The 45,824-nt window shown below is 72.8% G+C and carries 39 protein-coding genes and 1 pseudogene; 19 read left to right on the plus strand and 21 right to left on the minus strand.

What is annotated here, in order from left to right:
* Positions 1–32: 32 nt before the first annotated feature.
* A complete protein-coding gene (locus M4J07_RS18280; RefSeq protein WP_255973190.1) occupies positions 33–638 on the plus strand; it encodes a TetR/AcrR family transcriptional regulator in 606 nt (201 codons plus the stop codon).
* On the opposite strand, the gene M4J07_RS18285 is transcribed toward M4J07_RS18280, so the two are convergent.
* Positions 622–1,602 (minus strand): NADP-dependent oxidoreductase, encoded by a 981-nt coding sequence (locus M4J07_RS18285; RefSeq protein WP_255973192.1) that lies wholly within the window; start codon positions 1,600–1,602, stop codon positions 622–624. The two genes, M4J07_RS18280 and M4J07_RS18285, sit on opposite strands and share 17 nt — an antisense overlap.
* A 69-nt stretch (positions 1,603–1,671) precedes the next feature.
* Between M4J07_RS18285 and M4J07_RS18290 the strand changes: the two genes are divergently transcribed.
* Positions 1,672–2,628 (plus strand): GlxA family transcriptional regulator, encoded by a 957-nt coding sequence (locus M4J07_RS18290; protein WP_255973194.1) that lies wholly within the window; start codon positions 1,672–1,674, stop codon positions 2,626–2,628.
* Positions 2,629–2,632: 4 nt separating this feature from the next.
* Here the strand turns inward: M4J07_RS18290 and M4J07_RS18295 are convergent, their stop codons facing one another.
* Positions 2,633–4,690, minus strand: coding sequence for an NAD(+) synthase (locus M4J07_RS18295; RefSeq protein ID WP_255973195.1), 2,058 nt, complete (start codon positions 4,688–4,690; stop codon positions 2,633–2,635).
* A gap of 226 nt (positions 4,691–4,916) precedes the next feature.
* Between M4J07_RS18295 and M4J07_RS18300 the strand changes: the two genes are divergently transcribed.
* The 3 genes from M4J07_RS18300 to M4J07_RS18310 are packed head-to-tail and all read left to right on the plus strand — an operon-like array spanning position 4,917 to position 7,433.
* Positions 4,917–5,882 carry an AraC-like ligand-binding domain-containing protein gene (locus M4J07_RS18300; RefSeq protein WP_255973197.1) on the plus strand — a complete coding sequence of 322 codons (966 nt, stop codon included), beginning with the start codon at positions 4,917–4,919 and terminating at the stop codon, positions 5,880–5,882.
* A gap of 40 nt (positions 5,883–5,922) precedes the next feature.
* The gene (locus tag M4J07_RS18305; protein ID WP_255973198.1) at positions 5,923–7,020 is read left to right on the plus strand and encodes a DUF4037 domain-containing protein; all 1,098 of its coding nucleotides are present in this window, start codon (positions 5,923–5,925) and stop codon (positions 7,018–7,020) included.
* A 5-nt stretch (positions 7,021–7,025) separates the two neighbouring features.
* Entirely contained in the window at positions 7,026–7,433 is a 408-nt protein-coding gene (locus M4J07_RS18310; RefSeq protein WP_255973200.1) for an SgcJ/EcaC family oxidoreductase, read from the plus strand.
* Here M4J07_RS18310 and sigJ read toward each other — a convergent pair.
* On the minus strand, positions 7,430–8,335 hold the full coding sequence (sigJ, locus tag M4J07_RS18315; RefSeq protein ID WP_255973201.1) for an RNA polymerase sigma factor SigJ: 906 nt from the start codon (positions 8,333–8,335) through the stop codon (positions 7,430–7,432). The genes M4J07_RS18310 and sigJ overlap by 4 nt on opposite strands.
* 100 nt (positions 8,336–8,435) lie before the next feature.
* On the opposite strand from sigJ, the gene M4J07_RS18320 reads away from it, so the two are divergent.
* Entirely contained in the window at positions 8,436–8,807 is a 372-nt protein-coding gene (locus M4J07_RS18320) for a hypothetical protein (RefSeq protein ID WP_255973203.1), read from the plus strand.
* 9 nt (positions 8,808–8,816) lie between these two features.
* Here M4J07_RS18320 and M4J07_RS18325 read toward each other — a convergent pair whose 3' ends face one another.
* Genes M4J07_RS18325 through M4J07_RS18335 form a run of 3 tightly spaced genes read right to left on the minus strand, consistent with a single transcriptional unit; the run spans position 8,817 to position 10,872 of the window.
* Positions 8,817–9,797, minus strand: a complete 981-nt coding sequence (locus M4J07_RS18325; protein ID WP_255973205.1) for a phosphotransferase — start codon at positions 9,795–9,797, stop codon at positions 8,817–8,819.
* Positions 9,794–10,039, minus strand: a complete 246-nt coding sequence (locus M4J07_RS18330; protein WP_255973206.1) for a DUF397 domain-containing protein — start codon at positions 10,037–10,039, stop codon at positions 9,794–9,796. Before M4J07_RS18330 ends, M4J07_RS18325 begins: the two co-directional genes overlap by 4 nt.
* Complete coding sequence (locus tag M4J07_RS18335) at positions 10,036–10,872, minus strand: helix-turn-helix domain-containing protein (protein WP_255973208.1); 837 nt, start codon at positions 10,870–10,872, stop codon at positions 10,036–10,038. Before M4J07_RS18335 ends, M4J07_RS18330 begins: the two co-directional genes overlap by 4 nt.
* 153 nt (positions 10,873–11,025) lie before the next feature.
* Between M4J07_RS18335 and M4J07_RS18340 the strand changes: the two genes are divergently transcribed.
* Both M4J07_RS18340 and M4J07_RS18345 read left to right on the plus strand, forming a co-directional pair.
* Complete coding sequence (locus M4J07_RS18340; RefSeq protein ID WP_255973210.1) at positions 11,026–11,478, plus strand: ATP-binding protein; 453 nt, start codon at positions 11,026–11,028, stop codon at positions 11,476–11,478.
* A 19-nt stretch (positions 11,479–11,497) separates the two neighbouring features.
* Positions 11,498–11,788, plus strand: a complete 291-nt coding sequence (locus M4J07_RS18345; protein WP_255973212.1) for a hypothetical protein — start codon at positions 11,498–11,500, stop codon at positions 11,786–11,788.
* 35 nt (positions 11,789–11,823) lie between these two features.
* On the opposite strand, the gene M4J07_RS18350 is transcribed toward M4J07_RS18345, so the two are convergent.
* From M4J07_RS18350 to M4J07_RS18380, 7 genes are all read right to left on the minus strand, one after another.
* Positions 11,824–14,652, minus strand: a complete 2,829-nt coding sequence (locus tag M4J07_RS18350; RefSeq protein WP_255973214.1) for a glycoside hydrolase family 2 TIM barrel-domain containing protein — start codon at positions 14,650–14,652, stop codon at positions 11,824–11,826.
* 47 nt (positions 14,653–14,699) lie between these two features.
* Positions 14,700–15,893 carry an ROK family transcriptional regulator gene (locus tag M4J07_RS18355; protein ID WP_255973215.1) on the minus strand — a complete coding sequence of 398 codons (1,194 nt, stop codon included), beginning with the start codon at positions 15,891–15,893 and terminating at the stop codon, positions 14,700–14,702.
* A 146-nt stretch (positions 15,894–16,039) separates the two neighbouring features.
* Positions 16,040–17,299 carry an FAD-binding protein gene (locus M4J07_RS18360; RefSeq protein WP_255973217.1) on the minus strand — a complete coding sequence of 420 codons (1,260 nt, stop codon included), beginning with the start codon at positions 17,297–17,299 and terminating at the stop codon, positions 16,040–16,042.
* Positions 17,300–17,428: 129 nt separating this feature from the next.
* Positions 17,429–18,472, minus strand: a complete 1,044-nt coding sequence (locus tag M4J07_RS18365) for a LacI family DNA-binding transcriptional regulator (protein ID WP_255973219.1) — start codon at positions 18,470–18,472, stop codon at positions 17,429–17,431.
* Positions 18,469–19,377 (minus strand): carbohydrate ABC transporter permease, encoded by a 909-nt coding sequence (locus M4J07_RS18370; RefSeq protein WP_255973221.1) that lies wholly within the window; start codon positions 19,375–19,377, stop codon positions 18,469–18,471. Before M4J07_RS18370 ends, M4J07_RS18365 begins: the two co-directional genes overlap by 4 nt.
* Positions 19,374–20,300, minus strand: a complete 927-nt coding sequence (locus M4J07_RS18375; RefSeq protein ID WP_255973223.1) for a carbohydrate ABC transporter permease — start codon at positions 20,298–20,300, stop codon at positions 19,374–19,376. Before M4J07_RS18375 ends, M4J07_RS18370 begins: the two co-directional genes overlap by 4 nt.
* Positions 20,297–21,622 (minus strand): ABC transporter substrate-binding protein, encoded by a 1,326-nt coding sequence (locus M4J07_RS18380; RefSeq protein ID WP_255973225.1) that lies wholly within the window; start codon positions 21,620–21,622, stop codon positions 20,297–20,299. Before M4J07_RS18380 ends, M4J07_RS18375 begins: the two co-directional genes overlap by 4 nt.
* A 199-nt stretch (positions 21,623–21,821) precedes the next feature.
* Between M4J07_RS18380 and M4J07_RS18385 the strand changes: the two genes are divergently transcribed.
* The 5 genes from M4J07_RS18385 to M4J07_RS18405 all read left to right on the plus strand — a co-directional run bounded on the left by M4J07_RS18385 (position 21,822) and on the right by M4J07_RS18405 (position 29,046).
* Positions 21,822–23,819: a beta-galactosidase gene (locus M4J07_RS18385; RefSeq protein WP_255973255.1), complete on the plus strand. Its 1,998-nt coding sequence runs from the start codon at positions 21,822–21,824 to the stop codon at positions 23,817–23,819.
* A gap of 219 nt (positions 23,820–24,038) precedes the next feature.
* Positions 24,039–25,595, plus strand: coding sequence for a glycosyl hydrolase 53 family protein (locus M4J07_RS18390; RefSeq protein WP_255973227.1), 1,557 nt, complete (start codon positions 24,039–24,041; stop codon positions 25,593–25,595).
* 36 nt (positions 25,596–25,631) lie between these two features.
* Positions 25,632–26,321, plus strand: coding sequence for a pyridoxamine 5'-phosphate oxidase family protein (locus tag M4J07_RS18395; RefSeq protein WP_255973229.1), 690 nt, complete (start codon positions 25,632–25,634; stop codon positions 26,319–26,321).
* Positions 26,322–26,385: 64 nt separating this feature from the next.
* On the plus strand, positions 26,386–27,717 hold the full coding sequence (locus M4J07_RS18400; RefSeq protein WP_255973231.1) for a radical SAM protein: 1,332 nt from the start codon (positions 26,386–26,388) through the stop codon (positions 27,715–27,717).
* 45 nt (positions 27,718–27,762) lie between these two features.
* Positions 27,763–29,046, plus strand: a complete 1,284-nt coding sequence (locus M4J07_RS18405) for a hypothetical protein (RefSeq protein ID WP_255973232.1) — start codon at positions 27,763–27,765, stop codon at positions 29,044–29,046.
* A 30-nt stretch (positions 29,047–29,076) separates the two neighbouring features.
* On the opposite strand, the gene M4J07_RS18410 is transcribed toward M4J07_RS18405, so the two are convergent.
* Entirely contained in the window at positions 29,077–30,117 is a 1,041-nt protein-coding gene (locus M4J07_RS18410) for an asparaginase (RefSeq protein WP_255973234.1), read from the minus strand.
* A 119-nt stretch (positions 30,118–30,236) separates the two neighbouring features.
* Between M4J07_RS18410 and M4J07_RS18415 the strand changes: the two genes are divergently transcribed.
* The 4 genes from M4J07_RS18415 (at position 30,237) to M4J07_RS18430 (ending at position 34,154) form a co-directional block, all read left to right on the plus strand.
* Positions 30,237–30,686 carry an Lrp/AsnC family transcriptional regulator gene (locus M4J07_RS18415; protein WP_255973236.1) on the plus strand — a complete coding sequence of 150 codons (450 nt, stop codon included), beginning with the start codon at positions 30,237–30,239 and terminating at the stop codon, positions 30,684–30,686.
* A gap of 277 nt (positions 30,687–30,963) precedes the next feature.
* Entirely contained in the window at positions 30,964–32,076 is a 1,113-nt protein-coding gene (rsgA, locus tag M4J07_RS18420) for a ribosome small subunit-dependent GTPase A (protein ID WP_255973238.1), read from the plus strand.
* A gap of 192 nt (positions 32,077–32,268) precedes the next feature.
* Positions 32,269–33,660, plus strand: a complete 1,392-nt coding sequence (locus tag M4J07_RS18425; RefSeq protein WP_255973257.1) for a bifunctional transcriptional activator/DNA repair enzyme AdaA — start codon at positions 32,269–32,271, stop codon at positions 33,658–33,660.
* Entirely contained in the window at positions 33,657–34,154 is a 498-nt protein-coding gene (locus M4J07_RS18430; RefSeq protein ID WP_255973239.1) for a methylated-DNA--[protein]-cysteine S-methyltransferase, read from the plus strand. The genes M4J07_RS18425 and M4J07_RS18430 overlap by 4 nt, the downstream gene beginning before the upstream one ends.
* Here the strand turns inward: M4J07_RS18430 and M4J07_RS18435 are convergent.
* From M4J07_RS18435 to M4J07_RS18465, 7 genes are all read right to left on the minus strand, one after another.
* Complete coding sequence (locus M4J07_RS18435) at positions 34,126–34,821, minus strand: 4'-phosphopantetheinyl transferase family protein (protein ID WP_255973241.1); 696 nt, start codon at positions 34,819–34,821, stop codon at positions 34,126–34,128. The two genes, M4J07_RS18430 and M4J07_RS18435, sit on opposite strands and share 29 nt — an antisense overlap.
* Positions 34,822–34,824: 3 nt before the next feature.
* Positions 34,825–35,469: a response regulator transcription factor gene (locus M4J07_RS18440; RefSeq protein ID WP_255973243.1), complete on the minus strand. Its 645-nt coding sequence runs from the start codon at positions 35,467–35,469 to the stop codon at positions 34,825–34,827.
* Positions 35,460–36,584: a sensor histidine kinase gene (locus M4J07_RS18445; protein WP_255973244.1), complete on the minus strand. Its 1,125-nt coding sequence runs from the start codon at positions 36,582–36,584 to the stop codon at positions 35,460–35,462. The genes M4J07_RS18440 and M4J07_RS18445 overlap by 10 nt, the downstream gene beginning before the upstream one ends.
* A gap of 38 nt (positions 36,585–36,622) precedes the next feature.
* Entirely contained in the window at positions 36,623–37,300 is a 678-nt protein-coding gene (locus M4J07_RS18450; protein WP_255973246.1) for a DedA family protein, read from the minus strand.
* A gap of 171 nt (positions 37,301–37,471) precedes the next feature.
* Entirely contained in the window at positions 37,472–39,817 is a 2,346-nt protein-coding gene (locus tag M4J07_RS18455) for a glycosyl hydrolase family 95 catalytic domain-containing protein (protein WP_255973248.1), read from the minus strand.
* A 242-nt stretch (positions 39,818–40,059) separates the two neighbouring features.
* Complete coding sequence (locus tag M4J07_RS18460) at positions 40,060–40,542, minus strand: DUF456 domain-containing protein (protein ID WP_255973249.1); 483 nt, start codon at positions 40,540–40,542, stop codon at positions 40,060–40,062.
* A gap of 58 nt (positions 40,543–40,600) precedes the next feature.
* The gene (locus tag M4J07_RS18465; RefSeq protein ID WP_255973251.1) at positions 40,601–41,581 is read right to left on the minus strand and encodes a helix-turn-helix transcriptional regulator; all 981 of its coding nucleotides are present in this window, start codon (positions 41,579–41,581) and stop codon (positions 40,601–40,603) included.
* 193 nt (positions 41,582–41,774) lie between these two features.
* On the opposite strand from M4J07_RS18465, the gene M4J07_RS18470 reads away from it, so the two are divergent.
* Entirely contained in the window at positions 41,775–45,536 is a 3,762-nt protein-coding gene (locus M4J07_RS18470; RefSeq protein WP_255973253.1) for a S8 family peptidase, read from the plus strand.
* Between the two features lie 133 nt (positions 45,537–45,669).
* A pseudogene (locus M4J07_RS48680) lies at positions 45,670–45,824 on the plus strand (protein phosphatase 2C domain-containing protein); the annotation flags it as partial.

Consider the following 45,824-nt stretch of genomic DNA (forward strand, 5'->3'; position numbering starts at 1 on the left):
TACCAGTGCTCCAAAACTCTTAGGGTGACGGCATGGCGAGGCCACGGCAGTTCGACGAGGAGCGGGTCATCGGCGCGGCGATGGACACGTTCTGGCGCCACGGGTACGAGGGGACCTCCACCCGTGACCTGTGCGACAGCACCGGGCTCGGCCCCTCCAGCCTCTACAACACCTTCGGCGGCAAGCGGCAGCTGTACCTGCGCGCCCTGGAGCGCTACCACGACACCGCCACCGCCGGGCAGCTGGAGATCCTCGCCGGCCCCGGCACCGCCCGGCAGCGGCTGCGCGCCCTGATGGTGCACGCCGTCGACACCGACCTCGCGGCCGGCGGGACGGACCCGCACGGCTGCTTCGCGATCAACGCCGCGATCGAGGCGGCGGCCCTCGACCCCGACGTCAAGAAGGTGGTGCGCCGCACCTTCGACCGGGTCGAGGACGCGATCCGCACGGTCGTGGCGCAGGGCCAGGACGCGGGCGAGTTCCGCGCCGACACCGACGCCAGGACCCTGGCCCGGCAGGTGCAGAGCGCCTACTACGGGCTGCGGGTGCTGGGCCGGGTCCAGGACCGCCGGGCGCTGCTGTCGACGGTGCGGGCGACCCTGGACGCGCTGGCCCGCCCCGCTACGGCCGCACCGTGAGGACCAGCTTGCCGGTCACCCGCCCGGTCTCGCCCTCCGCGTGCGCCTTGGCGGCCTCGGCCAGCGGATACGTGCCCGAGACGTGCACCCGCAGCTTCCCGGCCTCGACGAGCTCCGCCACCGCCGCCATCCCCGCCTGATCGTGCTCCACGAGCATGTCCGTGGCCCGCACCCCCAACTCGGCCGCCCGCTCGGTCACTTCACCGAAGTTGCCCGGCAGGATCGACACCAGGATGCCGCCCGGCCGCAGCACCTCCAGGGAGCGCAGCCGCTCCTCGCCGCCCAGCGGGTCGAGGACCACGTCGACGTCCCCGACCTCCTGGGTGACGTCCGCCGTGCGGTAGTCGACGACCTCGTCCGCGCCGAGACCGCGCACGAAGTCGTGCTTGGCGGCGGACGCCGTCCCGATGACGTACGCGCCGCGCGCCTTGGCGATCTGTACCGCGACGTGGCCCACGCCGCCGGCCGCCGCCTGCACCAGCACCCGCTGTCCCGGCTCCACCCGGGCGACGTCGACGAGCGCCTGCCACGCGGTCAGCGCCACCAGCGGCAGCGCCCCCGCCTCGACGTGGCTCAGCCCGGCCGGCTTCGGCACGAAGGCACGGGCGGGCCCGGCCACGTACTCGGCGTGCGAACCGGCGCCGTACGGGTACGGCAGCATGCCGAAGACCTCGTCGCCCGGCGCGAACAGCGCGACGCCGAAGCCGACCGCCTCCACGACGCCGGAGACGTCCCAGCCCAGCGTGTACGGCGGCTCGCCCAGGAAGATTCCGAGGCCGCGGTGCTTCCAGTCGGTCGGGTTCACGCCCGCCGCGTGCACCGCGACGAGGATCTGGCCGACGCCCGGCACCGGCCGCTCGACCTCCGTCTCGTACAGCACCTCGGGCGCGCCGAGCGTGTCCTGGCGGACGGTCTTCATCGTGTGCTGCGTGGTCGGGGAGTTCTGTGCGCTCTTCGTGGTCATGGCACCAGCTTGCGGTGCGCCTCTGACCTGGGCAATGGCAAGATGGTCAGTAAGCGATAGGATCGTGCCATGAGTGCTCACGTGGTCGCCGTCCTCGCCCTCGACGGGGTGTACCCGTTCGAGCTGGGCATCCCGAACCGGGTCTTCCCGCTGGTGCCCGGCGCGTACGAGGTGGTGACCTGCGCGGCGACGGACGAGCGCACCGTCGCCACCGACGCCGACTTCACCATTACCGTCGAGCACGGGCCCGAGGCGCTGGAGCGGGCCGACACGGTCGTCGTGCCGCCGTACAGCCTGCGGCACCTCGCGGAGGAGCTGCCGGAGCCGGTGCGCGCGGCGCTGGCCAGGATCCGGCCCGGCACCCGCATCGTGTCGATCTGCACCGGCGCGTTCGCCCTGGCCGCGGTGGGCCTGCTCGACGGACGCCCCGCCACCACCCACTGGGCGCTCGCCGACTTCTTCCGCCGGATGTACCCGCGGGTCGACCTGGACCCGGAGGTGCTGTTCATCGACGACGGCGACCTGCTGACGTCGGCGGGCGCCGCCTCGGGCGTCGACGTCTGTCTGCACATCGTCCGCTCCGACCACGGCAGCGCCGTCGCCAACAGCGTCGCCCGGCACTGCGTCGTCCCGCCCTGGCGCGACGGCGGCCAGGCCCAGTACATCGAGCAGCCGGTGCCGGAGGCGGGCGCCAGCGGCACCGCCGGCACCCGTGCCTGGGCGCTGGAGCGGCTCGAACGGCCGTTGAGCCTGCGGGAGTTGGCCGAGCACGCCCGGATGAGCCCGCGCACCTTCGCCCGCCGCTTCCAGGAGGAGACGGGCACCAGCCCCGGCCGCTGGCTGATCCAGCAGCGGGTGCACCGGGCCCGGCACCTCCTGGAGTCCAGCGACCTGCCGGTGGACCGGATCGCCGCCGAGGTCGGCTTCGCCACGGGCGCGTCGCTGCGCCAGCACCTGCACGCCGCGATCGGGGTGTCCCCGCAGGCCTACCGCAGGACGTTCCGCCGGGCCCCCGCCGAGGTGTGAGCCGCTAGGGCCTGCCGTTGTCCACGTCGGCCGGATCCCAGCGCTCCAGGTCCCGCAGCCACGCCTTCGCCGAGCTGTCGGACGGCATCCGCCAGTCACCGCGCGGCGACAGCGAACCGCCGGCGGACACCTTCGGCCCGTTCGGCATCGCGGACCGCTTGAACTGGGCGAACTGGAAGAACCGACGGCAGAAGTACTCCAGCCACTGCCGGATCTCCGCCAGGTCGTACTCCTTGCGGTCCTCCTCCGGGAAGCCGGGCGGCCACGCGCCCGCCGCGACGTCCCGCCAGGCGTGCCACGCCAGGAACGCGATCTTCGTCGGCCGGAACCCGTACCGCAGCACGTGGAAGAGGGTGAAGTCGTGCAGCGCGTACGGGCCGATCTTCGACTCGGTCGACTGGAGCTCCTCGCCCGGCACCAGCTCGGGGCTGATCTCCGTGTCGAGGATCGCGGTGAGCGTCCGGCCGGTCTCGTCGTCGAACTGGCCGCTGCTGACGACCCAGCGGATCAGGTGCTGGATCAGCGTCTTCGGGACGCCGCCGTTGACGTTGTAGTGGCTCATCTGGTCGCCGACGCCGTACGTGCACCAGCCGAGCGCCAGCTCGGACAGGTCGCCGGTGCCGAGGACGATGCCGCCGCGCTGGTTGGCCAGCCGGAACAGGTAGTCGGTGCGCAGGCCCGCCTGCACGTTCTCGAAGGTGACGTCGTAGACCGGCTCGCCCGCGCCGAACGGGTGGCCCATCTCCTTCAGCATCAGCCGCGCGGTGTCCGTGATGTCCAGCTCGGCGGCGGTGACGCCGAGCGACTTCATCAGGGCGTGCGCATTGTTCTTGGTGTGGTCGCCGGTGGCGAAGCCGGGCATCGTGAAGGCGAGGATGTCGCTGCGCGGCCGGCCCGCCCGGTCCATCGCGCGGGCCGCGACGATCAGCGCGTGCGTCGAGTCGAGACCGCCGGAGACACCGATGACGACCTTCGGTCCGCCGATCGCGCCGAGCCGCTGCTGCAACCCGGCGACCTGGATGTTGTACGCCTCGTAGCAGTCCTGGGCGAGCCGCTCGGCGTCGGCGGGCACGAACGGGAACCGTTCGAGACGGCGGCGCAGCCCCAGGTCACGGTCGGTGGGCGGGGCGAGCGTGAAGGTGATCTGCCGGAAGTCGCGGGTGCGGTCCGCGTGGGTGCGCCGGTTGTCGTCGAAGGTGCCCATCCGCATCCGCTCCTGCCGCAGCAGGTCCAGATCGACGTCGGCGACCGCGAACCGGTCGTCCAGCGGGAACCGCTCGGTCTCGGCGAGCAGCACCCCGTTCTCGTAGATCATGGTCTGTCCGTCCCAGGACAGATCGGTCGTGGACTCGCCGAGCCCGGCCGCCGCGTAGACGTAGGCGGACAGGTAGCGCGCGGACGACGAGCGGCACAGCAGCTTGCGGTCCTCGGCGCGGCCGACGGTGATCGGGCTGCCCGACAGGTTCAGTACGACGGTGGCGCCCGCGAGGGCGGCCTCGGCGCTCGGCGGCACCGGCACCCACATGTCCTCGCAGATCTCCGCGTGCAGCACGAGCCCGGGCACGTCGGCGGCGGCGAACAGCAGGTCCACCCCGAACGGCACGTCCGCGCCGCCGACCCGGATGGTGCCGCCGCGCTCGTCGTCGCCCGGCGCGAGCTGGCGCCGCTCGTAGAACTCGCGGTAGTTCGGCAGGTACGACTTGGGGGCCACGCCGAGGATCCGGCCGCGGTGCACGACGACCGCGCAGTTGTAGATCCGGTTGCGGTGGCGCAGCGGGGCGCCGACCACGAGCACCGGGAGCAGCTCGGCGGACCCGGCGACGACCGTCGCGAGGGCCTGCTCGACCTCGTCGAGCAGCACGTCCTGGAGGAGCAGGTCCTCGATGGAGTAGCCGCACAGGCCGAGCTCGGGGAAGACCGCGACGGCCACCCCTTCGTCGGCGCAGCGGCGGCCCTGGCGCAGGACCGCCTCGGCGTTGGCGTGCGGATCGGCGATGGCGGCGTGGCCGGTGCACGCGGCGACCCGCGCGAAACCTTGGGCATAGATCGACCGGAAGTTCACCGATCCATCATGTCAACCGGTCCTGCCCGGTGCGCGCCGGGGCCCGGCCCGGTCGGCGACCCAGCGGCCGGGCCCCGGCGGTGCTCCCCCGCGGACACCGTAGGCGCCGGCCGTGGGGCGCGGGCGCCGGAAAGCGACCGGCCTGTCGCCAATTCCCGCCGTGCCCGCCAACTCGCCCTACGCTGGAACGAGTTGTCCGGGACCCCGGCCGGGAGGAGGGATCGGTGTGGCCGTGGAGGAGCGGCGGCCGGGCGGTGCGGCCGGCCCGTTGAGCCTGCGTGACACCACCGCCTCCGTCCTGCAGTCCGCCGCCTCCGGGCTGCTCGCCCCGCTCACCGTGACGGCCCCGCCGGGCCCCGGCTTCCGGGCGGACATCGACGGCGCCGTGCTCGGCGCGTACCCCGTGGCCCGGGTCCGGGGCAGCGCCCACCGGGTCGCCCGCGAACCCCGCGCCATCAGTTCGGCCGATGCCGAACTCGTCAAGCTGACCCTGCACCGTTCGGCCCCCGCCGTGGCCGCCCAGGGCCGCGCCGAGGCCCGGCTCGCGCCGGGCGTGCTCACGCTGCTCGACATGAACCGGCCCTACCGGCTGACCGTCGCCGACCATTGCGACGTCGTCGCGGTCGGCGTCCCGCGCACGGTGCTCGCGGGCCACGGCCGTGCGCTGTCCGCGCACCTCGCCCAGGCGCTGCCCGCCGACAGCGGTACCCGCGCCGTGCTCGCCACGTACCTGGACGGTGTCGCCCGGCAGCTCGGTACGCTCCCCGGCGCGGCCCACCCGTACCTGGCGGACGCGCTCGGCGCCCTCCTGGTCGCCGCGCTCACCGAGCGCCCGCCCGGCCGGATCGAGACCCCCACCGATCTCGTGGACCGCATCCGCGCCTACGCCGTCGCCCGGATCGCCGACCCGGGCCTCTGCGTCGAGCAGGCCGCCCACGCCCACGGCATCTCGGCCCGCCATCTGCACCGCCTCTTCAAGGCCGCCGGCACCCCCTTCGCGGCATGGCTGCGCGCCGAGCGCCTCGACCGGCTGCACCGCGACCTCCTCGACCCGGCCCTGGCCGGCCGCACCACCGCGGCGCTCGCCGCCCGCTGGGGCCTGCGCGATCCCCGGCACATCGGCCGGGCCTTCAGGGCGCGGTACGGGGTCACGGCCCGCGAGCTGCGCACGGCGCCGCCGCCCGGCCGTTAATGGCTGGCCCGCCCGGACGTGCTCGGCCACAGTGATCGGCATGACCGCCGAGACCTCTGAGCCCCCCGCCTTCCTGCCCGGCCTCGAACTCTCCCGGATCCTCTACGAGGAGGGGGTGCGCCCGGTCCTCGACGCCGCCCACCCGGGCCTCGCGTACGCGGCCGCCCGGGTCGGCTCCGGCTCGGAGGTGCTCGGGTTCGACACGGCGCGCTCGGCGGACCACGAGTGGGGCCCGCGCCTGAACCTGTTCCTCGCGGACGCCGACGCCGCCGCGCTCGGGCCCGCGATCCGCGAGCTGCTGGCCGAGCGGCTCCCCAAGCACGTGCGCGGCTGGCCCACCCACTTCCGCAGCGACGCGGGCAACGAGCTCGACCCGGTCTCCGGCCACATGACGGCGACCGACGGGCCGGTCGACCACCGGGTCTCGGTGGACGGCATCGGGAGCTGGCTGCGACGTCAAGTAGGCAGTCCCACCGCTGAGTTGGGCCCGCTCGACTGGCTGGCCGTGCCGCAGCAGCGGCTCCTGGAGGCGACCGCGGGAGCCGTCTTCCACGACGGCCCCGGCACCCTCACCGCGGCCCGCGCCCGGCTCGCCCGGTACCCGGACGAGGTGTGGCGCCATCTGCTGGCCTGCCAGTGGCAGCGGATCTCGCAGGAGGAGGCGTTCGTCGGGCGCTGCGCGGAGGTCGGCGACGACCTCGGCTCGGCCGTCGTCGCGGCCCGCCTGGTCCGGGACCTGATGCGGCTCTGTCTCCTCATCGACCGCGGCTACGCCCCGTACGGCAAGTGGCTCGGCACGGCCTTCGCCCGGCTGCCCGTCGCCGGACGGCTGACGCCGGTCCTGCGCGGCGCGCTCGCCGCGACGACGTACCCGGACCGGGAGAGCAGGCTGTGCGAGGCGTACGAGACGGTCGCCGCGCTGCAGAACGCCACCGGCCTCACCGAACCGGTCGACCCGTCCTGCCGCCCCTACCACTCCCGCCCCTTCCGGGTCCTGCACGCGGACCGCTTCGCCCGGGCCCTGGCGGCGACCGTCACCGAATCGGCCCTGCGCGACCGGCCGTTGACGGGCTCCGTCGACCAGTGGGTGGACAACACGGACCACTTGACCTCAAGTCGACTTGAGGTACCAGAGTGATCCGCATGACCACGGACACCGGAACCATCACGGCCGAGGACGTCACGGCGTTCGAGGACGTCGTCGCCACCGTCGAACGCACCCAGCGGGACAAGGACGCCGAGGGCTTCCTCGCCCTGTTCCACCCCGACGCCCTCTGGACGACCGCCCACGGAAAGGTCCTCGTCGGCTTCGACGCGATCGCCGACTTCACCCGCGCCGTCCTGCCGAACGCGAGCTGGGACGGCGACGTCAGCTACGAGGTGGTGCACGCCCAGCTGCTGGCCCCCGACGTCGCGGCCGTCAAGGTCCGCCAGGTGTACCACTCGCCGGACGGCGACACCGAGGGCGCCCCGCTCTACGTCATGACCCGGCAGGGCGACGGCAGGTGGCTGCTGCACGCCTGCCAGAACACCGAGGTGCACGCCGGCTAGACGGCGGCGTCCCCCAGCCACGGCCGCAGCTTCTCCGGGTTGCGGACCGCCCAGATCCGGGCGACCCGGCCGTCGGTGACGTCGAACGCCGCGACCGTCAGGACGACACCGTCGCGCCGGGCCACCAGACCCGGCGCCCCGTTGACCGACCGCACCAGGAGCTCCATGCCCGGCGCCTTGTCGGCGATGGCGACCATGTACTGGGCGATGCGCGCGCCGCCCTCGACCGGCCGGAGCGCCGCACCGGCGAGCCCGCCGCCGTCGGCGGTCATCACGGCCGCCGGGTCGAGCAGGTCGACGAGCGCCGCGATGTCCTTGCTCTCCCACGCGGCCTTGACCCTGCGCACCGCGTCCGCCTGCCCGCCCGCCGGCTCGGTGCCGCGCCCGGCCGTCACCCGCCGCCGCGCGGACGACGCCAGCTGCTTGCACGCGGCGGGGGTCCGGCCGACGATCCCGGCGATCTCCGCGAACGGATAGCGGAAGACGTCGTGCAGGACGAACGCCACCCGCTCGGCGGGTGTCATCGATTCCAGGACGACGAGGAAGGCCATGGTCACGGACTCGTCGAGGACCATCTGGTCCGCGGGGTCGGTGCCCCGGCCGTGGTCCTCCTCGGCGCGGTCCGGCAGCGGCTCGGGCAGCCACGCGCCGACGTAGCGCTCCCGCCGGGCCCGCGCCGAGCCGAGCACGTCCAGGCAGATCCGGCCGGTCACCGTCGTCAGCCAGGCGCCCGGCGACTCGATCTCCGCCCGCCGGCCGGGAGGCTGCGCGTACCAGCGGGCGTACGCCTCCTGCACGGCGTCCTCGGCCTCGGCCAGCGAACCGAGCAACCGGTAGGCCACATTGATCAGTTGGCGTCGCTCACCGGCTATGTCCTCGGTGTCCGCCCCCGCCGTCCGCATGCTCCGCCGCCCCCTCGCCTTACCTTTCGCAGGCCCGTGTCGTCGGCCTGGTGAGACCTTATCGATCTACGGCCCACCGCGGCGGAGAAGAGGACCCGACATGGCGACCCAGGCGACGGCAGCGGCACGGCGCAGCGTCCCGTTCCTCCAGATCGCGGTCGGCCTGCAGACCCTGACGATCTTCCTCCAGGCGGTCTCCGCCGGACTGCTGCTGACCTCGTCCTACGGGGAGACGCTGCACAGCGTCGGAGCCCGGGTGATGTACGCGGCGTCGATGCTGTACGTCCTCGCGGCGGTCCTGGCGTGGAAGCCGGGCGGCGGTTCGCCGCGGCCGGTCTGGTACGCGTCCGGCTTCCTCGCCCTCGCCTCGGTCCAGGTCGTGCTCGGCATCGCGCACGTCCCGTCGGTCCATCTCCCGCTGGGCGTCCTGATGTTCGGCCTCAGTCTGCTCGCGCTGGTGCGGCGCCCCTGACGCCCGCGCTCACCGGCCGTCGAGGCCGTCGAGGTCGTCGAGCAGTGCGGTCAGCGGTGCGACGACCTTCCGGCGCAGCAGGTCGAGGCGCTCGGCGCCGTACTGCCGTGGCACCGCCTCCACCCACATGATCAGGTACAGGTACGCCTGGTAGAGCGCGATGCGGCGGCGCCCGGCCGCGTCGACGACGGCCGGGCCGCCCGCCGCGCGGTAGGCGGCCAGGAAGTCCTCGTCCCGCTCGATGTCGGAGAGGAGCGCCAGGGACACGAAGTCGGCCAAGGGGTCGCCCCAGAAGGCCCGTTCGGCGTCGATGAGCGCGCCGATCCGGTCCCCGTCGACGAGGACGTTGCCGTCCCACAGGTCGACGTGGACGAGGTGCGGCACGGTCACCTCGTCCAGCAGCGCACCCTGCGCGGCGAACAGCGCCAGGATCTCGGCCGGCGGGCGGGGGAGCGCGACACCGAACCGGGCCGCGTCGGAGAGCACCGCGTCGACCATGCGCAGGAACGCCGCCCGCCAGCTGTCGTCCAGCGGGCCGAGCGCGCGGGACGGATACCCGAACCCCTCGCCCTTGATGGTGTGCAGCGCGGCGACGTGCCGCCCCAACTCGGCGCGGAGCACGGCATGTTCGCGGGCGCCGATCTCCAGCTTCGACTCGGCCCAGTTGGTGCCGGGGCAGTGGGACATCACCAGGTGGCCGCTGTCCGACGCCGGGGTCAGCGGTTCCGGGAGCGGCACCTCGGTCGCCTCCCGGGCCAGCCGGTAGAACAGGGCCTCGGTCGCCAGGAGGTTCCGCTCGTGCCGCAGCACGGGGACCCCGGCGTCCGGTGCCAGCTTGACCACCAGGTGCGCGCCGTCCGAAGTCGCCACGCGCACGACGGAGTTGAAGGTGCCGCCGGTCAGCTCGCCGACCTCGGCCACCTCGTCCCGCGGGACGCCCGCCGCGGCGAGCGCCGCCGCGAGCCGATCCCCGACCTGGGGCGCGCTCACCGGCCGGTGAACCGCACGAAGTCCGCCCAGGCGCCCGAGGACAGCGCGAGCTGTCCGTCGGCCGGGCGCTTGGAGTCCCGCACGTGGACAGTGGTGGGGCAGGCGGCGACCTCGACGCAGTCACCGGAGCTGCCGCTGCTGTGACTCGACTTCCGCCAGGCGAGGGCGACTTCGACACAGTCGTCGCCCGAGCTTCCGCTGTAACTGCTCTTGAACCAGGACAGTGCGCCGGTGCTGTTCATCGCGCTCCTCGCAGTCGCTTCAGCAGTCCCACGGAGTCCTCGGGGGTGAGGGCCTGCGTCCGCAGTTTCGCATACCGCATCTGGAGCACACTGATGGTTCCGGGGACGGTGATCAGCTGTCCGGTCTCCTGCCCTTCGGTGTATCCGAACCACTGGTTCCCCGCCGTCTCCAGGAGTCGCATCGGGCCGTCAAGACCCGCATGGACCCCGCGCGACAGCGGCATGATCTGCAGCTCCACATTGCGCTGCGACTCGGTCAACTCCACGAGTCCGTCGATGAGTTGGTGGGTGGCGGCCCGTCCGCCCGTCTCCCGCAGGAGCACGTGCTCGTCGACGATGAAGCCGAACGCGGTGCTCTGCCGCTCCCGCATCATCCGCTGCCGCTTCAGACGGCCCGCGATCTGCTCCTCGATCTCGTCGTCGGTGAGCAGCGGCAGTCGCTGCTCGAACAGGGCGCGCTGGTACGCCTCCGTCTGCAACAGGCCCGGCACGACCCGGCATTCGTACGTGTACAGGCTGAGGGCCCGCTCCTCCAGACCCGCCCACTTGCGGAACCAGGCGGCCAGGCCCGGCCTGCGGCACGTCTTCGCCGCCGCCTTGACGAGGATGCCGTGCGCGTCGAGCGTCTCGTCGGCACGCGAGACGAAGTCGTCGGGCGCCATGCGTCTGCCCTGCTCGACGGAGGCGACGAAGCTCGGCGAGTAGCGCACGAGCGGTGCGAACGCCTCCTGGGTGAGGCCCGCGCGCTCGCGGAACCCCTGGACGACCGCGCCGAACGTCTGGAGGCTGTCGTTCGGATCGGGCTCGCCGGTGCTGCTGGAACTGCCGGTCATGGTGGTACCCCCGGTGGGTGTGGGCTCAACCCCGCCAAGCCACCCATGGTCACGGTGGGTCACTGTCCCTGTCCAGAGCGCCAACTCGTACGCTGGGGCCGCGTACGAGCCGTTGACGTGGCCGTGCGGCCGGTGCGGCGCCACCGTGGAGCCATGCCAGCGAACGCCTTCCCGCAACTCCCGGTCACCGTCCGCACGTTCACCCAGCGCCTCAGCTCGACACCCCGCGGGGCCCGCCTCGCCCGCATCCTCGTCACCCAGCACCTGCACGAGTGGGGCCATCCGTACGGCTCCGACGCCAGCGAGGCCCTGACCCTCGTCACCGCCGAACTCGCCGCGAACGCCGTCCGCCACGGGCGGGTGCCGGGGCGGGACTTCAGGGTGCGGCTGCTCGCGTATGGTGACCGGAGCCTGCGCGTCGAGGTGACGGACCAGCGCGGCGAACGGCTGCCGGAACCGGGCGGGCGCGGGGGCGATGGGGGCCGGGGACTCGTCCTCGTCGAGGCGCTCGCCACGCGCTGGGGCGTGCGGGCGCACGCGCCCGGCGAACCGGGCAAGACGGTGTGGGCCGAACTCGACGCACCGTCGGCCGGGGACCACAAGTGATCGGCGAACAGGGGGAGTCATGGCCGGACGTCAGTGGGCCGTCGCGGTCTGGGCCGGGCTGTGCGTGGCCGGGATCGCGGCGACGGCCGCCCTCGAATCCCCACCGTCACCAGGCAGTTCGGGCCGCCCGGACCCCTCGCCCTCGCCCTCGGGCACGTACGCCGTGGACTGCGAGGAGATCGCGGACGGCATCGAACACGAACGTGCGGCGGACGCGGCCCGGCCGACCCCGGAGGGCCGCGTCGAGTTCAAGGCCTACGCGGTGCCGGAGCAGTGCGCCGACGTCCTGGAGCGGCGCGGTCTGACGTAGCGCCGACCGCGCCCCCCGTCATGTGCGGGCGCCGGTCAGTCCCGCGCGGCGAACGTGAAGGTGAACTGGGCCGGGGACGGCGTCAGCCGGTACTGCGGCAGCACGCCGGGGCCACAGGACTGGGAGCCGATGCCCTGGTGGGCGTGGTCGAGGTTGACCCACACCGTGTCGCCGGGGACGAGGTCGCCGCGGTGCTCGGCCGCGTCCAGCTGCTCGGTCGTCCAGCGGCGGGCCGTGAACCAGAACGCGGGGTCGCCGTCGATCCGCAGCCCCCCGATCTCGGCCCAGCGGACGTCCGCCCGCGCCCCGTTCTCCTGCGGCCGCACGTACGGCGTCTGCAACGCGTCGACGTCGGACGTCCACCGGCCCAGGCGTGCCGCCGCCCTCGTGTCGGGATACGCCTCGCCGGGACCGCCACCGAACCAGCTGACCGGCCCGTCGGCGCCGCCCGGCAGCCCGAACCGCACGCCGAGCCGGGGCAGCGGCAGCCGCCAGTCGCCGTCCGGCGCCACCGACACCGTGAGCCGGAGACGGCGCTCGTCGGCGGTCCAGCGGAAGACCGCCCGCAGGCCGATGTCGCGGCCCGCGGGCGCCACCCGGGTGCGCACGGTCAGCGCGTCGTCGCCCGGCTCGACGCCGTCCACCCGGTGCCGCATGCGGTGCAGACCGAACTCCCGCCACAGCAGGCCGAGCCGCTCACCGCCCTGCCAGCTCGCCCCGTTGTCGTTGTCCGTGGGCGCCCGCCACACGTCCAGGCGCGGCGCGACCAGCTCGACACCGCCGACCGAGCGCAGCTCACCGGTGCGCGCGTCGAAGGAGGCCGGGCCGAGCGTGATCCGCCGCCCGTCCGGGACCGGCCGGGCCTCAAGTACCCCGGCGGGGACGGGAGTCGGGGCGGACACCGACTGGCCCCACGCCACCTCGTGACCGTCCGCCTCCAGCGCTCGCACCGTCCACAGTCCGTCGGCGGCCGGTTCCGGCAGCTTCACCTCGGCCGACTCGCCCGGCCCGAGCGGCGGCACCGGCAGCGCGCCCTCCCGCACCCGTTCGCCGTCGGCCTCGCGCGACCACACGAACGACAGGTGGGACAGGTCCCGGAAGTCGAAGCGGTTCGTGACGCGCACCGTGGCCGCCGGCCCGTCGACGGCGAGCTGCACGGGCTCGATGACCTTCTTGAACTCGACGAGGCCCGGCGACGGCGTCCGGTCGGGGAACAGCAGCCCGTCGCAGACGAAGTTGCCGTCGTGCAGCTCCTCGCCGAAGTCACCGCCGTACGCGAACCCGAACCGCTCGTCCTCGATGCCGTGGTCGATCCACTCCCACACGAACGCGCCCTGCAACCGCTCGTACCGTTCGAACAGGCGCTGGTAGTCGGCGAGTCCGCCGGGACCGTTGCCCATCGCGTGCGCGTACTCGCACAGGATGAAGGGCAGCGCCCGGCGCCGCTCGGGGCCGCCGTCAAGACCCCGGCCGATCCGCTCGACCTCGGCGTGGTCGGAGTACATCCGTGCATAGACGTCCGTGTCACGGCAGTTGAGGTCACCCTCGTAGTGCACCAGGCGCTCGGGGTCGCGGCCTCTGATCCACTCGGCCATCGCGGTCAGCCCGCGTCCGGTGCCCGCCTCGTTGCCGAGCGACCACAGCACGACCGACGGATGGTTCTTGTCGCGCTCCACCATGCGCGCGGCGCGGTCGAGGAGCGCCGGGGTCCAGCGGTCGTCGTCGACGGGATTGTCGCGCCAGCCCTGCTCGACGAAGCCGTGCGTCTCCAGGTCGCACTCGTCGATCACCCACAGGCCGTACTCGTCGCACAGGTCGAGGAAGGCGGGGTGCGGCGGGTAGTGGGAGGTGCGGACCGCGTTGACGTTGTGCCGCTTCATCAGCTCGACGTCCCGGCGCATCGTGTCGAGGTCCAGGGCCCGGCCGTACCGCGGATGCCACTCGTGCCGGTTCACGCCCTTGAAGAGGACGGGGGTGCCGTTGACCTTGATCAGACCGTCGTCGAGGACGACCGTGCGGAAGCCGACGCGCAGCGGCACGCGCTCGCCGCCGGTGTCCAGGACGCCGTCGTACAGGCGCGGCGTCTCCGCCGTCCACGGCTCCACGGGCACGGAGACCGGCTCGCCCGTGGCGACGTCGACGCCCAGCTCCGGCACGGTGACCCGGCCGTCCACATCACTGTCGACCCGCAGCGTGCCCAGGCCGGACGTGTGGTCGTACGAGGCGTGCGCGAAGAAGTCCAGGGCGCAGCCGGCCGGGCGGTGCAGCAGCGTCACGTCCCGGAAGATGCCGGGCAACCACCACTGGTCCTGGTCCTCCAGATAGGAACCCGACGACCACTGGTGCACGCGGACCGCCAGCACGTTCCCGGCCGGCTTCAGGAGGTGGCCGACCGCGAACTCGTGCGGCAGGCGGCTGCCCTTGAACTCGCCGATGTCCGTGCCGTTGAGCCACACGCGGGCGCACGACTCGACCCCGTCGAAGCGCAGCACGGCGCCGCCGTCGCCCGGCCACGCCGCCGGCAGGTCGAACGTGCGCAGGTGGTCGCCGGTCGGGTTCTCCGTCGGCACGTGCGGCGGGTCGACCGGGAAGGGGTACAGGTGGTTCGTGTAGACCGGCGAGCCGTGGGCCCCGTCGCCCTGGAGGACCCAGTGCCCGGGCACCGCGACCTCCGCCCAGCCCGTGGCGTCGTAGCCCTCGGCGGCGAACGACTCGTCCTGCGCGTCGACGGTCGGCGACAGCCGGAACCGCCACGTGCCGTTCAGCGAGAGCGAGTCCGCGGAGGACCCGGCGTACCAGGCGCGGGGCGGCAGCGCGCCGCTGCCGGGCAGGGGATCGGTGACGTACGCGTGTGCAGAGGACATGGGTCTCCCAGGTCGGAGCCGGTCGGGCGGGACGGTGGGCGGGACGGTCAGGCGCGCACCGGTGCGGCGAGTGCCCCTTCGAGCGCGAACGTGGCCGCGCCGAGACTCACCGGGTCGGTGGGGATCGGACTGAGGACGATGCGGGTCGCCGCGCCCGGACCCGCCAGCGCGTGCCGGGCCACGGCCCGGCGGACCTCGGTCAGGAGAGGTCCGCCGAGCCGGCCCGCGACCCAGCTGCTGAGGACGACGACCTCGGGATCGAGCAGGTTGACGAGGTCGGCGACGGCCGGGCCGAGATGGCGGGCGGTCTCCCGCAAAACGTCGAGGGCCTGCGGCGAGCCCTCGGCCGCCGCGTCGGCGAGCGCGGCGATCGTGGCGGTCTGGTCGTCGGGGTGCAGCAGGGGTGAGCCCGGGTACAGCTCACGGAGGTTGCGCATGATGCCGGGCGCTCCGACGTACGCCTCCACGCAGCCCCGGTCGCCGCAGTGGCACGGCCGGCCGTCGAGGACCAGCGTCGTGTGGCCCCACTCGCCCGCGCCGTTGGTGACACCGCGGTGCAGCGCGCCGCCGAGGGCGAGACCCGCGCCGACCCCCGTGCCGAGGTTCACCACGACCGCGTCGTCGCAGCCGCGCGCCGCACCGAACCACAGCTCGGCGACGGTGCAGGCGCGCAGCGGATTGTCCAGGTACAGCGGCAGGTCGACGTGCTCGGCCAGGAGCCGGCGCAGCGGGACGTCGTGCCAGTCCCAGTTCGGGGCGTACACGGACACCCCGTCCCGCCGGTCGACGAGCCCCGGCATGCACACCCCCACGCCCAGCACCCGGCCACCGCCCGCGCCCTGCTCCCGCACGGCGGCGACGGCGTCGGCGATCACGGCGACGACCTGATCGGGGCGGTGCGTGCCGGGCCGCAGCTCCCGGTCGGCGCGCGCCACGACGTTCAGGGCGAGGTCGAACAGTTCGGCGTGCACGTACGTCTCCGCGACGTCCACGCCGATCAGCGCGCCGTGCCCCGCGGCCACCGCGACCAGGCCGCGCGGCCGGCCGCCGGCCGAGTCCTGGAAACCGACCTCGGTGAGGATCCCGAGCCCGGCCAGCTCCCCGACGAGCGTGGCGACCGTCGCCGGACTCAGCCCGGTCGCCGCCGCCAGTTCCCGGCGGGAGACCGCGGGCCGGCCGAAGCAGTGCCGCAGCACCTCGTACCGGTTCGCGGTCCTGATGTCGCGGGACGTGCGCTTCATGGACCTCACGCTAGGAGGCCCGTCACGACTTCGACAGAGGGTTGGAAGAAGTGGTGAGGGAAGTCCAACAGGTCGTACGAAAGTCCTGCCGACCGGTCCAAGGACCCGCGCGAAAGTCCAACGGGAGCGGGGCGTCCCCGGACGGGTCAGCGCGGCAGCAGCGCCCGCACGAACGCGTTGCTGAACCTCCCCGCCGGATCGAGCCGCCGCACGAGCGCGGCGAAGTCCGCCGCGTGCGGATAGCGGTCGGCGAGCCGGGCCGGATCGGCGGTGAACACCTTGCCCCAGTGCGGCCGGGGGGAGAACTCGCGCAGCCGGTCCTCGACCAGCGACACGACGGGCAGCACCCGCTCCGTCTCCGCCACCCACGTGAAGTGGAAGGCGACCGTGTCCCTGCCGTACGCCGGGCTCAGCCACTGCGTGTCCGCCGCCACGGTCCGCACCTCGCACACCTGGAGCACCGGCGCGATCCGGTCGCGGACGGCGTCGAGGGCGTGCAGCGCTGCCACGGCGTGCTCGCGCGGCAGCAGGTACTCCGACTGCAGCTCGTCACCGTTGCTGGGGGTGAAACCGGCACGGAAGTGCGGCAGCCGCTCGTGCCAGGGGCCCGGCACCCCGAACTGCTCGGTGCAGTGCACGGCGTCCATCCCGGGCACCGGGTGCTGCGCCTCGACGGCGGGCTCGGCCCACGGGAAGTCGAGGCCCGCGGGCTGCCGCTGCTTCACCCACACCTGGTCGAACCGCGGCGCCCGCCATGTGGTGAACAGGCTGACGCTGTACGCGGCCGACGAGACCGCCCCGAAGTCGAGACCCTGGAAGGGAAGCTGCCCGAAGACGGACTGGGCCACGTCGAAGGAGGGCTCCACGTCGAGCGTGAGCGCCAGCACGACGCCGAGGGCGCCGAGCGAGACGACGGCGCCCTCGAACCCGGCGTCGCCGCGCGCCAGCGTCACCGTCTCGCCGTCCCCGGTGAGGATCTCCACGGCGCGGACGGCCTCGGCCAGCGACCGGTTGGCGTTGCCGGAACCGTGCGTGCCCGTCGCCACGGACCCGGCGACCGAGATGTGCGGCAGCGACGCCATGTTCGGCAGGGCGAGACCGTGCTCGTGCAGCCGCGCGGCCAGCTCGGCGTAGCGCACGCCGCCGCCGACCCGGACGGTCCGCCCCTCGGTGTCGATCTCGATGCCCCCGGGCAGCGCGGCCAGCGACACAAGGACGCCGTCCCGGTCCGCGTCCACGTCGGCGATCCGGTTGAACGAGTGGCCGCTGCCCAGAACCCGTATGTGCGGACTCCTGGCGACGAGCGCACGCAGCGCGTCGACGGAGTCCGGGCGGTGCAGTCCGGCGGTGGAGAAGGTGATGTTGCGCGCCCAGTTGGTGGGCGCGGTGGATGCGGTGTCGCGCACGTCACTGCCTTTCTGCGAGGTCGACCTACCGCCGATTGGATCACGCCACCCCACCCCCACCCTCCACACGCGCCCCATCAGGGGCGCGGGGAACGGCGCGAGAAGCCCCACCGGCCGGCAGCCCGCCACCTACGCGGACGCCCGCCGCACCAACTCCGTAGGAAGTATCACGGCGGCCGGATCCTCCCCCCCGATCTGCGCCAGCAGCACCCGCACCATCTCCGCACTGATCCGATCCCACGGCTGCCGGATCGTCGTGAGCGCGGGCTCCGTCGTCAGCGCCGCAGGCGAGTCGTCGAAGCCGCCCACCGCGACGTCCTCAGGAACCCGTCGGCCGGCCTTCTGGAGCGCCGACATCACGCCCTGCGCCATGAGGTCCGAGGCGACGAACACCGCGTCGAAGTCCGGTGCGCGGTCCAGGAGCCGGGCCGCAGCGGACTCGCCGCCCGCCCGGCTGTAGTCACCGGACACGATCAGGTCCTCGTCGACCGGGAGCCCGGCCTCCGCGAGCACCTCGCGGTACCCGGCGAGCCGGTCCACACCGCCCGGCAGGTCCAGCGGCCCCGCCACCGTGGCGACGCGGCGCCGGCCGAGCGACAGCAGGTGGCGCACCATGTCCCGCGCCCCGTCCCGGTCGTCCGCCGCGACATAGCTGACCTTCGACGCCGACGAACCGGGCCCGATCGGCTTGCCGCAGGACACCAACGGCACGCCCGCCTCGCGGAGTTCGGCCGCGACCGGGTCGCCGGAGTGGGACGAGACGAGCAGCACCCCGTCGACGTGGCCCGCCGTGATGTAGCGGGTGATGCGGCGCCGCTCGTCCGGCGTCCCCGCGATCATCAGCAGCAGCGGAATGTCGTGCGCGGCCAGCGCCGACGTGCAACCCCGCAGCAGCACGTTGAAGTTGGGGTCCTCGAAGAACCTCTCCTGGGGCTCCGTCAGCAGGAAGCCGACCGAGTCGGACCGTCCGGTGATGAGCGAACGCGCGTGCCGGTTCACCACGTAACCCGTCTTGCGGATCGCCGCGTTGACCGCTTCCTGGGCCGCCGGGCTGACGTAGTGCCCGCCGTTCAGGACGCGTGAGACGGTGCCGCGCGAGACGCCCGCCTCGCGCGCCACGTCGTGGATCGTCGGCGGCCGTCGCCGACCGCCCCCCGTGGTGCTCATGGTCATGACTTTACGGCCCCCGACAGCAGGTCGAGGCTCCAGAACCGCTGGATCACCAGGAACAGCGCGATGAGCGGAACGATCGCCAGGAACGCACCGGTGATCACCAGCGTGTACAGCGCCGGAGTGTTCGCGCCCTGTTCGAGGAGCGTGAACAGACCGAGCGTGATCGGGAACTTCTCGTCGTCGCTGAGCATGATGTAGGGGAGCAGGAAGTTGTTCCAGACCGCGACGAACTGGAACAGGAACACCGTCACCAGACCCGGCACCATCATCGGCAGCGCGACCCGCGTGAAGATCCGCCACTCGCCGGCCCCGTCCATCCGGCCGGCCTCCACCACATCGGGCGGCACGGCGGCGGCGGCGTAGATCCGCGCGAGGTAGATGCCGTACGGGGAGAGGACGAGCGGCAGCAGCACCGACAGGTACGAGTCGGTCAGGTCGGCCTTCGCGAGGAGCAGGTACTGGGGGACCGCCAGGATCACCGGCGGCATCAGCACCCCCGCCATCAGCACGTTGAAGATCGACTCACGGCCGCGGAAGCGGTACACCGCCAGGGCGTAGCCGCTCAGCGCCGACACCGCCGTCGACAGGAGCGCGCCCACCCCCGCGTACAGGGCCGAGTTCGCCATCCACTTCCAGTAGACGCCGTCCCGGTACGCCGACAGGTCCTTGAGGTTGTCGGTGAAACCGGAGCCGGGCAGGAACGTGAAGCTGGAGAAGAGCTCGCTGCCCGACTTCGTCGACGCGATCACCACCCAGGCCACGGGCAGCAGGCAGTACAGGGCCCCGAGGAGCAGCACGGCCGTCGGGGCCAGGGCGATCCGGCGGCGCAGCGGCGGCGCCTGCGCGGTGCCGGGCGTGGTGCCGGCGGCGGGGGCCGCCTTGCGGACGGCGACGGAAGAGCTCATCGGGCTTCCTCCTGCTTGGTACGGGAGTTCGCGGCGCGCAGGAACCCGAAGGAGAGGACGAGGGTCACGACCGCGATGAGCACGGCGGTGGCGGCGGCCGAGTAGATGTCACCCTTCACGAACGCGTCCTGGTAGACCCGCATCAGCGGGCTCCACGTCGTGGACAGGGCGTTGGTGAGCGGCTTCAGGGTCGTCGGCTCGTTGAAGACCTGGAGCGTCGCGATGATCGAGAAGAAGGCGGTCAGGACCAGCGAGGGCGCCACCATCGGGATCTTGACGCGCAGCGCGATCTGGAGCTGCGAGCAGCCGTCGAGCCGCGCCGCCTCGTAGACCTCGGCGGGGATCGCGCGCAGCGCCGTGTAGATCACGATCATGTTGAAGCCGGTGCCGCCCCAGACCGCGATGTTCGCCATCGCCCCGTACAGCGGCCCGCCGTCCAGCAGGTCCGGCTGCGGCAGTCCCAGCTTGTCCAGGAGGAAGTAGAAGGGGCTGACGTCCGGCAGGTACAGGAAGCCCCACATCATCGCCGCCACCACGCCCGGGATCGCGTACGGCAGGAAGATCGCCAGCCGGGTGAACGGGGCCAGGCGCACCCGGTCCGCGTCCAGCATCAGCGCGAAGACCAGCGCGAGGCCGAGCATCACCGGGACGACGATCGCGCCGTAGCCGAGGATCCGCAGCGCGCCGTGCAGCAGCTCGGAGTCGGTGACGGCGTCGGTGTAGTTGGCCAGGCCCGCCCACACCTCCGAGCGGGCGCCCCGGCCGAGGCCGAGGCCCTTGACCTCGACCTTGTGCAGGCTGAGCCAGATCGCGTACCCGATGGGCAGCGCGAAGAAGAGCGCGAAGAGGATCCCGGCGGGAAGGAGGAAGCCGTACGGGGCGCTCTTGACCCCGTACGACTGCCGGGTCTTGCGAGAGGTCACTCGGCGACCTCGAAGCCCTGCTTCTTCATGTCGGCGACGGTCGCGTCCTGCATCTTCGTGAGAGCGTCGCCGAAGTCCGACTTGTTCTTCGCGGCGGCGGCGAAGGCGTCCTTGAAGGTGGCGTACGCGACGTTCACGTTCGGGCCCCAGGCCGCGGGCGCCGTCGTCTTCGCGATCTTCTGGGCCTGCGGGTAGAAGTCGGCCTGGTTCGAGAAGTACGCCGGCGGCTCCTGGAACGCACCGCTGAGCTGGGCGTCCGTGGCGGCCGGGTAGATGCCGCTCTCCTTCGCGAGCGCGGTCAGCGCCGCCTTGTCGGTGTTGAGCCACGCGGCGAACTTCGCGGCGGCCGCCCGGTGCTTGCTGTCGGTCGTGACGGCGGTCGACGAACCGCCCCAGCTGCCGGTCGCGTTCGACGAGGCGTCCCACTGGGGGAGCGGGGCCATGGCCCACTTGCCCTTGGTGTCGGGCGCGGCGGTGGTCAGCGTGCCCGGCGCCCACACGGCGGACACCCAGGCGATCTGCTTGCCGGTGTTGAGCGCCTTGTTCCAGGCCGGGGTGTACATCGGCTGGTTGTCGACGGCGCCCTCCTTGACGAGCCCGCCCCAGAAGTCGGCGACCTTCTTCGTCGCCGCGTCGTCGATGCCGACCTTCCACTTGTCGCCGGAGGCGGTCCACCACTTCGCGCCCGCCTGCTGCGCGAGGCCCGCGAAGAGCCCGGAGTCATTGGCGGAGAAGGTCGTCAGGTCCTTGTCCGGGGCCTTCTTCTTCAGCGCGCGGGCGGTCTCGGCGAACTCGTCCCAGGTGCCCGGGACCTCGAGCCCGTACTTCTTGAACAGGTCCGCGCGGTAGTAGAACATCATCGGCCCCGAGTCCTGCGGGATCGCGTACAGCGCGTCCGTGCCCAGGGTGGCCTGCTGCCAGATGCCGTCCGCGAACTTCCCCTTCAGGTCGCCCGCGTCGCCCGATATGTCGGCGAGGGCGTCGTTGCTGACGAGGGTGGGCAGGGCCTGGTACTCGGCCTGCACCAGGTCGGGCGCCTTCTTCGCCTTGTGCGCGGTCAGGATCTTGGTGACCAGGGTGTCACCGGACGCCTGCTTCTTGACGGTGACCTTGATCTGCTGCTTCTTGCCCGGCCCCTTGTTCCACAGGTCGACGACCTTGTCCATGTTCGGGGTCCAGGTCCAGTACGTCAGGTTCGCCGGACCGGAGGCGTCCTGGGTGTCGCTGTCGTCGGACGAGCCGCAGGCGGCGAGTGCCGAGGCGCCGAGGACGACCGCCGTGGCGGTGGCGACGAGGCGGCGGTGCTGCTTCGTGAATGGCATGGCTGGATGTCTCCCTGACCGAAGTCCCTGACCGGGGAACTGGACGGTGGCCGTATGGTTCAGGCTCTGTGAGCGTTCACAGTAGAGAAACATCCTGGACACTTGTCAATGGTTGTTGCTGTGCGGTTATGTTGGCTCAGTGCCGCCGTCAGAGTGTGTGCACGTTCCCAAATTGATCGATCTCCCTTGGGGGTACCTCATGGCGCGGCTCGCCTTCGGCGGCGACTACAACCCCGAGCAGTGGCCGGAATCCGTGTGGCACGAGGACGTCCGCCTCATGCGGGAGGCCGGCGTGACGACGGTGAGCGTCGGGATCTTCTCCTGGGCCCTGCTCGAACCGGCGCCCGGCACCTACGACTTCGGCTGGCTCGACCGGATCGTCGACCTGCTGCACGAGAACGGCATCGCGGTCGACCTCGGCACCCCCACCGTCGCCCCGCCCAAGTGGTTCTACGACCAGAACCCCGACGCCCTCCCCGTCACCGAGGACGGCACCCGCCTCGCCTTCGGCTCGCGCGGCGCCATCTGCCACAGCAACCAGGCCTACCGGGACGCCTCCACCCGCATCACCGAGCAGCTCGCCCGCCGCTACGGCAAGCACCCGGCGGTCGTGATGTGGCACGTCCACAACGAGTACGGCGTCCCGGTCAGCGCCTGCTACTGCGAGAACTGCGCCGCCCACTTCCGGCGCTGGCTCGCCGCGACCTACGACACCGTGGAGAACGTCAACCACGCCTGGGGCACCGCGTTCTGGGGCCAGCGCTACGGCTCGTTCGAGGAGATCGACCCGCCGCGCCTGACCCCCACCGTCGGCAACCCGGCCCAGAAGCTCGACCACAAGCGCTTCGCCGATGCCACCATGCGCGAGAACTTCGTGCGCGAGCGCGACGTCCTGCACCGCCTCGCCCCCGGCATCCCGGTCACCACCAACTTCATGACCGCCCTCAGCCAGTGCGACTCCGTCGACTACTGGGCCTGGGGCCGCGAGGTCGACATCGTCACCAACGACCACTACCTGATCACCGACGGCCGCCGTACGCACGTGAACCTGGCGATGGCCGCCGACCTGACCCGGTCCGTGGCGGGCGGCGACCCCTGGCTGCTCCTGGAGCACTCCACGTCCGGCGTGAACTGGCAGGCCCGCAACCCGGCGAAGGCCCCGGGCCAGATGGCCCGCAACTCCCTCGGTCACGTGGCGCGCGGCTCCGAGGGCGCCATGTTCTTCCAGTGGCGGCAGTCGCGGCGCGGCGCCGAGAAGTTCCACTCGTCGATGCTGCCGCACGCCGGGACGGACTCGCGGGTCTGGCGCGAGGTGTGCGAACTCGGCTCGTTCGTAGGGGAGTTGGCGCCCGTCGAAGGCGCCCGCACGGTCGCCGACGTGGCCATGCTGTGGGACTGGCAGTCGTGGTGGGCGCAGAGCCTGGAGTGGCGCCCCAGCGAGGACCACGACGCCCGCGAGCGCGCCGACTCCTACTACGAGGCCCTCTACGACCGCCACCTCACGGTCGACTTCGCCCACCCGGAGGCCGACCTGTCGGCCTACCCGATGGTCGTCGTCCCCGCGCTCTACCTCGCGACCGAGGCCGCCGCCCTGAACCTCCGCGAGTACGTCGAGAACGGCGGCACGCTCGTCGTCTCCTACTTCTCCGGCATCGTCGACGAGCACGACGCCGTGCACGAGGGCCCGTACCCGGGCGCCTTCCGTGACGTGCTCGGGCTCACCGTCGAGGAGTTCTCCCCGCTCCTCGCGGGGGAGACGGTCCGGCTGTCCGGGCCCGACGGGGCCGAGCTGACCGGTGACGTCTGGACGGAGTTCGTCGTGCCCCGCGGCGCCGAGACCGTCTGGACGTACGCGGACGGCCTCGCGGCGGGCCGCCCGGCCGTCACCCGGCACCGCTTCGGCGCGGGCACGGCCTGGTACGTCTCCACGCGGCTGCCCGCGGCGGCGCTCGACGTGATCCTGGGTGCGGCGGGCGACGACGCCGGGGTCGAGGCGCGGCCCGAGGTGCCGCGGGACGTGGAGGTCGTGACGCGCTCGGGCGCCTCCGGCACGTACGTCTTCGCGATCAACCACACCGGCGACGACGTCAAGGTCCCGGCGCGCGGCACCGAACTCCTCACCGGGGAGCGGGTGTCCGGGCAGGTGGGGGTGCCGGGCGGCGCGGTGCGCGTGGTGCGCCTGGACGAGGCACCGTAACTCCGGCTCTTGCGATGTCGGGTGCGGGTTTCGTCGTGGCTGGTCGCGCAGTTCCCCGCGCCCCTGGAGGTGCGCACTTCGTGCGCCACCTCCATCAGGAGAAAGCGCGGCGAAGCCGCTGCTTCCAGGGGCGCGGGGAACTGCGCGAGAAGCCCCACCGGCCCGCACCCGCACAACACACGGCAACACGGCAGACGCCCGACCGAAGGGACATCGATGATGCACGGCACCTTTGGACCACGCGCCACCACCACCCGCAGAGCCGTCCTGGCGGCCGCACTCGCGGGCGCGGCGACCCTGACCCTGCCCGCCCAACACGCGGCAGCGGCCGCCACGTTGACCAACGGCGGATTCGAGAACGGCGTCACCGGCTGGACGGCGTACGGCACCACGTCCGCCGCCTACGCCGAGGCGGGCGGCCGCAGCGGCGGCTACCGCCTCGCCCACTGGTCCGCGTCGGCCTACAAGGTCGAGACGTACCAGTACCTCACCGGCCTCACCAACGGCACGTACAAGCTGACCGCCTGGGTCCGCTCCAGCGGCGGCCAGAACGCCGCCTACCTCGCCCTCAAGAGCGCCGCGGGCGAGCAGCGCACGGACCTGCCGCCCACGCCGAACGGCGCGTGGATCCGCCTCGTCACCTCCGTCGCCGTCACCGACGGCACGGTCACGATCCGGCTCGTCTCCGATGCGAACGCGGGGAACTGGGCCAACTTCGACGACATCACCCTCACCTCGGGCTCAACCAGCCTCGCCATCAAGGGTGCTGACATCTCGTCACTGAAGAAGAACGAGGACAAGGGCGCCGTCTACAAGAACGCCTCCGGGTCCACCGCGGACGCGATCGCCGTGCTCGCCGCCGCCGGCATGAACCACGCCCGCCTCCGCGTCTGGGTGAACCCCGCCGACGGTTACTGCGACAAGGCCCGCACCCTCGCCGTGGCCAAGCGCGTCAAGGCCGCGGGCCTGAAGCTCCTCGTCGACTTCCACTACTCCGACACCTGGACCGACCCGGGCGCCCAGACGATCCCCTCGGCCTGGTCGGGCCACACGTACGCCCAGCTCAGGACCGACGTCTACGACCACACGTACGACGTCCTCAACGCCCTCAAGGCGCAGGGCACCACCGCCGACATGGTGCAGATCGGCAACGAGCTGAACGCGGGCCTGCTCTGGCCGACCGGATCCACCGCCAACTGGTCCCAGCTCGCGGGCCTGTTGACGTCCGGTGCGAACGCCGCCAAGGCGGTCTCCCCGTCCACCAAGGTCGCCCTCCACCTCGCCAACGGCGGCGACAACGCGCTCTACCGCACCTGGTTCGACAACGCCGTCTCCCACGGCGTCCCCTTCGACGTCATCGGCCTGTCCTTCTACGGCTACTGGCACGGCGCCCTCTCCGACCTCCAGGCCAACACCGACGACCTCGCCACCCGCTACGGAAAGCCGCTGTACGTCGCCGAGACCGCCTACCCGTTCACCCTGAGCGGCGACGACAGCTGGGAGAACGTGATCGACCTGGACTCCGAGCTGGTGTCCGGGTACCCCGCCACGGAAGCCGGCCAGGCGGCCTGGTTCCGCGACCTGCTCAACGTCGTCGAAGCCGTCCCGAACGGCCTCGGCCTGGGCGCCTACTGGTGGGACGCCGCCTGGACCGCCGCCGCCGGCAACGGCTGGGACCCGACGGACCCGTCCAGCGGCAACGCGTGGGAGAACCAGGCCCTGTTCGACTACGACGGCGCGCCGACGGACGCGCAGGCCTGGTTCAAGCACCGGTGACGGCAGCTTGATCACCCCGGAGTACTGTTCCGGCGCATGACGCACTCCTCGCACTCAGGGCCCTCCCGCACCCTCACGCCGACGGACCGCACCCGGCTGCGCCGTATGAAGGAGAAGGCGAGCTTCGAGCGCGCGGACCTCGAGGTGATCCTCGACACGGGTTTCGTCTGCCACCTGGGCGTGACCGTCGACGGCGGCCCCATGGTCGTCCCGACGGTCTACGGGCGTGACGAGCGGTACCTGTACGTGCACGGGTCGGTGGCCAGCCGCAGCCTGGCCGCCGACCCCGACGCCCCCATATGCGTCACCGTCACCCACGTCGACGCCGTGGTGCTGGCCCGCTCCGTCTTCGAGCACAGCGTGAACTACCGCTGCGCGATGATCTACGGCGTGCCGCGCAGGATCACCGACGACACCGAGAAGACGGAGGCGCTGCGCATCCTCACCGAGCACACGGCCCCCGGGCAGTGGGACTACGCGCGCCGCCCGAACCGCAAGGAGCTCGCCGCCACGACCGTCCTCGCCCTCTCCCTCGACGAGGCCTCCGTCAAGATCAGCGCGGGCCCGCCGGACGACGCCGACTCACCCGACGCCGAGCTGGGCCTGTGGGCCGGCACCCTGCCCCTGACCTCCCGCTGGGGCGCCCCCACCGCCGACCCGGCGCTGCCCTCCGGCATCACGGCGCCCGCCCACATCGCGGCCCGAGCGGGGACCCGGCAGGGCTGAGCGACAACCGGGGGCATACCGTGAGGTGTCGAACCACAGAAGGACGATCCGAGGAGACAACGGGATGCAGAGCCGTACGGCGCTGGTAGAGGACCTGATGGAGCGCTTCCCGCACGTTCCCAAGGAAGCGGTCTTCAAGGAGGACCTGCTCCGGGGCGGTGTGGCGTTCGACCCGTCGGCCCTCAGCGACAACGAGGACGGCGAGGTGAAGCCGAAGTCGTACTTCATCTTCTCCTTCGACCACGGCACGCTCCCCGAGCTCGGCGAGGCCGCGCTGCGCCGCCCGCCGGAGGAGATCGTCCTCACGGGCGGCCCCTACGACCTGCGCCGCACCGTCGTCTCGGTCCGTGTGAACCCGTCGTCCCCGTACCGGGTGGCGGCGAACGAGGACGGTGTCCTCGGCCTCTACCTCGACGGCAAGCGCATCTCCGACGTGGGCGTGCCGCCGATGCCGGAGTACTACCGCCACAAGCTCTCCAACGGGAAGTCGGTCATGGAGGTGGCCCCCACCATCCAGTGGGGCTACCTGATCTACCTGACCGCGTTCCGGGTCTGCCAGTACTTCGGCGCCAAGGAGGAGTGCCAGTACTGCGACATCAACCACAACTGGCGCCAGCACAAGGCGGCCGGCCGGCCGTACACGGGCGTCAAGGACGTCGACGAGGTCCTCGAGGCGCTGTCGATCATCGACCAGTACGACACCGCGAAGGCGTCCACCGCGTACACCCTCACCGGCGGCGCGATCACGTCGAAGGTCCAGGGCTTGGACGAGGCCGACTTCTACGGCCGGTACGCCAAGGCCATCGAGGAGCACTTCCCGGGGCGCTGGATCGGCAAGGTCGTCGCCCAGGCGCTGCCCAAGGACGACGTGCAGCGCTTCAAGGACTACGGCGTGCAGATCTACCACCCCAACTTCGAGGTGTGGGACGAGTACCTGTTCAAGATGTACTGCCCCGGCAAGGAGCGGTACGTCGGCCGTGACGAGTGGCACAAGCGCATCCTCGACTCGACCGAGGTCTTCGGCGCGCGCAACGTGATCCCGAACTTCGTCGCGGGCGTCGAGATGGCCGAGCCGTTCGGCTTCAAGACGGTCGACGAGGCCATCGCCTCCACCACGGAGGGCCTGCGCTTCTTCATGTCGCACGGCATCACGCCGCGCTTCACCACCTGGTGCCCGGAGCCGACGACGCCGCTCGGCAAGGAGAACCCGAACGGGGCGCCGCTGGAGTACCACATCCGGCTGCTCGACGCGTACCGCTCGACGATGGACGAGTTCGGCCTGTCGTCCCCGCCCGGATACGGTCCCGCGGGCGCCGGCCGCGCCGTCTTCTCGGTCAGCTCGTTCATGGACAGCCTGGCCCCGAACTCGGAAGCGGTCGAGACGCCGCAGGCGTAACCTCTGCCCCCGGACCAGGGGAGACAGGGGAAGCAGGGGACAGCGGTGCTCAACGACACGCAGCTGGCGGGAGTGGCGCGCAATCCGGCCGCTCCCGCCTCCGTGCTGCTGCGGATCCTGCGGTCCGGGCGGCAGGAGGCGTACTGGATCGCGCAGCGCGGGATCGTGCCGGACGAGGTGTACGACGCCATCGTCACGCACCCCGAGCGCAGGCTGCGCGGCTGGTTCGCCGACGTCTGGAGCGCCCCGGCCGCCCAGCGCGCCCGCCTCGCCACGGATCCCGACCCGATGGTGCGGGCGGCGGTCGCGGGCGGCCCGACGCCGTTCCGCACGAAGGTCGAGCAGCTGCCGGCGGAGACGTACGAGCTGCTCAGCCGCGACGAGCACGCGCTCGTGCGGGAACTGGTCCTGGAGCAGTGGGCCGACCCGCCCGCCGAGATCCTCGACCGGCTGCTCGACGACCCGGAGCCGAAGGTGCGGGCCAGGGCCGCCGCGCGCAGCTGGCGCCGACGGCCCGAACTCGTCCCCGAGGTGGTGCGCGCCGGTGACGGGGACGCCATCGAGCAGGCCCAGCTGGACCGCGCCCTCGCGCTGGAGGTGCGGGCGACGGGCGACATCTGGACACTGGGGAAGCTCGCCGCCAACCCGCACCTGCCCGCCGACCTCGTCGACGAACTGGCCCGGCACCACCAGCCGCTGGTCCGGCTGGCCGTGTCCATGCGCCCGGAGTTCACCGAGGAGCAGCGCACCCGCATCGACCACGAGGTCCTGCCGCAGGCCCGCGTCCACCCGGCCCGCTGGACCTACGAGGCGACCGACGAGGACACGATGCGGCGGGCCGCGACGTCGGCGCACACCGGTCTGCGCCGGGGCGCCGCCTGCAACCCGCACCTGCCGCCCGACCTCGTCCGGCTGCTCGCCGCCGACGAGGACTTCGCCGTACGGCTGCTGCTGTGCGAGAACCACGCCGACGCGCCGGCCGAGCTGCTGTGGCCGGTCTACCAGGAGGCCAAGGTGATCACCCGCGGCGCCCTGCTCCAGCACCCGGGCTTCCCGCTGCACCGGCTCGCGTCCCTGGCCGACCACGAGAACCCGGAGATCCGCCGGGAGGCCCTGTACGACCCGGAGGCGGACCCGGCTCTGGTGGACCGCCTCAGCCACGACGCCAACCACCTGGTCCGCGCCGTCGCGGCGGCCCACCCCCATCTGGCCCCGGACCATCTGCCCCGCCTGCTGGCCGACCCCTTCACGGAGTCATCGGCGGCCCGCAATCCGGGCCTGCCGGTACCGGAGATGGACCGTGTCCTGCGGGAGGCGGGCATCGTCTGACCGCCCGCAGGGAGGCCGCCTGAGCTCCGCTCAGGCAGCGGCCCGCTCGTCCGTGGAGGTGTCGGCGGGCGCCGCGACGAGGCGGCGCAGCGCGTCGGTACGGGCGGCGGGTGCGGCGTCCGAGAGCAGGGCCGCCAGGACGGCGACCCGGGTCTGGCCCGCGCGCAGCGTCCCGCTGAGCACGGCGCCCGCGGCGACCAGGTCGACGGCGCCGCCGCCGGTGTAGATCTCGGCGAGCGGTCCGGCCGGGACCCGGGTGGAGACGGCGACCAGCACGCCCCGGCGGACGGCGGCGGCGACCGCGTCGACGAACGCGGGCGTCGCGTTGCCCGCGCCGGTCGCGACCAGCACGATGCCCCGGGCGCCCGCGGTGAGCGCGGCCTCGAAGAGGGCGGGGTCGGCGTCGCTGTGGTGCATGACGACGTCCACGCGCGGGACACCGGAGTCCGCGACGGGTCCCGGCAGGGCGGCCGGGCGGTCGGGGGCGCGGCGGATGTCGACCCGGCCGAAGCCCAGGCGGCCCACCGGACCGGCCGCCGAGGGGTCGGCGAACGCGTCGGTGGCGAGGGTCTGCGTCTTCACGGTGCCGCGCGCCGCGTGCACCTTGCCGTCGAAGACCACGAGCACGCCCAGGTCCCTCACGGAACCGGCGACTTGAAGAGCGTCGTACATATTGCCCGGACCGTCGCCGTCGGTCGCGCCGAGCGGCTTCTGGGCGCCCGTGAACACCACCGGGCGCGGATCGTCGTGGTACAGGTCGAGCAGGAAGGCGGACTCCTCCAGGGTGTCCGTGCCGTGCGTGACGACGATGCCGTCGACGTCCGGGTCCGCGAGCGTCTCGCGGACGGTGCGCAGCAGCGCCAGCTGCCGCTCGGTCGTCATCTGCGAACTGTTGATGTTGAACAGGTCGACGACCTTCACCTCGACCCCGTCCGGCACGGCGGCGCTGGCCAGCACGGTGTCGCCGCCGGCGTCGGCCGCGTAGCCGGTGCCCTGCCAGCGGCTGGCGATGGTGCCGCCGGTGCTGATGAGGGTGATGCGGCGCGGTGCGTGGGGCCGTATGCGTTCCATGGAGAATGCCTCGCGAAGGGGTCGTATGTTCGATCTTCCGCAAGGATAAGGCGGAATGTGCGCAATCGGATTGCGAATCCTGGCGGACGGACGCGCGTTACGTAGCGCATGATTGCGTCATGGACCGGATCGACCTGAATATCTTGCGCGAGCTCCAGAGCGACGGCCGTCTCAGCAACCAGGAGCTGGCCCAGCGCGTCGGCCTCAGCCCGTCCCCCTGCATGCGCCGGGTGCGCCAGCTGGAGAAGGACGGCGTCATCCAGGGCTACCGGGCGATCGTCGACCCGGAGTCCGTCGGCCGCGGCTTCGAGGTGCTCGTCTCCATCGAGGTGCGCCGCGACCGGGAGTCCGTCGAGGCGTTCGAGCGCGCCCTCCAGGACATCCCCGACGTCATCGAGGCGTACCGGCTCTTCGGCAGCCCCGGCTGTCTGCTGCGGATCGCGGTCGCCGACCTGGCCGCGTACGAGCGGCTGTGGATCGAGCGGCTCACGACGCTCGACGGGGTCACCGAGGTGAACTCGCAGATCATCATGAAGCGGGTGAAGGAACCGAAGGGGCTGCCGGTGTGAGGCGCGCACCGGCCCGCGGTGCGCCCGGCCAAAAACCGGTGGCGCGGTGCCGGGGCGGGTGGTTATGGTCGTTCCCGTTGCTGCGGCCGCTCCGTGCCGCCGCTGTTCACCGCGTGTGAGAGACCTGGAGGTGTTGACCGATGACTGTCGTTGCGACGGGCGTTGCCCGCATCCGGAAGTCCGTTCCGTCCACCTCCGTGGCCCGCATCGGCTGACACCCTCTCTTCTTCTCTTCTCCTCTCCGTGCAGCCGGGGCCGCCCCTCGAAGGGTCCCCCCTTGTCTCTCAGCTCTCACAGCGCTGACCAGTCCCCTCTCTCGTCCCTCGCCGCCTACGGCTGGGACGGCCTCTGGGCGGCCGAGTTCGCCCCGTTCGCCGAGCGCGGGCTCGTGCCCGGCCGGGTGCTGCGCGTCGACCGCGGGCAGTGCGATCTCATCACCCCCGAGGGGGTCGTCCGCGCCGACACCGAGTACGTCGTGCCGCGCGACCCGATGAAGGTCATCTGCACCGGTGACTGGGCCGCCGTCGACCCCGACGGCCGCGACCCCCGCTACGTCCAGGCGTACCTGCCGCGCCGGACCGCCTTCGTACGGTCCACCTCCTCCAAGCGGTCCGAGGGGCAGATCCTCGCCGCGAACGTGGACCACGCGATCATCGCGGTGTCCCTCGCCGCCGAGCTCGACCTCGGCCGCGTCGAGCGGTTCCTGGCGCTCGCCTGGGAATCCGGTGCCCAACCGCTCGTCGTGCTCACCAAGGCGGACCTCGTGCCCGACCCGGTGGGCCTGTCCTACCTCGTCTCCGACGTCGAGACGACCGCGCCCGGCGTGCAGGTGCTGCCCGTCAGCGCGCTCGACGGCGACGGGACCGAGGTGCTGCGCGCCGTCGTGGCAGGCGGCACGTCCGTGCTGCTCGGCCAGTCCGGCGCGGGGAAGTCGACGCTGGCCAACGCGCTGCTCGGGGCGGACGTGATGGACGTCCAGGCCGTCCGTGACCTCGACGGCAAGGGACGCCACACCACGACCACCCGGAACCTGTTCGTGCTGCCCGGCGGCGGTGTCCTCATCGACACGCCAGGGCTGCGCGGGGTCGGTCTCTACGACGCCGAGGGCGGGGTGGAGCAGGTGTTCGCGGAGATCACGGCGCTGGCCGAAGGGTGCCGCTTCCACGACTGCGCGCACACGGTCGAGCCCGGCTGTGCGGTGGTCGCTGCGCTGGCCGACGGGACGCTGCACCAGCGGCGCCTCGACAGCTACCGCAAGCTGCTCCGGGAGAACCAGCGGCTGGCCGCGCGGACGGATGCGCGGTTGCGGGACGAGATGCGGCAGGTCTGGAAGCAGCGGGGGCGGATGGGGCGTGAGGCGATGCAGATGAAGCGGGGCCGCTTGTCGTAGGGCATCTGCGGGTGGGTGGGGGCTTCTCGCGCAGTTCCCCGCGCCCCTGAGATGCGCACTTCGTGCGCCATCTCAGGGAGAACTGCGCGACCAGCCCCACCGGGCCCGCGGACGGCGACGGACCGTCGGGGGCAGGGTCGTGTCCGAATCCCGCCAGCCCAGCGGAGCGCCACGCGCGACACTGGGAGCGTGATGATCGACGAAGACACGCGCTACCAAGCCGTGCGCAGCCGCGACGCCCGGTTCGACGGGGAGTTCTTCTTCGCTGTCGAGACGACCGGGATCTACTGCCGCCCCAGCTGCCCCGCGGTCACCCCGAAGCGCCAGAACGTACGGTTCTACGCCACGGCCGCCGCCGCCCAGGGCTCCGGCTTCCGGGCCTGCCGACGGTGCAGGCCCGACGCCGTACCGGGCTCCGCCGCCTGGAACGTACGGGCGGACGTGGTCGGCCGGGCGATGCGCCTCATCGGGGACGGCATCGTCGACCGGGAGGGCGTCGGCGGCCTCGCGACCCGGCTTGGCTACAGCGCCCGCCAGGTCCAGCGCCAGCTCACCGCCGAGGTCGGCGCGGGCCCGGTCGCCCTCGCCCGGGCCCAGCGCGCCCACACCGCACGCGTCCTGCTGCAGACCACCCCGCTGCCGGTCACCGAGATCGCGTTCGCGGCGGGATTCGCCAGCGTGCGGCAGTTCAACGACACGATCCGCGAGGTGTACGCCCGCACGCCCACGCAGCTGCGGGCCGACGCCCCGGGCCGCGCCGAGGAGCGCAGGGCCGTCGCCTCCGTCGCCGGGATCCCGCTGCGCCTCGCCCACCGCGGCGCGTACCAGGCCACCCCGGTCTTCGACCTGCTCGGACGTGAACTCGTCGAAGGGATGGAGGAGTTGACGGGCGCCACCGGCTCCCGCATCTTCCGGCGCACGCTGCGCCTGCCCTACGGGACCGGCATCGTCTCCGTCGACGAGGCCGGGCACGAGCAGACCGGCGCGCAGGCCGAGCACCGCGGCGGCTGGCTCGACGCCCGGATCCACCTCACGGACCTGCGGGACCTGACGACCGCGGTCGGGCGGCTGCGCCGGCTCCTCGACCTGGACGCCGACCCGTACGCGATCGACGAGCGGCTCGGCGCCGATCCCCGGCTCGCCCCGCTGGTCGCCGCCCGCCCCGGACTGCGCTCGCCCGGCGCCGCCGACCCCGACGAGCTGGCCGTGCGGATCCTGGCCGGACCCGTGGCGTCGGCCCGGCTGGTCGAGCGGTACGGCAAGCGGCTCGACGCGCCCTGCGGCGCCCTCGACCGGGTCTTCCCCGCGCCGGACGCGCTGGTCGACGAACCGGGCACGCTGGGCGCCCTGGCCCGCGCCCTCGCCGACGGCGCCCTGCGCCTGGACCCGGGCGCCGACCGCGACGACGCCGAAGCGGTGCTGCGCGCCCTGCCCGGGATGGATGCCCGCACCGTCGCCCTGATCCGGCTGCGCGCCCTGGGCGATCCCGACGTGGCCGTACCGGGCGACCTCGTCTCCTGCGCAGCATGGCGGCCCTGGCGGTCGTACGCGCGCCGACACCTCGACGTAGAAGGACAGTTGTGAGCACCGACCAGACGTACTGCACCACCCTGTGCAGCCCGCTCGGCGAGCTGCTGCTGACCGCCGACTCCACCGGCGCCCTCACCTCCCTCTCGGTCCCCGGCCAGAAGGGCGGGCGCACGGTCGAGGCCGGCTGGGTGACCGATCCCGGGCCCTTCGGCGCGGCCAGGGAACAGCTCGACGCCTACTTCGCCGGTGAACTCAAGGAGTTCCAGCTGGAGTTGAGTCCGCACGGCACCGATTTCCGGCGGCGGGTGTGGGACGCGCTCGACGACGTGCCGTACGGCGCCACCACCACGTACGGGGCCGTGGCCGCCGCCATCGGGGCCTCGCGGGCCGCCGTCCGGGCCGTCGGCGGAGCGGTCGGGGCCAATCCCCTCCTGATCCTCCGCCCCTGCCACCGGGTGATCGGCGCCGACGGCTCGCTCACCGGGTACGCGGGCGGCCTGGAGCGCAAGGTCCAGCTGCTCACCCTGGAGGGCGTCCACCAGGGCTGACCGCCGGGCCGATGGCGACCGCGGCCGTGTAGCCGGACGGCACCGGGACGTCGCGCACCGTCCAGCCGTCGGGAGCGGTGGGGGAGTCGGGGAGCGTGCCGACGTAGTCGAGGTCGGCGCCGCGGGCCAGGCCCGTGCCGATGCCCTTGAGGTAGGCCTCCTTGCGGACCCAGGTGCGGGCCACCGCGAGGCAGCGCTCCGACGGGGAGGCGAGGGCCGCGAGTTCGGCCTGCTCCCGGGGGTGGAGGACGACCGTCAGTTCGTCGGCGGTCTCCGGCGTGGGCAGCGCCTCGATGTCGGCGCCGACCGGTGCGTCGGCGACCGCGACGAGCGCGAGGTCGCCGCTGTGCGAGAGGGAGAAGTGCGGGCCGGGGACGTCCGCGAGGGCCGGCCGGCCGTGCGGGCGGCCGCAGTCGGGGCACGGCAGGCGGACGAAGCGTACGGCGCCGGGCGGGCGGCCGAGACGCTCGCCGAGGATGCCGCGCAGCGCCAGGTGCGCGGCGACGTACCGCGTCCGGTGCCGGTCCTGGCGGAAGGCGGCGGCGCGCCGCCGCTCGTCCGCGTCCAGGACGTCCGTGCCGCCGGCGGTCCCCGCGGGGTCCGCGTCCGTCGTCACCAGCCACAGGCGCACCGCCCCCGCGGGCGGCAACTCTCTCACCCGGTCCATCAGTCATGCCTCCAGATAGCGCAGGACCGCCAGGATCCGCCGGTTGTAGCCGGTGGTGCGCGGCAGTTCGAGTTTGTCGAAGACCGTGTTCAGGTGTTTCTCGACCGCGCTGAGCGACAGGTGCAGACGTCCGGCGATGCCCGCGTTCGTGTGGCCCTGCGCCAGCACGTCGAGGACGTCGCGCTCGCGCGGCGTCAGCCGGGACAGCGGATCGGTGCGGGTGGAGCGGCCCACCAACTGCCGTACGACCTCCGGGTCGATGACCGCGCCGCCCGCCCGGATCCGGGTCAGGGCGTCGAGGAACTCCTCGACCTGCGCGACCCGGTCCTTGAGCAGATAGCCGACGCCCTCGGCGCCGCCTGCCAGCAACTGCGCCGCGTAGGTGCGCTCCACATGCTGGGAGAGGACCAGCACCCCGGTCCGCGGGCGGCGTTCACGGATCTCCAGGGCTGCCCGCAGTCCCTCCTCGGTGTGGGTCGGCGGCATCCGGATGTCGACGACCACGACGTCGGGCGTGAGCTCGTCGACCGTGTCGGGCAGCGTCGTGGCGTCACCGAGCGCGGCGACGACCTCGTGCCCCTCCTCGGCCAGCAGCCGCACCAGACCCTCGCGCAGCAGGGTCGAGTCCTCGGCGATGATCACACGCACGGCAGCTCCGCGGTCACGATGGTGGGTCCCCCTGCGGGGCTGGAGACGCGCAGCCGGCCGTCGAGCGCCTCGACGCGGCCGCGCAGTCCGGCGAGTCCACTGCCCGCGGGATCGGCGCCGCCGCCCCCGTCGTCCCGCACCGACACGGTCAACACGCCGCCCGACACGGCCAGTTCGGCGCTGACGGTGGTGGCCGCGGCGTGCTTGGCGGCGTTCGTCACCGCTTCCGACACGACGAAGTAGGCGGCCGTCTCGACCAGTTGGGGCAGTGGGTCCGGTACGTCGAAGGCCAGGCGCAGCGGCACCGGACTGCGCTCCGCGACGCCGCCGAGCGCCTCGCGCAGACCGAGCCCGTCGAGCGCCGACGGATACACCCGCCAGGCCACCTCGCGCAGTTCGGTCAGCACGGCCCGGGACTCCTCGTGCGCCTGCCGGAGCAGTGCGTCGGCCTGCTCCGGGGTGCGGCCGGGGCGGCGGGCCCGGCCGAGCAGCATCGCGAGCGCGACCAGCCGCTGCTGGAGCCCGTCGTGCAGATCGCGCTCGATGCGGCGGCGCTCCGCGTCGACGGCGTGCACCACCGCGGCGCGGCTGGTGGCGAGTTCGTCGATGCGGCGCCGCAGCAGTTCCCGCTCCGAGGGGCCGAAGGTGTCGCGGGCCAGCCGGGCGTCGAGGACGTACAGGGAACGCAGCCCCTGCACGCCGAGGAAGAGCAGGGCGCCGCCCAGCAGGAGCTGCCCGAGGAGTTCGGCGACGCCGACCCGGCCGGTCACCAGCGCGGCGAGGAACACCGCCGCGAGGACGCCGCCGAACGCGAACAGGGCGAGCGTGACCGTGGTGACCGTTCCCGCGTACGTCCGCGCGGCGACGTACCGCAGCACCTGCCCGTCCCGCGGTGTGTAGTGCAGCGGGAAGCGGTCGCCGAAGAGGGCACCGCGGCGGCGCCGGTCCAGGGCGGCGATCCGGCGGGCCCCCGCGGTCAGCGCGGCCCGCGCCCCCGCACGGGTCCGCGGCCACAGCAGGAAGGGACCGAGGACGGCCCCGGCAGCCGTGAGGTACAGCAGCCCCGCGCACGCGATGAGGCACCCGGCGAGCACCCCGGCCGCTCTCCGCCCCATCCCCGTGTCCGCCCCCGTCACCTGCACGGAAGCCGACCCTACCGGTCCTGCCTGACGCGCGGCCGGGCCTCCCGGTGCCTGCCCCGGCCCCGCAGCCGGACGACGAGGTACCCGGCCACCGCGACGACCGCCGCCCCGAGCACCACCTTCGAGACCACGCCCACGTACGTCTCCACCAGGTCCCACTGGTCGCCCAGCCAGTAACCGGCCAGCACCAGCACGGAGTTCCAGACCAGCGAGCCGACCGCGGTGAGCGACAGGAACACCGGCAGCGGCATCCGCTCCACGCCCGCGGGGACCGAGATCAGACTGCGGAAGATCGGCACCATCCGGCCGAGCAGCACCGCCTTCGTGCCGTGCCGCAGGAACCACGCCTCGGTCTTCTCCAGGTCGGATACCTTCACCAGCGGCAGCCGGCCCCACACCGCGTACATCCGCTCCCGCCCGACGACCCGGCCGATCCCGTACAGCGCCGCCGCCCCGACCACGGAGCCGAGCGTCGTCCAGAACAGCGCGGAGACGAGGGAGATCACGCCCTGCCCGGCCGCGAATCCGGTCAGCGGCAGGATGACCTCGCTGGGCAGCGGCGGGAACAGGTTCTCCAGGGCGATGGCGAGTCCGGCGCCCGGCCCGCCGAGCACGTCGACGAGGTGGGCCGCCCAGCCCGCTATGCCGGTGGTCGGCTCCGCGGCGGCGGCCGTGGTCACGAGGTGCATACGAGGTCTCCAGGCAAGGGGATCGACTGGGTCCGTGGCTGCTGCCCGAACTCCCACCCAGGCTAGAAACCGCTGATCAGTGCCACTACGAGGGTAACCGTTTGGCAAAGTGCGGTGATCCGCGCCGGTGACCCCGCGGTTTTCCGCAGGGTCACCGGCACGTGCGGGGCCCTATGCGGGCAGCCCCCAGCGCGGCGCCTGCGCGTTCGGCGTGACCGGTGAGATCCGCAGGTCGGGGCGCTCGCCCGCGGCCGTGATCAGCGCCGACTCGCCCCTGCCGAGCCTGATCCGGATCGCGCCGTCGCCCGCGTCCTCGTACGACAGCTTCCGGCCGCCGTGCCCGTCCCGGACGTCGATCGCGCCCGCGATCCCGTGCCGCACGACACACGGCGCACCGGCCTCGCTCGTCACGCGCACCCACCGCGTGACGCCCTTCTCGCGGACGGCGCTCAGCAGGAACGCGCCCTGCGTGCGGAAGTCGTGCACCGCCAGGTCCGCCCAGGCGGCGGGCAGCGCCGGGAAGACCCGGATGGTCCCGCCCCACGACTGGCAGACCATGTCGTGCAGCGACTGGGCCGCCGACAGCGGCGTCTCGATGACCGGCCCCGACTCCTTGTACATGGTGTTGGCCTGGATGAAGCGGCTCATCAGCTGGCCCAGGTACTTCAGCGCGTCCTCGCCCTTGCCGAGCAGCGCCGACATCGAGGCGGCGCCCGTGAACGTGTAGCCCTGGAGCGCCCCCTCGAAGCCGACCCAGTGGGCGAGGGACTTCTCGATCAGGGCCCGCTCGTCGGCGTCCTCGCCGGTCAGCTCGTACAGCGGATAGACGGCCAGCATGTGCGAGTAGTGGCGGTGCGACTTCGCGAAGGGGATGTCCGCGCCGATCATGAAGCCGTTCGCGTCGGTCGGGTACGCCACCCGCTTCGCGAGCACCTCCCGCCAGCGCGGCGCCAGGTCGTCGTCGATGCCGAGCACCTCGGCCGACTCCAGCAGGGTCCGGCAGCCCCAGGTGAGCAGCATCAGGTCGTAGTTGCAGTCGCGGGTGTTGCCGCCGTACTCGGGCGAGAAGGTCGCCGGCAGGTGCAGCCTGCCGTCCGCGCCCGGCTCCAGGAAGTGCAGGTAGTAGCTGATCGCCTTGCGCAGCAGCGGGTAGAGGGTGTCGCGCAGGATCCGCTCGTCCATGGTGTGGCGGTAGCTCAGCCACACGTTGTGCAGCGCCCAGGTGAGGTTGCCGACCTCGGGCGTGGGGGTGGCCTGGCCGGGGATGCCGACGCCGTAGCCCTGGGCGTTGCTGGTGGCGCCGCCGTTGACCAGGTGGATGTCGGTGGTGCGCGGGATGCCCAGCGAGTCGGCGCGGTACGGGGCCGCCATCTCGGCGGTGAGGTTGTCCCGGAACTCGCCGAGCGCCCGGGTCACCGCGTCGAGTTCGAGGTGGTTGGAGCCGTGGATCAGCCAGTACTCCAGCTGCACGTTGAGGTTCCACCAGGTCGCGGGCCACGGGGTGGGCTCCAGCCAGGGGCCGCTGGTCGCCATGACCGGGGCGTCGCGGCGGGCCGCGGACGCCGTCTTGTACAGCTGGATCCAGTAGAACCGCTGGATCCGGGCGTCCGGCACCGACAGGAAGCTCTTGCGGTAGTACGCGTGCCACCAGGCGCGGTGCCCGGCGGCGAGGGCGTCGTAGGGGAGCCGGGCGACGTCCCTGACCGCGGCGAGCGCCTTGTCGCGGGCGGTGGCCTTCGGGTACGAGTGCCGCACGGTCACGTACAGGGTGCGCACCCCGTCCCGGTCCCGCTCGCGCCACGCGGTGACGTGCTCGCCGCCGGACAGCAGCGACTGCACGGACGCCGTCACGTCCCCGTCGTACGAGCCGACCTCGGCGGGCGGATTGCCCTCGTACCCGGCCGGTATCGGCTGGAACGCGGCGCGCGGGCTCTTCGCCTCGGCCGGGTGGAAGACCCACCGGAAACCGGCCTCGCCCTCGCTCGGGGTGACCTCGACGGCGAGCACGGAGAGCGCGTTGGTGACCTGGGCGCGCAGTGTCAGGGTGCCCTTGTCGGTGGTGAGCGTGCCGGTCAGTTCGGCGTCGCGCAGCCGCAGCCGCCAGTCGAGGCCGGTGATCGTGCCGACGGGCTCCAGGGTGAAGTGGCCGATCGGCAGCCGGGCGAGACCGAAGAGCGAGCCGAACTGCGGCCGGTGGTCCTGCACCTCGGAGTGCTGGACGTTGAAGCGGACCGCGTTCTTGCCCGGCTCCTGGTAGATGCCGCTGCCGAGCAGGCCGTTGCCCAGGTACGGGCCCTCGTACCAGGTCGTCGGCATCTTCTGCCAGACCAGGTCGGCGTCGTCGAGGACGGTGCGCCAGGCGTCGGGACCCGCCTGCACCGGTCCGCCCTGCACCGGTCCGCCGCCGGCGGTGACGGGCCCGGCCGCGGTCGCCTGTCCGGGCAGGGTGCCCACCAGGGCCGCACCGCCCAGCGCGGATCCGGTGGCGAGCACGGTTCGTCTGGACGGGCTTGGCATGGCGCCTCCTGGGCTCGACGATTCATCGGAGCTATCCCGCGCTGAAAGCTAGAGATGAGGCACTGGTGAGTCAATAGTGAGGGATAGATCCGATCTACTCGTCCGCCGTCCTCAGGTGAGCTCCGCTCTCGGAGAAGCTGCGCGGAGCGCATGCCTCGGGGCGCGGGGAACTGCGCGACCAGCCGCCGACGACCCGCGGACGCGGCGGCGCACCGTCACGGCGGACCATCGGACCGGGCGCCTCAGCCCCAGATCAGGGCTCCCACCCACGCACCTACGATCAGCAGACACGCGAACAGCTCGGCCAGCACGCTGGACCCTCCGGCCCGCATGGCCGTCCTGGTCGAAGCGGCAGCGTCCCCGTGCCCGCCCAGCCGCAGCCGCTCCGCGACGTAGATCCCGCCGACGAAGCCCGGGATCGCCCCGATCACCGGGACCACGCAGAAGCCGACGACCGCCCCCAGGCCCATCCACAGCGCGAGCTTGCGCGTCGCGCCCGCCTGCCGCAGCCGGCGCGGCGGCAGCTGCCAGCGCAGCACCTGCGAGGCGAGCAGCACGACGGTGGCGCCCACCAGCACGCCCCAGGCCAGACCGGACGGATCGCGCAACGCCCACACGGCGACCGCGGCCCACACCAGCCACGAACCGGGCACCCCCGGCACCAGCACCCCGCACACGCCGAGCGCCATCACGGCCCCGACCAGCAGGAGTTCCCACGGTCCCATCTGCCAAGGGTCCCCCAGCCGGGGGGAAAGCGCAGGTCAGCAGCGGCCCAATGGGACGTCAGCGGGCGACCCAGCCCCGCTCGTACGCATGCCATCCGAGCTGCAGCCGCGTCGTCACGCCCGCCAGCTCCATCAGCCGCTTCACCCGCCGCTGCACCGTCCGCAGACCCAGGTCCAGCTGCTTCGCCACGCTCGCGTCGGTGAGCCCGGCCAGCAGCAGGGACAGGATCTCCAGATCGGTACCGTCCGGTCCCGAGCCGTCGGCCTCGTCCACGTCACCGCCCTCGCCGAGCCGCAGCGGCAGCGCCTCGCGCCACACCGCCTCGAAGAGCCCGGTGAGCGACTCCAGCAGTCCGCTGGCGTGCACCACGAGCGCCGCCGGCTCGGCCTCGCTCGACGTCAGCGGCACCATGGCGAGGTTCCGGTCGACGACGACCAGCTTGGTCGGCACCCGGTCCACCACCCGCACCTGCTCGTTCCGGCCGATCGCCGCGGACAGGTCGGTCAGGCCCGACGGCTGGGAGAGCACCTCGCGCTCCAGCACCACCCGGTAGGTCACACCACGGCCCACGGCCTGCGCCTCGGCGTCGTTGTCGCCCGCGGTGACCGCGATCGGGTTGCCGGTGACGAGCGCGCACACCTCCTCGGACGCGCCGAGCTGGATCTGCAGGAAGCGCTGTGAGACGGCGGCCGACCCGGTGACCACCTCGACGAGGTCGTGCGCGGCGGGCTCGGAGGCCTGCGACCGGTACTCCTCGGCGAGCAGCGCCGCCGCCAGCTCCGCCTTCTCCAGTTCGTGCCGCTGCTGGATGAGCAGCGCGCCGAGCGCGATCCCGGGCGGCGCCGCGACCCAGCGTCCGGGCCGTGCGGACGACCGGGCGGCGAGGCCGTGCCGCTCCAGACGGCGCAGGGTGCGCTCGGTGTCGTGCTCGGCGAGCGTGAGCCGGCGCGCGAGATCCTGCACGTCGGCGGCGCCCACCGACACCAGGGCGCGGTACGCCGTCTCGTGCACCTCGTCCAGACCTATCGCACCCAGCATGCGGCGATGCCCCTCCCTGGCGTTCCGTTCCGTCACCCCCGTGGCGGGAAACAGCCACGGCGCATTCCCGCCGCGCCCATCTTCCCTGTACCGGCCGTCACTCTGCCAATGTGGCGCCACCGCAGCACCAACACCCGCCGGGAATACGGCATTTCTCCCGTATTCACCTGCGCTTCTTCACTTGGGGAGAGCGATGCGCCCGATATCGCGTACGGCCCTGGGAGCGGCGACCGCAGCCGTTCTGGCCGTCACGGCGGCCGTCCCGTCCGGGGCCGCGGAGGGGAGTGCCCCGGACGGCGGCCGGCCGCTCGTCGGCAGCGCCGCCGCCGCGTCCGCGAAGAACACCACCGCGACGGTCACGCTGGTCACCGGCGACCGGGTCCTGGTCACCACCGGGGCCGACGGCACCGCCACCGCCACCGCCCTGCCCGCCGCCGACGGCAGCACGGCACTGCTGCAGACCCGGCAGTCCGGCAAGGACCTCTACGTCTACCCCGACGGCGCCGCCGCCGCGCTCGCCGCGGGCCGCGTCGACGAGGAACTCTTCAACGTCACCGGGCTGATCCGGCAGGGCTACGACGACGCGCACAGCGCGACGCTCCCGCTGATCGCCACCTACGACACGTCCGTCGACGTCGCCCGCAGCGTGCCCGCCACCCCGCGCGGCGCGAAGCGCGGCCTCGTCCTCGACCCGGTCGGCGGCGTCGCCCTGCAGGCCGACAAGAAGCAGGCCGCCGACTTCTGGGCCGACGTCACGAGCCCCCGCTCCCGCGCGGCCGGCGACCTCAAGAAGCTCTGGCTCGACGCCAAGGTCCAGTCGCTGCTCGCCGACTCCACGCAGCAGGTGCACGCCGACCAGGCGTGGGCCGCCGGCTACGACGGCAAGGGCACCAAGGTCGCCGTCCTCGACACCGGCGTCGACACCGAACACCCCGACCTCAAGGGCCGGGTCGCCGAGTCGAAGAACTTCACCGACTCCGCGGACAGCGACGACCACCAGGGCCACGGCACGCACACCACGTCCACGGTCGGCGGCTCCGGCGCGGCGAGCGGCGGCAAGGAGAAGGGCGTCGCCCCCGGCACCACCCTGCTCAACGGCAAGGTCCTCAACGACGGTGGCTCCGGCGCCACTTCGTGGATCATCGCCGGCATGCAGTGGGCCGTCGACGAGGGCGCCGACGTGGTCTCCATGAGCCTCGGCAACCCGTCCGAGCTGGACTGCTCCGACCCCATGTCGCAGGCCACCCAGGAGCTCGCCCGGTCCGCGAAGAACACCCTCTTCGTCATCGCCGCCGGAAACTCCGGACCGCACAACAACACCGTCTCCGCGCCGGGTTGCGTCCCCGAGGTGCTCACCGTCGGCGCCGTCGACAGCGACGACGAGACCGCGAGCTTCTCCAGCCGCAGCCCCGTGCAGCGCACCCACACCCTCAAGCCGGAGATCGCCGCGCCCGGCGTCGCGATCAAGGCCGCCGCCGCGGGCGGCCGGGGCGTGTACGCGTACCAGTCCATGAGCGGTACGTCGATGGCGACGCCGCACGTCGCGGGCGCCGCCGCCCTCGTCAAGCAGCGCCACCCCGACTGGACCGCGCAGCAGATCAAGCAGGCGCTGGTCGCCTCCGCCGACGCCGGCATCCCCGGCGACGTGCGCGAGACCGGCGGCGGCCGGCTCGACGTCAAGGCCGCCGTCGACCAGACGGTCCTCGGCGCCGGCGCCGTCCAGGGCGGCACCTTCAACTGGCCGCAGGACAGCAGCGACCGCACCACCGTCCAGGTGCCGTACACCAACACCACCGACAAGCCGGTGAAGCTGACCCTCGCCGTCGACGGCGTCACCGGCAACGACGGCTCCGCCGTGAAGTCGCCCGTCGCCAGGCTCGGGGCGCGCTCCGTCACCGTCCCGGCCGGCGGCACCGCGCAGGTCCCGCTCGCCATCGACCCGACGGCCACGCTCAAGGCCGCCCAGTACGGCGACGTCACCGGCCGTGTCCTCGCCACCGGCCCCGGCGGCACGCACCTCAGCACCCCGTTCTCGCTGTACGTCCAGCCCGAGACGGTCACCCTGCGCGTCAAGGTCGTCGACCGCCGCGGCGACCCCGCGGCCGGCGCCTCCTCGCTCGACCTCATCGGCACCGACGACGTGTCCGGCGAGCGGCGCGTCAACGACGGCGCCACCGACCAGACGTACCAGGTCAGGCCCGGCGCGTACTTCCTCTCCGCGTTCGTCGCGACCCCGGCCGCCGAGGGCACCCTCGTCGACTCCGCGACGTTCCTGTCCCGCCCGCAGCTGAACCTCACCAAGGACACCACGGTCGTCCTCGACGCCCGCAAGGCCCACGAGCTGAGCGTCAGGACCGAGCGGACGTCCGAGGTCCGCGGCGCCACCCTCGGCTTCGCCCGCACCTTCGGCACCGACCACTGGCTGCACGCGGCCAGCATCCAGGGCTCGCGCACCGTGCGCGGCTACTACGCCGACGTCCAGGGCGAAGTCCGCGACGGCGACTTCGAGTTCGACAGCTTCTGGCGCGCCGCGGCTCCGCAGATCAGCGCGTTCGGCGTGGTCGGCGGACCCGCCCTGCACCCGGTGACCGGCTCCACGAACTCCTCGAACCTCGACGGCACCGGCACCGCCGAGATCGTCGACGGCGGCGCCGGCACGGCCGCCGAACTGGCCGCCACCAAGGGCAAGCTGGCCCTGGTGAAGCTGCCCGCGGGCGCGAGCACCACCACGGTCGCGCAGGCCGCCGTCAAGGCCGGCACCAAGGGCGTCGTCCTGTACCGGGAGGCCGCGGGCCGCTGGTACCCGGCGGTCGGCTTCGTCGGCGCGCCGCTGCCGATGCTCGCCGTCGAGACGGCGGAGGGCACGGCGCTCGCCGCACGCGTCGCCGCGGGCAGCACGACGCTGCACTGGAAGGCGACGGCCAGGAGCCCGTACGTCTACACGCTCGCCTTCCCCGAGAAGGGCCAGATCCGCTCCGGCCGCACCTACCGCGTCGCCGACAAGGACCTCGCCGCGAACAAGGCCACGTACAAGGCGATGGGCGTCGCCACCGACTACATCGACCTGCCGTCGGTGTCCCGCCCGAACGGCCTGGCCACCTCCTTCGGCGACCTCGGCCTGGTCGCCGCGCCGTCCACCCGCACCGAACTCTTCTCGCCCGGCACCACCGGCTACGGGCACCAGGTGTCCAGCAGCTTCCCGTGGGGCGAGTTCATGATCGACCCGGTGCGGACGTACGAGAAGGGCGAGAAGCGCACCGAGGAGTGGTACGGCGGCGCGCTCGCGCCGACGACGCCGCTCGGCGAATCCGGCGAGCAGGTCCTGGCCGCCGAGCGCCAGGGCGACCTGATCGGCGTCGCGCCCGGCTTCTGGGGCGACGGTGAACACCAGGGCGTCCAGGGCTCGTTCGGCGACATCGGCAACGTCGAGCTCAAGCGCAACGGCGAGTCCCTCGGCTCCACCGGCTGGCCGTTCGGCGTCTTCACCGTCCCGGCCGACGACTCCGCCTACGAACTGACCCTGAACACCGCGAAGCTGAACAGCGGCAGCAAGATCTGGCAGCGCTCGCCGCGGACCAGCACCACCTGGTCGTTCCGCTCGCACCTGGAGGAGAACACCTACTCGCAGGGCATCCCGCTGCTCTTCCCGCACCTCGCCCTGCCCGAGGACGACATGAAGACCGTCGCGGCGGCCGCCGGCCGGCAGATCGCCCTGACGGCGACGGGCCACGCGGGCTACACGCCCGGCGAGCTGACGAAGGCGTCCCTCTCCTACTCCTACGACGGCGGGGAGACCTGGACCGAGGCCACCACCTCGCGTCAGGGCGGACGCTGGACGGCCACGGTCGACCACACCGGAGCCACCGGCAAGGAGGTCACGCTGAAGGTGGGGCTGACCGACTCCAAGGGCAACGCGGTCACCCAGACGGTGACCCGGGCGTACGACGTGCGTTAGTTCGGACGCTCACCCGATCCGGTCCGCCGGGCGGCCTTCCCGTGGGGGGTGGGGCCGCCCGGCGGACCATTTCTGCGGGGGAATTTTCCCGATGCCCCGTTTTCGTACGGCCCGTGCTGTGGACAATAAGGGCATGAGCCAGCAGGGGGAGAGGCCCACCGATCGCCCGGTCCACGAGGACGACTGGTGGGGCCAGTTGTACGACGAGGACGCCGCCGACACCGGGTCGAGCCCGGCCGCCGACAGCCTGGACGACCGCTTCGCGTCGGCCGGGGCCCTGACCACTCC

This window comes from Streptomyces longispororuber (genome assembly GCF_024448165.1).
Taxonomy (GTDB): Bacteria; Actinomycetota; Actinomycetes; order Streptomycetales; family Streptomycetaceae; genus Streptomyces; species Streptomyces longispororuber_A.

Coding starts and splice junctions, on each gene's coding strand:
- M4J07_RS18305 (WP_255973198.1), top strand. CDS start 5,923: ATGACCGCCGAGACCTCTGAGCCCCCCGCCTTCCTGCCCGGCCTCGAA.
- M4J07_RS18425 (WP_255973257.1), top strand. CDS start 32,269: ATGATCGACGAAGACACGCGCTACCAAGCCGTGCGCAGCCGCGACGCC.
- M4J07_RS18390 (WP_255973227.1), top strand. CDS start 24,039: ATGCACGGCACCTTTGGACCACGCGCCACCACCACCCGCAGAGCCGTC.
- M4J07_RS18350 (WP_255973214.1), bottom strand. CDS start 14,652: ATGTCCTCTGCACACGCGTACGTCACCGATCCCCTGCCCGGCAGCGGC.
- M4J07_RS18290 (WP_255973194.1), top strand. CDS start 1,672: ATGAGTGCTCACGTGGTCGCCGTCCTCGCCCTCGACGGGGTGTACCCG.
- M4J07_RS18445 (WP_255973244.1), bottom strand. CDS start 36,584: ATGGGGCGGAGAGCGGCCGGGGTGCTCGCCGGGTGCCTCATCGCGTGC.
- M4J07_RS18355 (WP_255973215.1), bottom strand. CDS start 15,893: ATGAAGCGCACGTCCCGCGACATCAGGACCGCGAACCGGTACGAGGTG.
- M4J07_RS18330 (WP_255973206.1), bottom strand. CDS start 10,039: ATGAACAGCACCGGCGCACTGTCCTGGTTCAAGAGCAGTTACAGCGGA.
- M4J07_RS18410 (WP_255973234.1), bottom strand. CDS start 30,117: ATGGAACGCATACGGCCCCACGCACCGCGCCGCATCACCCTCATCAGC.
- M4J07_RS18415 (WP_255973236.1), top strand. CDS start 30,237: ATGGACCGGATCGACCTGAATATCTTGCGCGAGCTCCAGAGCGACGGC.
- M4J07_RS18345 (WP_255973212.1), top strand. CDS start 11,498: ATGGCCGGACGTCAGTGGGCCGTCGCGGTCTGGGCCGGGCTGTGCGTG.
- M4J07_RS18335 (WP_255973208.1), bottom strand. CDS start 10,872: ATGACCGGCAGTTCCAGCAGCACCGGCGAGCCCGATCCGAACGACAGC.
- M4J07_RS18395 (WP_255973229.1), top strand. CDS start 25,632: ATGACGCACTCCTCGCACTCAGGGCCCTCCCGCACCCTCACGCCGACG.
- M4J07_RS18470 (WP_255973253.1), top strand. CDS start 41,775: ATGCGCCCGATATCGCGTACGGCCCTGGGAGCGGCGACCGCAGCCGTT.
- M4J07_RS18365 (WP_255973219.1), bottom strand. CDS start 18,472: ATGACCATGAGCACCACGGGGGGCGGTCGGCGACGGCCGCCGACGATC.
- M4J07_RS18320 (WP_255973203.1), top strand. CDS start 8,436: ATGGCGACCCAGGCGACGGCAGCGGCACGGCGCAGCGTCCCGTTCCTC.
- M4J07_RS18380 (WP_255973225.1), bottom strand. CDS start 21,622: ATGCCATTCACGAAGCAGCACCGCCGCCTCGTCGCCACCGCCACGGCG.
- M4J07_RS18370 (WP_255973221.1), bottom strand. CDS start 19,377: ATGAGCTCTTCCGTCGCCGTCCGCAAGGCGGCCCCCGCCGCCGGCACC.
- M4J07_RS18400 (WP_255973231.1), top strand. CDS start 26,386: ATGCAGAGCCGTACGGCGCTGGTAGAGGACCTGATGGAGCGCTTCCCG.
- M4J07_RS18465 (WP_255973251.1), bottom strand. CDS start 41,581: ATGCTGGGTGCGATAGGTCTGGACGAGGTGCACGAGACGGCGTACCGC.
- M4J07_RS18450 (WP_255973246.1), bottom strand. CDS start 37,300: ATGCACCTCGTGACCACGGCCGCCGCCGCGGAGCCGACCACCGGCATA.
- sigJ (WP_255973201.1), bottom strand. CDS start 8,335: ATGCGGACGGCGGGGGCGGACACCGAGGACATAGCCGGTGAGCGACGC.
- M4J07_RS18340 (WP_255973210.1), top strand. CDS start 11,026: ATGCCAGCGAACGCCTTCCCGCAACTCCCGGTCACCGTCCGCACGTTC.
- M4J07_RS18455 (WP_255973248.1), bottom strand. CDS start 39,817: ATGCCAAGCCCGTCCAGACGAACCGTGCTCGCCACCGGATCCGCGCTG.
- M4J07_RS18460 (WP_255973249.1), bottom strand. CDS start 40,542: ATGGGACCGTGGGAACTCCTGCTGGTCGGGGCCGTGATGGCGCTCGGC.
- M4J07_RS18385 (WP_255973255.1), top strand. CDS start 21,822: ATGGCGCGGCTCGCCTTCGGCGGCGACTACAACCCCGAGCAGTGGCCG.
- M4J07_RS18310 (WP_255973200.1), top strand. CDS start 7,026: ATGACCACGGACACCGGAACCATCACGGCCGAGGACGTCACGGCGTTC.
- M4J07_RS18435 (WP_255973241.1), bottom strand. CDS start 34,821: ATGGACCGGGTGAGAGAGTTGCCGCCCGCGGGGGCGGTGCGCCTGTGG.
- M4J07_RS18285 (WP_255973192.1), bottom strand. CDS start 1,602: ATGACCACGAAGAGCGCACAGAACTCCCCGACCACGCAGCACACGATG.
- M4J07_RS18280 (WP_255973190.1), top strand. CDS start 33: ATGGCGAGGCCACGGCAGTTCGACGAGGAGCGGGTCATCGGCGCGGCG.